General features: G+C 61.8%; 54 protein-coding genes, 3 pseudogenes and 1 riboswitch (1 of these 58 cut by a window edge). Of the genes and pseudogenes, 25 read left to right on the plus strand and 32 right to left on the minus strand.

Annotation, left to right across the window (positions count from 1 at the left end; genetic code table 11):
- Both GNZ12_RS14715 and GNZ12_RS14720 read left to right on the plus strand, forming a co-directional pair.
- Positions 1 to 1299, plus strand: a 1299-nt coding sequence (locus tag GNZ12_RS14715; RefSeq protein WP_407947704.1) for an acyl-CoA dehydrogenase family protein, incomplete at its 5' end; no start/stop codon positions are given.
- Positions 1300 to 1369: 70 nt separating this feature from the next.
- Positions 1370 to 1888 (plus strand): DUF4231 domain-containing protein, encoded by a 519-nt coding sequence (locus GNZ12_RS14720; RefSeq protein WP_172311014.1) that lies wholly within the window; start codon positions 1370 to 1372, stop codon positions 1886 to 1888.
- Positions 1889 to 1985: 97 nt separating this feature from the next.
- On the opposite strand, the pseudogene GNZ12_RS14725 reads toward GNZ12_RS14720, so the two are convergent.
- Positions 1986 to 2114 (minus strand): annotated as a pseudogene (locus tag GNZ12_RS14725) (SAM-dependent methyltransferase); the annotation flags it as partial.
- Positions 2115 to 2508: 394 nt separating this feature from the next.
- On the opposite strand from GNZ12_RS14725, the gene GNZ12_RS14730 reads away from it, so the two are divergent.
- The 3 genes from GNZ12_RS14730 to GNZ12_RS14740 all read left to right on the plus strand — a co-directional run bounded on the left by GNZ12_RS14730 (position 2509) and on the right by GNZ12_RS14740 (position 5081).
- Complete coding sequence (locus tag GNZ12_RS14730) at positions 2509 to 3279, plus strand: DUF4118 domain-containing protein (RefSeq protein WP_172311015.1); 771 nt, start codon at positions 2509 to 2511, stop codon at positions 3277 to 3279.
- 54 nt (positions 3280 to 3333) lie between these two features.
- On the plus strand, positions 3334 to 4170 hold the full coding sequence (locus GNZ12_RS14735) for an alpha/beta hydrolase (protein ID WP_172311058.1): 837 nt from the start codon (positions 3334 to 3336) through the stop codon (positions 4168 to 4170).
- Positions 4171 to 4250: 80 nt separating this feature from the next.
- Positions 4251 to 5081, plus strand: coding sequence for a MipA/OmpV family protein (locus GNZ12_RS14740; RefSeq protein WP_172311059.1), 831 nt, complete (start codon positions 4251 to 4253; stop codon positions 5079 to 5081).
- Between the two features lie 58 nt (positions 5082 to 5139).
- On the opposite strand, the gene GNZ12_RS14745 is transcribed toward GNZ12_RS14740, so the two are convergent.
- A complete protein-coding gene (locus tag GNZ12_RS14745; RefSeq protein WP_172311016.1) occupies positions 5140 to 5844 on the minus strand; it encodes a YceH family protein in 705 nt (234 codons plus the stop codon).
- Positions 5845 to 6069: 225 nt separating this feature from the next.
- Between GNZ12_RS14745 and GNZ12_RS14750 the strand changes: the two genes are divergently transcribed.
- Both GNZ12_RS14750 and GNZ12_RS14755 read left to right on the plus strand, forming a co-directional pair.
- The gene (locus GNZ12_RS14750; RefSeq protein WP_172311017.1) at positions 6070 to 6642 is read left to right on the plus strand and encodes a helix-turn-helix domain-containing protein; all 573 of its coding nucleotides are present in this window, start codon (positions 6070 to 6072) and stop codon (positions 6640 to 6642) included.
- 12 nt (positions 6643 to 6654) lie between these two features.
- Positions 6655 to 7182: a GNAT family N-acetyltransferase gene (locus GNZ12_RS14755; RefSeq protein WP_172311018.1), complete on the plus strand. Its 528-nt coding sequence runs from the start codon at positions 6655 to 6657 to the stop codon at positions 7180 to 7182.
- A gap of 99 nt (positions 7183 to 7281) precedes the next feature.
- Here GNZ12_RS14755 and GNZ12_RS14760 read toward each other — a convergent pair whose 3' ends face one another.
- The 3 genes from GNZ12_RS14760 to GNZ12_RS14770 all read right to left on the minus strand — a co-directional run bounded on the left by GNZ12_RS14760 (position 7282) and on the right by GNZ12_RS14770 (position 10735).
- Complete coding sequence (locus tag GNZ12_RS14760; RefSeq protein WP_172311019.1) at positions 7282 to 7914, minus strand: LysE family translocator; 633 nt, start codon at positions 7912 to 7914, stop codon at positions 7282 to 7284.
- 179 nt (positions 7915 to 8093) lie between these two features.
- Complete coding sequence (locus tag GNZ12_RS14765; protein WP_172311020.1) at positions 8094 to 9299, minus strand: M20 aminoacylase family protein; 1206 nt, start codon at positions 9297 to 9299, stop codon at positions 8094 to 8096.
- A gap of 89 nt (positions 9300 to 9388) precedes the next feature.
- The gene (locus GNZ12_RS14770) at positions 9389 to 10735 is read right to left on the minus strand and encodes an MFS transporter (protein ID WP_172311021.1); all 1347 of its coding nucleotides are present in this window, start codon (positions 10733 to 10735) and stop codon (positions 9389 to 9391) included.
- Between the two features lie 179 nt (positions 10736 to 10914).
- On the opposite strand from GNZ12_RS14770, the gene GNZ12_RS14775 reads away from it, so the two are divergent.
- Both GNZ12_RS14775 and GNZ12_RS14780 read left to right on the plus strand, forming a co-directional pair.
- Positions 10915 to 11874: a LysR family transcriptional regulator gene (locus GNZ12_RS14775; RefSeq protein ID WP_172311022.1), complete on the plus strand. Its 960-nt coding sequence runs from the start codon at positions 10915 to 10917 to the stop codon at positions 11872 to 11874.
- A 223-nt stretch (positions 11875 to 12097) separates the two neighbouring features.
- A riboswitch (glycine riboswitch) is annotated at positions 12098 to 12191 on the plus strand.
- 175 nt (positions 12192 to 12366) lie between these two features.
- A complete protein-coding gene (locus GNZ12_RS14780; RefSeq protein ID WP_172311023.1) occupies positions 12367 to 13578 on the plus strand; it encodes a D-amino acid dehydrogenase in 1212 nt (403 codons plus the stop codon).
- Positions 13579 to 13950: 372 nt separating this feature from the next.
- Here GNZ12_RS14780 and GNZ12_RS14785 read toward each other — a convergent pair whose 3' ends face one another.
- On the minus strand, positions 13951 to 14409 hold the full coding sequence (locus GNZ12_RS14785; protein ID WP_172311024.1) for a hypothetical protein: 459 nt from the start codon (positions 14407 to 14409) through the stop codon (positions 13951 to 13953).
- A 251-nt stretch (positions 14410 to 14660) separates the two neighbouring features.
- Here GNZ12_RS14785 and GNZ12_RS14790 point away from each other — a divergent pair, with 251 nt between their 5' ends.
- Positions 14661 to 14927 (plus strand): BON domain-containing protein, encoded by a 267-nt coding sequence (locus GNZ12_RS14790; protein WP_172311025.1) that lies wholly within the window; start codon positions 14661 to 14663, stop codon positions 14925 to 14927.
- Here the strand turns inward: GNZ12_RS14790 and GNZ12_RS14795 are convergent.
- The 4 genes from GNZ12_RS14795 to GNZ12_RS45035 all read right to left on the minus strand — a co-directional run bounded on the left by GNZ12_RS14795 (position 14924) and on the right by GNZ12_RS45035 (position 19249).
- The gene (locus tag GNZ12_RS14795; protein WP_235993737.1) at positions 14924 to 16111 is read right to left on the minus strand and encodes an acetate/propionate family kinase; all 1188 of its coding nucleotides are present in this window, start codon (positions 16109 to 16111) and stop codon (positions 14924 to 14926) included. The genes GNZ12_RS14790 and GNZ12_RS14795 overlap by 4 nt on opposite strands.
- 7 nt (positions 16112 to 16118) lie before the next feature.
- The gene (locus GNZ12_RS14800) at positions 16119 to 18512 is read right to left on the minus strand and encodes a phosphoketolase family protein (protein ID WP_172311026.1); all 2394 of its coding nucleotides are present in this window, start codon (positions 18510 to 18512) and stop codon (positions 16119 to 16121) included.
- A gap of 376 nt (positions 18513 to 18888) precedes the next feature.
- Positions 18889 to 19095, minus strand: coding sequence for a hypothetical protein (locus tag GNZ12_RS14805; RefSeq protein WP_172311012.1), 207 nt, complete (start codon positions 19093 to 19095; stop codon positions 18889 to 18891).
- 31 nt (positions 19096 to 19126) lie between these two features.
- Entirely contained in the window at positions 19127 to 19249 is a 123-nt protein-coding gene (locus GNZ12_RS45035) for a hypothetical protein (RefSeq protein WP_268959032.1), read from the minus strand.
- A 305-nt stretch (positions 19250 to 19554) separates the two neighbouring features.
- Here GNZ12_RS45035 and GNZ12_RS45040 point away from each other — a divergent pair, with 305 nt between their 5' ends.
- Together GNZ12_RS45040 and GNZ12_RS45770 are read left to right on the plus strand one after the other, a co-directional pair.
- Positions 19555 to 19680, plus strand: a complete 126-nt coding sequence (locus tag GNZ12_RS45040; RefSeq protein ID WP_268959033.1) for a hypothetical protein — start codon at positions 19555 to 19557, stop codon at positions 19678 to 19680.
- A 26-nt stretch (positions 19681 to 19706) separates the two neighbouring features.
- Positions 19707 to 19772, plus strand: a pseudogene (locus tag GNZ12_RS45770) (ankyrin repeat domain-containing protein); the annotation flags it as partial.
- Positions 19773 to 19837: 65 nt separating this feature from the next.
- Here GNZ12_RS45770 and GNZ12_RS14810 read toward each other — a convergent pair.
- The 4 genes from GNZ12_RS14810 to GNZ12_RS14825 all read right to left on the minus strand — a co-directional run bounded on the left by GNZ12_RS14810 (position 19838) and on the right by GNZ12_RS14825 (position 23813).
- Positions 19838 to 20542: an HAD family hydrolase gene (locus GNZ12_RS14810; RefSeq protein ID WP_172311027.1), complete on the minus strand. Its 705-nt coding sequence runs from the start codon at positions 20540 to 20542 to the stop codon at positions 19838 to 19840.
- A 15-nt stretch (positions 20543 to 20557) separates the two neighbouring features.
- Positions 20558 to 21595: a phosphogluconate dehydrogenase (NAD(+)-dependent, decarboxylating) gene (gene gnd, locus GNZ12_RS14815; protein ID WP_172311028.1), complete on the minus strand. Its 1038-nt coding sequence runs from the start codon at positions 21593 to 21595 to the stop codon at positions 20558 to 20560.
- Between the two features lie 405 nt (positions 21596 to 22000).
- Positions 22001 to 23323, minus strand: a complete 1323-nt coding sequence (locus GNZ12_RS14820; RefSeq protein ID WP_172311029.1) for a sugar efflux transporter — start codon at positions 23321 to 23323, stop codon at positions 22001 to 22003.
- A 172-nt stretch (positions 23324 to 23495) separates the two neighbouring features.
- Positions 23496 to 23813: a DUF2628 domain-containing protein gene (locus GNZ12_RS14825; protein ID WP_172311030.1), complete on the minus strand. Its 318-nt coding sequence runs from the start codon at positions 23811 to 23813 to the stop codon at positions 23496 to 23498.
- Positions 23814 to 23995: 182 nt separating this feature from the next.
- Here GNZ12_RS14825 and GNZ12_RS14830 point away from each other — a divergent pair, with 182 nt between their 5' ends.
- The 3 genes from GNZ12_RS14830 to GNZ12_RS14840 all read left to right on the plus strand — a co-directional run bounded on the left by GNZ12_RS14830 (position 23996) and on the right by GNZ12_RS14840 (position 25268).
- Positions 23996 to 24412 (plus strand): MarR family winged helix-turn-helix transcriptional regulator, encoded by a 417-nt coding sequence (locus GNZ12_RS14830; protein WP_172311031.1) that lies wholly within the window; start codon positions 23996 to 23998, stop codon positions 24410 to 24412.
- Positions 24413 to 24464: 52 nt separating this feature from the next.
- Positions 24465 to 24752, plus strand: a complete 288-nt coding sequence (locus tag GNZ12_RS14835; RefSeq protein WP_172311032.1) for a hypothetical protein — start codon at positions 24465 to 24467, stop codon at positions 24750 to 24752.
- Positions 24753 to 24947: 195 nt separating this feature from the next.
- Complete coding sequence (locus GNZ12_RS14840; RefSeq protein ID WP_172311033.1) at positions 24948 to 25268, plus strand: thioredoxin family protein; 321 nt, start codon at positions 24948 to 24950, stop codon at positions 25266 to 25268.
- A gap of 90 nt (positions 25269 to 25358) precedes the next feature.
- On the opposite strand, the gene GNZ12_RS14845 is transcribed toward GNZ12_RS14840, so the two are convergent.
- On the minus strand, positions 25359 to 27512 hold the full coding sequence (locus GNZ12_RS14845; protein WP_172311061.1) for a hybrid sensor histidine kinase/response regulator: 2154 nt from the start codon (positions 27510 to 27512) through the stop codon (positions 25359 to 25361).
- A gap of 444 nt (positions 27513 to 27956) precedes the next feature.
- The gene (locus GNZ12_RS14850) at positions 27957 to 28415 is read right to left on the minus strand and encodes a response regulator (protein WP_172311034.1); all 459 of its coding nucleotides are present in this window, start codon (positions 28413 to 28415) and stop codon (positions 27957 to 27959) included.
- Between the two features lie 657 nt (positions 28416 to 29072).
- Between GNZ12_RS14850 and GNZ12_RS14855 the strand changes: the two genes are divergently transcribed.
- Entirely contained in the window at positions 29073 to 31403 is a 2331-nt protein-coding gene (locus tag GNZ12_RS14855; protein ID WP_172311035.1) for a hybrid sensor histidine kinase/response regulator, read from the plus strand.
- Between the two features lie 203 nt (positions 31404 to 31606).
- Here GNZ12_RS14855 and tkt read toward each other — a convergent pair whose 3' ends face one another.
- The 5 genes from tkt to GNZ12_RS14880 all read right to left on the minus strand — a co-directional run bounded on the left by tkt (position 31607) and on the right by GNZ12_RS14880 (position 38440).
- Entirely contained in the window at positions 31607 to 33691 is a 2085-nt protein-coding gene (gene tkt, locus GNZ12_RS14860) for a transketolase (RefSeq protein ID WP_172311036.1), read from the minus strand.
- Positions 33692 to 33904: 213 nt separating this feature from the next.
- Positions 33905 to 35200, minus strand: coding sequence for a c-type cytochrome (locus GNZ12_RS14865; protein WP_172311037.1), 1296 nt, complete (start codon positions 35198 to 35200; stop codon positions 33905 to 33907).
- A gap of 2 nt (positions 35201 to 35202) precedes the next feature.
- Entirely contained in the window at positions 35203 to 36813 is a 1611-nt protein-coding gene (locus GNZ12_RS14870) for a GMC family oxidoreductase (protein WP_172311038.1), read from the minus strand.
- Between the two features lie 3 nt (positions 36814 to 36816).
- Positions 36817 to 37266, minus strand: a complete 450-nt coding sequence (locus GNZ12_RS14875; protein WP_172311062.1) for a sugar dehydrogenase complex small subunit — start codon at positions 37264 to 37266, stop codon at positions 36817 to 36819.
- Positions 37267 to 37354: 88 nt separating this feature from the next.
- Positions 37355 to 38440 carry a porin gene (locus GNZ12_RS14880; RefSeq protein WP_172311063.1) on the minus strand — a complete coding sequence of 362 codons (1086 nt, stop codon included), beginning with the start codon at positions 38438 to 38440 and terminating at the stop codon, positions 37355 to 37357.
- Positions 38441 to 38951: 511 nt separating this feature from the next.
- On the opposite strand from GNZ12_RS14880, the gene GNZ12_RS14885 reads away from it, so the two are divergent.
- The gene (locus GNZ12_RS14885; RefSeq protein WP_172311039.1) at positions 38952 to 40178 is read left to right on the plus strand and encodes an AAA family ATPase; all 1227 of its coding nucleotides are present in this window, start codon (positions 38952 to 38954) and stop codon (positions 40176 to 40178) included.
- A gap of 22 nt (positions 40179 to 40200) precedes the next feature.
- Positions 40201 to 41943: a cobaltochelatase CobT-related protein gene (locus GNZ12_RS14890; RefSeq protein WP_172311064.1), complete on the plus strand. Its 1743-nt coding sequence runs from the start codon at positions 40201 to 40203 to the stop codon at positions 41941 to 41943.
- 64 nt (positions 41944 to 42007) lie between these two features.
- Here the strand turns inward: GNZ12_RS14890 and GNZ12_RS14895 are convergent, their stop codons facing one another.
- Positions 42008 to 42856, minus strand: coding sequence for a class II glutamine amidotransferase (locus GNZ12_RS14895; RefSeq protein WP_172311040.1), 849 nt, complete (start codon positions 42854 to 42856; stop codon positions 42008 to 42010).
- 75 nt (positions 42857 to 42931) lie between these two features.
- A complete protein-coding gene (locus GNZ12_RS14900) occupies positions 42932 to 43609 on the minus strand; it encodes a MarC family protein (protein WP_172311041.1) in 678 nt (225 codons plus the stop codon).
- Positions 43610 to 43957: 348 nt separating this feature from the next.
- On the opposite strand from GNZ12_RS14900, the gene GNZ12_RS14905 reads away from it, so the two are divergent.
- The 3 genes from GNZ12_RS14905 (at position 43958) to GNZ12_RS14915 (ending at position 46828) form a co-directional block, all read left to right on the plus strand.
- Positions 43958 to 44173 carry a DUF3311 domain-containing protein gene (locus GNZ12_RS14905; RefSeq protein ID WP_172311042.1) on the plus strand — a complete coding sequence of 72 codons (216 nt, stop codon included), beginning with the start codon at positions 43958 to 43960 and terminating at the stop codon, positions 44171 to 44173.
- A complete protein-coding gene (locus tag GNZ12_RS14910; protein ID WP_172311043.1) occupies positions 44170 to 45642 on the plus strand; it encodes a sodium:solute symporter family protein in 1473 nt (490 codons plus the stop codon). The genes GNZ12_RS14905 and GNZ12_RS14910 overlap by 4 nt, the downstream gene beginning before the upstream one ends.
- A 538-nt stretch (positions 45643 to 46180) precedes the next feature.
- Positions 46181 to 46828 carry a glutathione S-transferase family protein gene (locus GNZ12_RS14915; protein WP_172311044.1) on the plus strand — a complete coding sequence of 216 codons (648 nt, stop codon included), beginning with the start codon at positions 46181 to 46183 and terminating at the stop codon, positions 46826 to 46828.
- Positions 46829 to 46900: 72 nt separating this feature from the next.
- Here the strand turns inward: GNZ12_RS14915 and GNZ12_RS14920 are convergent, their stop codons facing one another.
- Complete coding sequence (locus tag GNZ12_RS14920; RefSeq protein WP_328806008.1) at positions 46901 to 47857, minus strand: phytochelatin synthase family protein; 957 nt, start codon at positions 47855 to 47857, stop codon at positions 46901 to 46903.
- Between the two features lie 40 nt (positions 47858 to 47897).
- On the opposite strand from GNZ12_RS14920, the gene GNZ12_RS45285 reads away from it, so the two are divergent.
- Positions 47898 to 48320 (plus strand): DUF1289 domain-containing protein, encoded by a 423-nt coding sequence (locus tag GNZ12_RS45285; RefSeq protein ID WP_328806009.1) that lies wholly within the window; start codon positions 47898 to 47900, stop codon positions 48318 to 48320.
- Between the two features lie 24 nt (positions 48321 to 48344).
- On the opposite strand, the gene GNZ12_RS14930 is transcribed toward GNZ12_RS45285, so the two are convergent.
- From GNZ12_RS14930 to GNZ12_RS14940, 3 genes are all read right to left on the minus strand, one after another.
- The gene (locus GNZ12_RS14930) at positions 48345 to 49505 is read right to left on the minus strand and encodes a GGDEF domain-containing protein (RefSeq protein ID WP_172311046.1); all 1161 of its coding nucleotides are present in this window, start codon (positions 49503 to 49505) and stop codon (positions 48345 to 48347) included.
- Positions 49506 to 50662: 1157 nt separating this feature from the next.
- Positions 50663 to 51007: a cupredoxin domain-containing protein gene (locus GNZ12_RS14935; RefSeq protein WP_172311047.1), complete on the minus strand. Its 345-nt coding sequence runs from the start codon at positions 51005 to 51007 to the stop codon at positions 50663 to 50665.
- 32 nt (positions 51008 to 51039) lie between these two features.
- The gene (locus tag GNZ12_RS14940) at positions 51040 to 51996 is read right to left on the minus strand and encodes a metallophosphoesterase family protein (protein ID WP_172311048.1); all 957 of its coding nucleotides are present in this window, start codon (positions 51994 to 51996) and stop codon (positions 51040 to 51042) included.
- A gap of 232 nt (positions 51997 to 52228) precedes the next feature.
- On the opposite strand from GNZ12_RS14940, the gene GNZ12_RS14945 reads away from it, so the two are divergent.
- Both GNZ12_RS14945 and GNZ12_RS14950 read left to right on the plus strand, forming a co-directional pair.
- Positions 52229 to 52420: a hypothetical protein gene (locus GNZ12_RS14945; RefSeq protein ID WP_172311049.1), complete on the plus strand. Its 192-nt coding sequence runs from the start codon at positions 52229 to 52231 to the stop codon at positions 52418 to 52420.
- Positions 52421 to 52525: 105 nt separating this feature from the next.
- On the plus strand, positions 52526 to 53290 hold the full coding sequence (locus GNZ12_RS14950) for a hypothetical protein (RefSeq protein WP_328806010.1): 765 nt from the start codon (positions 52526 to 52528) through the stop codon (positions 53288 to 53290).
- A 286-nt stretch (positions 53291 to 53576) separates the two neighbouring features.
- Here the strand turns inward: GNZ12_RS14950 and GNZ12_RS14955 are convergent, their stop codons facing one another.
- From GNZ12_RS14955 to GNZ12_RS14970, 4 genes are read right to left on the minus strand one after another with little or no spacing between them, the layout of a single operon-like run.
- Positions 53577 to 53813: a hypothetical protein gene (locus GNZ12_RS14955; protein ID WP_172311050.1), complete on the minus strand. Its 237-nt coding sequence runs from the start codon at positions 53811 to 53813 to the stop codon at positions 53577 to 53579.
- 10 nt (positions 53814 to 53823) lie between these two features.
- Positions 53824 to 54471, minus strand: coding sequence for a glutathione S-transferase family protein (locus GNZ12_RS14960; protein ID WP_172311051.1), 648 nt, complete (start codon positions 54469 to 54471; stop codon positions 53824 to 53826).
- Positions 54472 to 54511: 40 nt separating this feature from the next.
- The gene (locus GNZ12_RS14965; protein ID WP_172311052.1) at positions 54512 to 54964 is read right to left on the minus strand and encodes an SRPBCC family protein; all 453 of its coding nucleotides are present in this window, start codon (positions 54962 to 54964) and stop codon (positions 54512 to 54514) included.
- Positions 54961 to 55296, minus strand: coding sequence for an ArsR/SmtB family transcription factor (locus GNZ12_RS14970; RefSeq protein WP_172311053.1), 336 nt, complete (start codon positions 55294 to 55296; stop codon positions 54961 to 54963). Before GNZ12_RS14970 ends, GNZ12_RS14965 begins: the two co-directional genes overlap by 4 nt.
- A 136-nt stretch (positions 55297 to 55432) precedes the next feature.
- Between GNZ12_RS14970 and GNZ12_RS14975 the strand changes: the two are divergent.
- Positions 55433 to 55783 (plus strand): annotated as a pseudogene (locus GNZ12_RS14975) (LysR family transcriptional regulator); the annotation flags it as partial.
- A gap of 14 nt (positions 55784 to 55797) precedes the next feature.
- On the opposite strand, the gene GNZ12_RS14980 reads toward GNZ12_RS14975, so the two are convergent.
- Positions 55798 to 55960, minus strand: partial view of an HAD-IA family hydrolase gene (locus tag GNZ12_RS14980; RefSeq protein ID WP_172311054.1) — the final stretch only. Its footprint extends 461 nt past the window's final position; the window shows 163 of its 624 coding nt (coding positions 462-624); its start codon lies beyond the right edge, outside the window — the gene reads right to left on this strand; the stop codon is at positions 55798 to 55800.

Consider the following 55960-nt stretch of genomic DNA (forward strand, 5'->3'; position numbering starts at 1 on the left):
CTCCCGTACCGTTCTCAGATTGCGCCCGGCGCCCCGCCCCGCTTTGGAGAACTCATGCCAGTATCCGAATCGCACCAAAACCCAAATCACCCAACGGCAGACGCCGCTCAGCTCTTCGACGAAGACGAACTAACCAACCGTTTCGCGCCGGTATTCACCCGCATCGCCGAAGGCGCCGTAGACCGCGAACAGAAGCGGGAACTGGCCTACGCTCCGGTGGAATGGCTCCGCGAAGCCGGCTACACCAAACTCCGCGTACCAAAACGCTACGGCGGCGAAGGCATCACGTTCACAGCGTTCCTCGCATTAGTCTCGCGCCTCGGCGAAGCCGACTCAAACCTTCCACAAATCCTCCGCGTACACGGCGGCTTCATCGAATCCCTACTGGAAAGTGACGACGAGCCACTACGTGACCGCTGGCTCACACGTATCGCCCAAGGCCAGATCATCGGCGGCGCCGTATCCGAACGCACCAGCGTCACCAACAACAGCGTGCGCCTCACGCAAACCAACGGCGCATGGCATCTCGACGGCGAGAAGTACTACACCACCGGCACGCTCTACGCGGACTGGGTCGACGTCACCGCCCATGACGGACAAAGCAACGTCCGCGTGCTCGTCAAAAGCGACGCACCCGGTCTCGCCCGGATCGACGATTGGGATGGCTTCGGACAGCGTCTCACCGGCAGCGGGACGGCGCGTTTCGAACGTGTACCGGTCTCGCACGATAACCTGTACCGTCGCTATAACGCCTCCGAACCGCGCCGCAACAGCCTGCTCACCGCCTACTATCAGGCGCTCCATGTCGCCAACCTGGCAGGCATCAGCCGCGCAGCGCTGCGCGACGCCGTGGCCTTCACGCAGGGCAAAACCCGGACCTTCGGCATTCCCGGTGAATCGAGCCCGCGCGACAATCCGCTGGTGCATCGCGTAGTCGGCCGCCTCGCAAGCCTGGCTTATTCGACACAGAGCATCAGCACATCGCTCGCCCGCGCGATCGATGCAGTCTCCGTGGCGCGGCAGGAAGGCCGTACCGATGAGCAAACCTATATCCACCTCGACATCCAGACGTTCCAGGCGCAGCAGATCGTCATCGAGCAGACGCTGCAGGCGGCGACCCTGCTCTTCGAAGTGGGCGGCGCATCGGCAACCAGCGAGACGCGCCGCTTCGATCGCTACTGGCGCAACGCACGCGTGCTGGCGTCGCACAATCCGGCGATCATCCGCGAAGCCGCTATCGGTGACTTCTATCTGAATGGGAAGGCGCATAACGAACGGTTTGGTGTGTCCGGTTCCTAGCGCTCATGTGGCACAGTATCGTCAAGCGCATGCGCCACGCTTGCGATACTGGACAGCCCTGACGAGCGACATGAAGAACCTGACTGCGTACGAGCCCCCGGTCGACGAAAACCAGCTTCTGCTGAAGTGGATCCGGCGCGCGCGTGAATCCCAGATGAGCCACTACGACATGGCCGACCTGCTGGCGGCGCGCGACCGAGGCGTCGGCTGGCTGGTCACCGCATTGACGGCCTTTGTGGGTACGGCCGTGTTCGCGTCGTTGAGTTCGACCGCCGTCTCGCCGGCGCTCAGGATCTTCCTGGGCCTGGTGAGCGTTGCCGCTGCTGTCTCCGCCGCGCTGCAAACGTTCTTCCGATACGCAGAGCGCGCCGAAAAGCATCGCGCGGCGGGTGCGCGCTATGGCGCTGTGCGGCGCAGGCTGGAAGCCATCTTCGCAGGCGACGCCGATGCACGCGACGGCCACTATCTCACCGCGATCCGCGACGAACTCGACCGGCTCGCCGAAGATTCACCGAACGTGCCGCCGCGCGTTTTCTATCGCACCCAGCGAACCCTGGCCGACGACCCGCGACGAAGCCGTGACACCTGATCGGCCACCACGCGGCGGCCACCACGCTCGCCTGAAAACTACCGCGTAGCGGACACCAGCAACATCATCGGCCGCTCGCGTTCTTCTGCCAGTTCAGGCCGCGCATCTCCGGCAGCATGGCGCGCAATGCGGGCCATTCGGCGGCGCCGGCGAGACCCTGTTTCGAACGGCCCAATTGGCTGTAGTTGTCGAAAAATTTGGGGTCGTCGTAAATGTTCTGTGTCATTTGTAAATGGGATTAACTGTAATTGAAGCAACGCAACCGCATGATGTATAAGCGCAGTATCTGGCGGGCGTGTCTTTTATCCATGCAGTTTCGATAGCAGGGCTCGACCACGGGCCATGGCCAGCGGCTTGAAGGGCCGGTACAGGCCACGATTAAAGCCACTTAAGCATCACTTAAGCTCACTGCCTGCACAATGCATGCTGGCGAGAATACCCCTAATCACAGGCATGTTTTTCTCTCAGACATGCGAAACACGTAATTCCCTGTCGGCCTTCCGGTCTTTACGCCTTTCCGGGCCTTTGCTTCTGCTCGATTATGGTATTGTCCGACCTGCGCTTAAAAGCGCATTGCCACACTCAATCGGGAAGCGGAATCGCTCCCTAAAAAAAATATTATGGAAGTCCAAAACGCCCGCCGTTGGGCACCACGGGGAACACGCGTCTGGCTCGGCGCGGCCGCCGCATTGGCGATCGCGAGCGGAGTGCGCATGTTGCTCCATCCGCTTCTCGGACCGATTATGCCGGGCACCGCGTTCTGTATCGCCGCGGCGCTGGTCGAGTATTTCTGCGGGCTGGCCCCGGCGCTCACGGTCATGGTGCTCGGCATGGGTATCGCCGACTACCTGTTCGTCCCCCCCTACGCCACCATCGCCGTATTCGATCGCGGTGACGTCGCGCTGCTGATCTCGTATCCGCTGGTGACGCTGCTCGTCATCATGCTGATCGAACGCCTGCGCCGCGCGCAGTTTCGTGCGGAACTGATCGCATCGGTTGCGCAGTCGCGCTATGAAATGCTGCTGCGTCACGACAACGAACGCATGCTCGCGCGCCGTGCCGTCGACGAAACGCACCGGCTGCTGCGCCATCTGTCGCATCACCACAAGACCTTCATTTTCATCCAGGCGCTCGAGCGCAATGCGCTGCAACAGGCGGACGACGTCAAGCCGCAAGGTGTGCTGCCACGCTTGCCGAACGAGATTGCGCCCGGCCCGCGCTTTGCCGACGTCGATCCCGACGACATCCAGCGGCTTAGCAAGGCACTGTGGCCCGGCAGCCATCGGGTGCGCCTGAGAAGCGGCGATGGTCCGCTGAAGCTGACCGAGTGCGTGTGCGAACGGTTCACCACCCACGCCGGTGAGTTCCTCGTGCTGCGGATTGGAGCCTGATCCGTGAGCGAACCGACAAGTCTTTTCTTACCCGGCGACGACCACGCCGTGCTGATGCTGCACGGCCTGTCGAGCTCGCCGCTCGAATTACGTTTTCTCGCACGCTTTCTCAACGCCGAGGGCTTCACCGCTTGCGCGCCGGTCTTGCCTGGCTACAGCGCGGGCTCCGAAGAAGCTGCAATGGAACGTTGGCTCGAAGCCGCCGTGCGCGAGTACGACGCCCTGGCCGAGCGCTTTGCACGCGTCTCGATCTGCGGGCTATCGATCGGTGCGGCGTTAGCGCTGGCGCTGGCGCATCGCCGTCCCGGGGCGCAGTCGCTCGTGTTGTTGTCGCTCACGCTCTCATACGACGGCTGGGCGATCCCCTGGTATCGTTTCCTGCTCAACTGGGCGTACTTCACACCGCTGCGCAAACGCTGGCGCTACCGCGAGGAAGCACCGTTCGGCCTGCGCAACGAAGCGCTCAGAGCAAAGATCGCCCGCGCCATGCAGCGCAGCGATTTCAGCGAAGTCGGGCCGTCGACGATTTCACTGCCGGCATTGCACCAGGCGAGCCGCCTCGCCGCGAGCCTGCGCACGCAGGTGCGCGACATCAAGACCGATTGCCTGATTGTTCACGCGATCGACGATGAGACGTCGAGCCCTCGCAATGCACGCTTTGTCGCTGCAAATATCGGTGCTGCCTTTTTACGCACAATCTGGCTGGATGATTCGTATCACATGATTACGTCGGACAACGAGCGCGAAATCGTCGCGCGCGAAACCGCGCTGTTTTTGCGCGAGAGCGAAGCTGCCCATAGTGGCGACGACGGCGGCAAGCAACAGGTGGTCTCGAAGGCCCTGGCGCGGCGCCTCAGGCAACTCGCTGCGCTTGGCAAAGAGCGCGCATGACGGCGCATATCACGTCCGGGTCCGGTAAACCGGCAAGCGCGTCGCTGCGTACCCCGTTCAGGGTCGGCAAAGCCACCCATATGTCACTGCTGCTCGCCGCTGCGCTGGGCCTTTGCACAGCGCGTGCTGCGTATGCGGACGATGCAAGTCCGGACGCGACGACTGACGCGAGTACGAGCACAAGCACAAGCAACGCCGACACGAGCACGGGCGCGGCCACCGACAGCAAATGGAAAATCGGCGTGGGCCCTGGCGTGGTGATCACGCCCAAGTACCCGGGATCGCGGCAGTTGACCGTCTTCCCGTTCCCTGCGCTGGACATCTCTTACGACGACCGGATTTTCTCGCAGGGCCCTGACGTGCTTGGCGTCAACGTGCTGCGCGGTCCCGCCTATCACGTGGGCGTTGCTGTCACTTTCGATTTCCAGACTCGCAAGGAGTCCGACGACCCGCGGCTGCATGGACTTGGCAATGTGGATGGCGGACCGAAACTGAAGCTCTTCGCCGACTACACGTGGTGGGCGTTTACTGGGTCAGTGGCGTTGTACCAGGATATCGACGGGAATCACCAGGGGACGACGGTCATGACGGATTTCGTGGCTTCCGCGCCGGTTGGCGGCTGGTTGTTCTCGGTCGGACCTGGGTTCACCTGGGCGAATGCGACCTATACGCGGACGTTTTTCGGCGTGTCCGGGCAGCAGAGCGCCGCGTCAGGGTTGCCCACGTATAACACCAGTGCCGGCATACGGGACATCCATATGAACGCCATTGTGACTTACGATTTTTCAAAGCACTGGAATGGGTCGGTTTCCGCTACGTTCGGGCGACTGGAGCACGACGCGGCGAATAGCCCGATTACCGAAAAGAGATTCGAGCTCAATACGCTCGCTTCGGTGAACTACAAGTTTTAGTTTTTGGCTTTTGGCTTTTGGCTTTTCGCGCGCTCCAGCGCGAAAAGCCAGGATCGCTTCAATCCCCCGTGCCAAGCTCTTCAACTTCAATTCCCAACTCGGCGGCCATGCGCCGCACCACCACCTGAAGCCGGCTCACCTCATCGGCAAGCCGCTTTTGTTCAGCCTTTACCGCCTCGAACGCCGACAGCGGCACAACCTCATCATCCCCACCCGATTGTGCAAACTCACTCGCGCTGACTTCGCCGCATAGCAGATGCATCCAGCGACTTTCGCGTTCGCCCGGCGTGCGGCCCAGCTTCACCACCCGCGGTGGATCATTGGCAGCCAACTCATCGAGAAACGCCTCGACCGACGAGATGTCGGCAAACCCATGAAACCGCGCGCTGTTCAAGCGCAACTCAGCGGCAGTCTGCGGGCCGCGCAGCAACAACGTAGTCAGTAACGCAGCCGACTGACTCGGCAACCCCAACACCCGATTCATGTTGTGCTCGAAGCGCGGCACGCGGCTGCTGCTGCCCTCCATCACCAGGCTCAGGCGCTTCAACCCGTCGATGGCAGTCAGCACCTCTGCCTCGGTTGCATTCATCACCGGCGCACGGCCAGTCTTCTGATTGCAGCCCAGGGTCAGCGCGTTCAGCGAAAGCGGATAACTGTCCGGCACGGTGTGCTGCTTTTCGACGAGCACGCCGAGTACGCGCCCTTCAAGCAAGGTCAAAGCGCGGATGAAGGGACGGGAAACAGCGTCGGGAGTGGAGTTCATAGAAAGGATGTCGCGGCATGCGCCGCCGGGTCTCGTGGATGGTGTGCCTTACCGTTGCACAGCCGGGCGGCGGGTTTTAGTTTGTGGGCACTATGATAAACGCCCCGGCCGCTCGCGGTGTACGAATCTCCGCAATGACCCGGCTCGCCCCGAACGCGTCCGCATCCGTCTGTGCGCATTTTTGTTCCGTTGACGTCGTTCCATATTCGAGATAGTTTCCCGAATATGGAAAACGCACACTCTGACGACAACGCCATCGACCGCCGCATCGCCCAGCGTCTGCGAGGCTTGCGCGCCGAGCGAAACTGGTCGCTCGACGATCTGACGAAGCTCAGCAACGTTAGCCGCGCCACCCTGTCGCGCCTCGAAAACGCCGCCGTGAGCCCGACGGCGAGCGTGCTGGGTAAGCTCTGCGTCGCCTACGGCTTGCCGATGTCGCGCCTCATGCACATGGTCGAAGAAGACTTCGCGCCGCTGGTGCCGCGCGAGGCGCAGGCGGTCTGGACCGACGCGAGCGTCGGCTTCCGGCGCCGCTCCGTGTCGCCACCGGCCCAGGCGCTGAGCGGCGAGGCGCTGGAGTGCGAACTCGATGCCGGCGTGCGCATTACTTACGACGCGTCGCCGAGAGCCGGCCTCGAACATCATCTGATCTTGCTCGAAGGGCAACTGCAGATCACCGTCGACGGCCGAAGCCACGATCTGCACCCCGGCGACTGTCTGCGCTATCAGTTGTTCGGCCCCAGCGCTTTCGTCACACCCGCGCACAGCGCAGCCCGCTACATCCTCTTCATCGTCTGAGTTCGAGGCAACATGAGCGCGACCACCATCACGATCTTTTCCGCCGACGACCTCGTTCACCACCTACCCAAACTTGGCGCGCTGCTGCATGCCTGCGTCCATGACGGTGCGAGCGTCGGCTTTGTCCTGCCGTACAGCGTCGAGGAGAGTGAGGCGTTCTGGCGCGGCAAGGTGCTGCCGTCGCTGCGCGCGGGGGCGCTTGTGCTGTTCGTCGCACGCCATGGCGAGTCGATCGCCGGCACCGTGCAACTCGATTACGACACGATGCCGAACCAGCGTCATCGCGCCGAGGTGCGCAAGCTGCTGGTCCACCCTGCGTTCCGCCGCCAAGGTATCGCCAAAGCGCTGATGGCGGAACTGGAAAGCCGGGCGCACCAGTTGCAGCGCAGCTTGCTGACGCTCGATACGCGCACCGGCGACAAGGCCGGGCCGCTCTATGCCGCATTGGGTTATCAGACGGCCGGCGTGATCCCGCAGTTTTGCCGCGATACGCAGACGGAGCGGTTCGACTCGACCACCATCATGTACAAGGCGCTGTGAGCCAGACACGGGCAGGCCGCCTGTGATGGACGCTCAAGGTGAGCGAGACGTAGGCAGGAAGTCGGGGATGCAAACTCAGGCGAGTCTGCATCGTCCGGTTTAACGGCGCGAATCGAACGCGATCCGCACGGCCAGACCGGCGAGCACGGTGCCCATCAGCCAGCGTTGTACCTGCAGCCACACCGGCCGCCCATTGAGAAACCCGGCGATCGAACCAGCCATGCTCGCAATCAACGCATTGATCGTGACGGAGACGACGATTTGCACGCACCCCAGCGCGATCGACTGCGTGAGCACGCTGCCGTGCTCCGGTGAAATGAATTGCGGCAGCAGCGACAGATACATCACCGCGATCTTCGGATTCGCGAGATTCGTGACGAGCCCCATGGTGAACAGTTTGCGGCGGCTGTCGTGCGGCAGGTCGCGCACCTGGAACGGCGAGCGGCCGCCCGGTTTAACCGCTTGCCACGCAAGATACAGGAGATACAGCGCGCCGCCGAAACGCAACGCGTCGTACGCGTAGGGCACCGTCAACAGCAGTGCGGTGATACCGAACGCCGCGCAAAACATGTAGAACACAAAGCCGACCGCGACGCCGCCGAGCGACACGAGCCCCGCGCGCCGCCCCTGGCAGAGCGATCGCGAGATCAGGTAAATCATGTTCGGGCCGGGTGTGAGCACCATGCCGAGCGAAACCAGGGCGAAGGCGAGCAGCGTTGTGACAGCGGGCACGGAGGTCTCCTTTGTGAATTGAAGTTGGGCAGTGCCGCTCAATATAGCCGATGCCGCCGGTTCGGGCCTTGAATCCGGGCTTGAAAAGTTTGCATCGCCAGTTGAATGGCGCTCATATCTTCGACGCCTTCGTGCTCGCTTCGCTCGCTTCATCACAATGTAATGCGGGCAACGGCGGATCAGTTCAGGTACGTTTCCACGAGCTTGACCCAGTAGCTTGCGCCCAGGCTGATGATGCGGTCGTTGAAGTCGTACTTGGGGTTATGCACCATGCAACCGCCCCACTCGCCTACGCCGTTGCCGATTATCACGTAGCAGCCCGGCACCTTGTCGGACATCCATGCGAAGTCTTCGCTGCCCATCATGCCTTTGGTGTCGGTCAGCACGTTCGCGGCGCCGACCAGATCAGTGATCACATCACGCGCCAGCGCGGTCGGCGCCTCGGCATTGACGACCACCGGCACGAGCCGTTTGTAGTCGATCGAGGCTTCGACGCCGAAGCATTGCGCCTGCAGCGTGACGATTTCGTGCACGCGCTTTTCGATCCGCTCGCGCATCTCCGGGTTGGTCGAACGCATGTTCAGCAGGAGCTTCACCGTGTCGGGGATCACATTGTGGGTCGCGCCCGCATGAATTCCACCGATGCTCACCACGCCAACTTCAGACGCCGGCAGATTGCGCGAGACGATAGTCTGCAACGCCATGATCAGCGAGCCGGCCGCGACGATCGGATCGCGTGCCTTGTCCGGCATCGCGCCGTGACCGCCCACGCCCGTCAGCGTGACCGTGGCAACGTCCGAGGCTGCCGTCACGCCGCCCGTCTTCACGACGAACTGGCCAACCGGAATGCCCGGGCCGTTGTGCAGCGCGTAGACCGCATCGCAAGGAAAGCGCTCGAACAAGCCCTCTTCGATCATATGGCGCGCGCCGCACAGGTTTTCTTCGTCAGGCTGGAAAATCAGGTTGAGCGTGCCGTCGAAGCCGCGGCTCGTCGCCAGATGCCTCGCGGCGGCGAGCAGGATCGCGGTGTGGCCGTCGTGGCCGCAGGCGTGCATCTTGCCCGGAATCCGGCTTGCATACGGCAGATGCGTTTGCTCGTGAATCGGCAAGGCATCCATGTCCGCGCGAATGCCGATCTTGCGTGTACCGTTGCCCAGTTTCAGTTGCCCGACCACGCCCGTGCCGCCGATGCCGGTATGCACGTCGTAACCCCACTCTTTCAGCAAACCGGCCACCAGTGCCGCGGTATTGACGACGTCGAAGCCCGTTTCCGGATGCGCGTGGATCTGGCGGCGCAGATCGACAAAGGTCTGTTCGTCGGCAACCACGTCCGCAATCAGTCCGGCCGATTGCAGTTCCGCTTCAACGATTTGTGCTTCAAACATGCGATGTTCTCCTGTTGGTTCTGTTAGTCCTGCCAGCCGTCTCTGGTGATGGGCTGCCCTGCATTAACTGAAATCTCTGGCCGATGCGCTCAGTCGGCGCGGTGCTCTTTCAACGCCGCCAATGCGACGAGCGACACCGCGCTGCACGTGACCATGTACCAGGCAGGTGACATGGGATTGCCGGTCGTGCTGATGAGCCACGTCACGATGAATTGCGCGAAGCCGCCGAACACCGCCACACCGATGCTGTACACCACCGAGAAGCCCGTGGCCCGCACATGCTTCGGAAAACCTTCCATGAGAATGAGAAAAACCGAGCTGGAACCGGCTGCGAGACAGCCGACCAGCGCGGCGATCACCGTCAGCGCGACGCCGAGTTGCGCCGTGTGGTTGAGCAGCCAGAACGCCGGATAGATCAATACGGCGCCGAGCAGCGTGGCGCCGACGACCAGCGGCTTGCGACGCGGCAGGCGATCCGACAGCAGCCCTGCGAGCGGCGAGCCGATCAGCAAGACCGCGCCGGCCACGCAACCCGACAGAAACGCGGTGGCCGGCGGCATATGCAGCACGCGGATCAGATAGGTCGGCATATAGAACACGACGATGTACATCGACGCCGTGCCCCCGACCATCATCAGAATGCCGACGCACACTTGCCGCAGATGACCCGCCATCAGTTCACGAAACGCGCTGCTTTCACGCGCCGTGGCGTGATGCGTTTCATCCAGCGCGCGGCGGATATAAAGCCCGACCGGTCCGATCAGCAGACCGCAAAGGAACGGGATGCGCCAACCCCAGCTTTCCAGATCGGCAGGCGCGAGAAAATGCGACAGCAGAAAGCCGCTCAGCGCGCCGACCAGCGCCGCCGCACCCTGGCTCGCCAGTTGCCACCCAACCAGAAAGCCGCGTGTGGACTGCACACCCGACTCCATTAGCAGCGTGGTCGACGCGCCGATCTCGCCGCCGGCTGAGAAGCCTTGCAGCAATCGGCCGAGCACGATCAGCAGCGGCGCGAACAGGCCGATCTGCGCATAGGTGGGCGCAAGGCCGATTGTTGCCGTGCCGAGCGCCATCAGCGCGATGGTCAGCGTCATCGCAGCCTTACGGCCGGCCCGATCCGCGTAGTTGCCGATCAGGATGCCGCCCAGCGGCCGCATCACGAAACCGATGCCGAAGGTCGCGACCGCCATCAGCAGCGAGCCAAAAGCCGTATGCGACGGAAAAAACAGCTTGCCGATCAGGACCGCGAAGAAGCTGTAGATCGTGAAGTCAAACATCTCCAGGCCGTTGCCCAGCGTGGTCGCGGCGATCAGCGCGAACTTCGAGGCGCGCGGCTGAGCCGACGTCTGCGCTGACAACTGCGGGAGCCCCTGAACCGGCCCCTGGGACACCGCGTCGGCTGACGCGGGTTGCAGCGATGTGTGCAGATTTGCCATGAGAATTCCGATGATTCCGGTGGAAAGGGCTGCGTCGCTTTGCGGCCGACGTCAACCGAACAGTGCGGTCGTCAATTTCCAAGCGCAAATCGTTTGTTTTTATAGCCATCACTTTTATTTATCCCCACACTGGAGGCTGCGGCGCACACAGCCGAGGCACCCTTCGAGTGGATTCGACGATGAAACTTCACCAATTGCGCTCATTGATCGCCGTCGCGGAGAACGGCAGCATCCACGAGGCGTCGCGTGCGCTGCATGTCACGCAGCCGGCCGTGAGCAAGGCGCTGTCCGATCTGGAGGCGGAACTCGGCGCGCCGATGTTCGTGCGCTCAGCCAAGGGCACGCAGCTCACGCCGTACGGGCAAAGCCTGATTCGCCACGCGCGCGCGATCGAACAGGAACTGCGCCACGCCCACGAGGACATCTCCACGCTGCTCGGCATCGCGCGCGGCACCGTAACGGTGGGCGTTACGCCGGTGACGTCTGCCGGACCGTTTGCTGAGGCGTTGCGGGAGTTTTCACGGGTTTATCCGCAGGTCACCCTCAACGTGTTCGAATTGCGTCCGCCACAGATCCAGGAAGGCCTCGCGGACGGTTCGATCGATTTCGGCCTTGTCTCGCGCATCGGTCAGCCGAGCGACACGCGTTTCTACTGGGAGACGCTCTACACCATCGCCACGACGCTGGGCGTGCGCACCGGCCATCCGCTGCGTGGCACGCATTCCCTGCAGGGGCTCGCCCAGGCGGCGTGGCTTAGCTGGGATGCGCTCGACGATTCGACGAGCCTGATCGGCACGCTGTTCGGCAGCCAGGATATAGCGCCGCCGAAAAACGTGCTGCGTTGCACGTCGACGTCGCTCTACCTGGAGATGGCCAGCACCACCGACCGCATCAGCCTGTGGTCGGAACTGCCGTTCCATACGGCGCCGTACAAGGGACTGCTGCGCAAGATCGGTTTGACCGAGCCGCTGCCGGACATGACGATCGGGTTGATCTGCCGGGATATCGATCTGACCACCACCGTTGCTGCGACGCTAATCGAGATGATCCGCACCGCCTCTACTGAGTTCTCCGGGGTGTACCTGCGCGCCGGGGCGACGCCGGGGCAGCGGGCACGCGAGCCGAAAGAGCGGCCGTGAGCACGGTCCGGTGACGGCTGAAGGAATTGAAAGCCGCGCGGTGAATATGCTGGCGCCTCGAACCCAGGCGCCGCAAGCGCGACCGTGAGCCTGGGTTGGGCGCGCTCACGTGGATGGGCCTTTTCGGCGCGCCGTGCGCGGCTCCCGGTAGGGCCGATCGGGCGTTGCACTGCAGGAAACACTTGCGGTGAAGATTTTTGCCCGGTATTGTCGAGCCGTTCTGCAATGCAGCGCGGGAGAGATCGTCAGAAGGTTGTGACGACGCCGACGGAGCAACCGCCCCGGAAACTCTCAGGCAAAAGGACCGCGCAGCTGGAACATCTGGAGAGCGGCGCCATGCGCGCCCACCGAAGGGGATTCCCTGCATACGGCTGGCATCAATGCTCGTCGGCTCACGGGAAGAAACTCTCAGGTACATGGACAGATGGGGCATCGACGCCGGTTTCGACACGAAATCGACACCGGTGATGCTCAACTACTCTGGACCATGTCATGTCACGAATCGCCATTATCGGCGCCGGTATTACCGGCGTCACGACTGCTCACGCCCTGGCTCAGCGCGGCCACCACGTTACCGTGTTCGAACGTCATCGCTATGCGGCGATGGAGACCTCGTTCGCTAACGGCGGCCAGTTGTCGGCCAGCAATGCTGAAGTGTGGAACAGCGCGGCCACTGTGATGAAGGGTTTGCGGTGGATGCTTACGCGCGACGCGCCGTTGCTGCTTAATCCGATGCCCACGTGGCATAAGTATTCGTGGATGGGTGAGTTTTTGCGGCAGATTCCGAACTATCGGGCCAATACCGTCGAGACGGTGCGGCTTGCGATTGCGGCGCGTGAGCATTTGTTTTCGATTGCTGAGCGTGAAGGGATCGATTTCGATCTGGAGCGGCGCGGCATTCTGCACATCTACAAGACCCGGAAGGAATTCGACGCGGCGAGTAAGGTGAATGCGTTGCTGCGCGAAGGCGGGCTGGATCGGAATCCGGTGACGGCGAACGAGTTGCACGCGATCGAGCCTACGCTGCAGGGTGATTTTTTCGGTGGTTTTTTTACGCCTTCAGATTCGACTGGCGATATTCACAAGTTCACGCGTGGGTTGGCGCAGGCTTGCGTGCGGCATGGCGTCGAGTTTCATTACGATGCCGAGATTACAGGCATCGAGCAGCCGGCTGAGGGGCGGTTCTCGCTAAGCGTGAAACTGGAAGGTGAGTCGCAGCAGTTTGCCTTTGAGCGGATCGTGGTGTGCGCCGGCGTGAAGAGTCGCGACTTCGCGGCCATGCTTGGCGATCATGTGAACGTGTACCCGGTTAAGGGGTATTCGATTACCGTTTGTCTTGATGATGAAGTGAGCCAGCAGCGCGCGCCGTGGGTGAGTCTGCTCGACGATAGCGCGAAAATTGTCACCAGCCGGCTTGGAGTGGATCGGTTTCGGGTTGCCGGTACGGCGGAGATCAATGGGTTCAATCGGGATATTCGGTCGGATCGGATTGCGCCTTTGGTTGATTGGACTCGGCGGTATTTTCCGGAGGTGTCGACTTCGAAGATCATCCCGTGGGCTGGTTTAAGGCCGATGCTGCCGAGCATGTTGCCGAAGGTCGGGCGCGGGAAACGGCGCGGCGTTTTTTATAACACCGGACATGGGCATTTGGGCTGGACGTTGTCGGCGGCTACAGCGCAGGCTTTGGCGGGGGCTATTCAATAGGGCTTGGTTTGCCTGCGCGGCGCTTTGTTTGTCTGTTTGCGTGCGGCGTTGGCCTTTCCTTGATTTCTTAGTGGTCTATTAGCGTCGCCCCTGTGCGGGGCGGCACTTGCTTTCTTTGCCGCCGCAAAGAAAGATAAGCAAAGAAAGCGGCTCACACCGCCAGCTCATAAGCGGGTTCCCCCGCGCAGTCGCGGCAGTGGTGCATCTGGAATCTGTGTTCTCGCTCATTCGGCGTCAGTGACAAAGCAGTCATTCTTCCGGCGGCGCTGCGCGCGCCGTCGCGGTTGTTCACTAAAACCTGTCGCGGTGTACGCTTGCAGGTTACGGGTTCGCAGCCTTTATGATTTTATGGACTATATGCGGCCACTCATTTTAGGGTTTCAGCAACCTGTAGACCTTGGCCGACCTCCGCCAGGAGAATAGCGTCCAGGCGTTCATCGGTACGACCGCGATAATCCAAACTACGACGCGCGTACTGGCGTCGCCGCTGTGAGCTTCGTTTATCCATTTAAGGTAAAGCAGGGCTGACATCAGGATACCGGCCACAAACCACCAGAAGGAAGTCTCAGGCGAACCGACGCCGCAAACCTCGCCGGTGGCGTGGTTTAGCCATCCCACGAGTGTCTGCCAGTTATCCGTATCGCGCAGTACCGCCGTCACGACCATGCCGTTTTCAAGTCGAGGCGCGCCGCGCATTTGTACAGCGTACTGACGTTTGCCTGCAACCGTGACGTTAAAGGCTGTACTGATTGTTCTCCTGCCATATTTGTCTTTCTCGGCGACTATCCCGCCGATGTTTTCAAGCGTGACGGTAGTGGCATGGTAGGTCATGGGCAGATCGTGCGGTAACTGCGTTGGCAACGCATAGCTGTGTCCGAGAGCGTGAATATACCCCGTGCAGCATCTTGTATTAGTTTGTGATTGTTCTATGCACTACGCCGCCACGTCGTGCTCGATTCTACCGTTCCCTTAGGTATTAGCCTGGACTTGATTTGACAGTTACCGGCGAAGCGTCCCCAAAGGCAAAACCCGCTACGTCTGCTAGTGTTGTCCAATTGTGGTCCACTTTCCAGGGTATCGCCATGACCAGATCCCGCTCCGCCACGCGCAACGACCCAAGCACGCGCCTCACTGACGAACAGATCGCCGCAGAAGCGACAAGGCGCCTCGCCTGGGATGCCGCCGTGCCCCCAAACGCCCTGCACGTCAAGGTCTCACACGGACGCATCACCCTGCTCGGCGTACTTCAACTCGACCAGCAACGAGCCGCCGCGCTCGAAGACGTCTCCCGCCTGTTCGGTGTTACCGGCGTTTCCGATCTCGCCATCATCAAAGCGAAATTGTCCTAGCCCGCCTCCGCGCGCAACAGCGCCCGGCAATGCCTCGCAATCTGCTTTTCCTCCTCGGTATGAATCACCCTCACCTTCCCGGCTGGATCTCCTTCGGATAGCCCCAAAAACGCAAGCCCCTCGCACACGCGCTTGCGAATCTCTTCACTGTGTTCGCCGATCCCACCCGTGAACACCAGCAAATCGATCCCGCCCAGCAAAGCCGCGTAGCCGCCTATCGTTTTCTTCACCGCCGTAGCAAACGCATCCAGCGCCAGCAACGCATTCGCATCCCCCGCCGCCGCGCGTTTTTCCAGTGCCTGCATGTCGCTCTCGCCATCGGCGAAACCAGCCAGGCCGCTCTGGCGATTCAACAGCGTCTCAAGCGCGTCGGCATCAAGCTTCTCCACGCGCATCAGATACAGCAGCACGCCCGGGTCGAGATCGCCGCTGCGCGTGCCCATCGGCACGCCACCAGTCGGCGTCAACTCCATCGATGTATCGACGGATTTGCCGTCCTGCAAGGCACATAGACTCGCGCCGTTGCCCAGATGCGCGAACACCGCTCGCGGCGGCAAATCGGCGCCAAGTCGCGTTACCAGCGATTCATACGACAGCCCATGAAAGCCGTAACGAATCACGCCAGCCTCCATGTAACGACGCGGCAACGCAAGCTGCGCCGCGCGCGGCGGCAGCGTCGCATGAAACGCGGTGTCGAAGCAGGCAAAATGCTGCGCGTCGCCAAAGATCTTTGACGCCTCGTCAATCAATGCCAGCGCCGGTGGGATATGCAACGGCGCGAAGTGCACGGCGTCCTGCAAGCGCTGCCGGACTTCAGGCGTCAAGCGCTGATGTGTTCGCAGATACGGGCCGCCGTGCACCACCCGATGCCCAACCGCCGCAGGCCGCTCGTGCTTCTGCTCCGCAAGGACCCGTGAGAGCATCTGCAACGCGTCGGTCTGCGACTCCAGTACATGTTCCTGCTGCATCAGCACGCGGCCGTCAGGCGACTTGATGCGCAAGCTGCCGTCGCCGCGCCCAATACCTTCAGCGCTGCCTTCCAGTAACAATGCTTCGTCTCCGCCGGCATGCGCGGCGTGCGCGGAACGCGTAAAGAGCCCGAATTTCAGCGACGACGAACCACTATTCAGCACCAGAATCGTCGGTGCTTGCATCGGCTCGCCGGCCTTCTCATGAGTCTCCATGGCACGCTCAACCTTTCCACGTCCAGTTGCGGATATCTTCCTTATCGATGCCTTCGGCATGCGCATAAGCCAGATGCTCGATGATCTGCCCACGCAGCCACTCTTTCGCGTGATCGCCGACGCCGCGCAGCACCGGCACACGATCGATCACGTCGATCGCCAGCGAGAAACGGTCAACCTCGTTGATGATCGCCAGTTCAAGCGGCGTGTTGATGTTGCCTTTCTCGTGGTAGCCGTGCACATGCAGATTGTCGTGATTGGTGCGGTTGTAGGTCAGCTTATGCACCAGCGACGCGTACGAATGGAAGTTGAAAATCACCGGCTTCCTGGCGGTGAACAGCGAATCGAAATCGCGGTCGGACAGGCCGTGCGGATGCGCATGCTCAGGCATCAGGCGGAACAGATCGACCACGTTGACGAAGCGGATCTTCAACTCGGGAAAGCGCTCCTTCAGAATCTCGACCGCGGCGAGCGCTTCCATCGTCGCGATGTCACCGGCGCAAGCCATCACCACGTCCGGTTCGACACCCTGATCGGTCGACGCCCAATCCCAGATACCGATGCCCTTGGTGCAATGCGTAATGGCCGATTCCATGTCGAGGTACTGCAGATGCGGCTGCTTGTCGGCGACGATCACATTCACGTAATCGCGCGAACGCAAGCAATGATCGGCGACGCTCAGCAGGCAGTTGGCGTCCGGCGGCAGGTAAATGCGCACCACGTTCGGGCTTTTATTGGTGACGACATCGAGAAAACCCGGGTCCTGGTGCGTGAAACCGTTGTGATCCTGGCGCCACACCAGCGACGTGATCAGCAGGTTGATCGACGGCACCGGTTGCCGCCAGCCAAGATCGCATTTCGCTTTTTCCAGCCACTTGGCGTGCTGGTTGAACATCGAATCAATCACGTGGACGAACGCTTCATAGGTGGCGAAAAGCCCATGGCGTCCGGTCAGCACGTAACCTTCGAACCAGCCTTCAAGCGTGTGCTCGCTCAGCATCTCCATCACGCGGCCATCCACCGAGAGTTCGCCGCCGTCGGCGTCGCTTGCCATCGTTTCGGCCAGCCAGGTTTTCTCCGAGGCCTCGTAGATGGCCGTCAGCTTGTTGCTGGCGGTTTCGTCGGGGCCGAATACGCGGAAGCTCGTCATGTTGTTGCGCATCACGTCGCGCAGAAACGTGCCGAGCACCTCAGTGGGTGACGTGTACGAGCCGCCGGGGTTCTTCACCGCCACCGCGTAGTCGCGAAACGCCGGCAGGTCGAGCGTTTTGCACAGCAGACCGCCATTCGCATGCGGATTGGCGCTGATGCGGCGCGTGCCAACGGGCGACAGTTCACGCAGTTCTTCGACCAGACGTCCTGCTTCGTCGAATAGTGACTCCGGCTCATAACTGCGCAGCCAGTTCTCTACGAGCTTCAGGCTTTCGCTATTGGTGACCGGATCGAGCACCGGCACCTGGTGCGCGCGCCACGAGCCTTCCACTTGATGACCGTCGACTTCTTTCGGCCCGGTCCAGCCCTTCGGCGAGCGCAGCACAATCATCGGCCAGCGCGGCCGCGTTGCATCATTGGCCTCGCGCGCATGCTGCTGGATCGCGCGGATTTCGCCGATGCATTGTTCGAGCGTCGCAGCCATCTGTTGATGCATGGTGTCCGGATCGTCGCCTTCGACGAAATACGGTTTGTGGCCGTAGCCGGTCAGCAAAGCTTCGAGTTCCTCCCGGGGAATCCGCGCGAGGATCGTCGGATTGGCGATCTTGTAGCCGTTCAGATGCAGAACCGGCAGCACCGCGCCATCGCGAATCGGGTTGAGGAATTTGTTCGAGTGCCATGAGGTGGCCAGCGGTCCGGTTTCCGCCTCGCCGTCGCCGATCATCACCGCGACGATCAGATCGGGGTTGTCGAACGCGGCGCCATAGCCGTGCGACAGGCTATAGCCGAGTTCGCCGCCTTCGTGAATCGAGCCCGGCGTTTCGGGCGTGCAATGCGAGCCGATACCGCCGGGAAACGAGAATTGCCGGAAGAAGCGGCGCATGCCGGCTTCGTCTTCGCTGCGGTCGGGATAAATTTCCGAGTAATGGCCCTCGAGGTAGCAGTGGGCCAGCGTGGCGGGCGCGCCATGGCCTGGGCCTGCGATATAGATCACGTTCAGATCGAGCTTCCTGATGAGCCGGTTCAGATGCACCAGCAGGAAGCTCTGCCCTGGGTCCGAGCCCCAATGGCCCAGCAGGCGGTTCTTGATGTGTTCGGGTTTGAGGGGTTCACGCAACAGCGGGTTGTCGCGCAAGTAGATCATGCCGGCCGAGAGGTAGTTGCAGGCGCGCCAGTAGCGGTCCATCTTGCGCAACGTGTCGGGTTCTAGTGTTTTCGGCGGGGTCAGACGGGAGGTTGCTTCGGCCATGGCGTCACTCCTTGAAAAGGACTGTCAGGCAGGTTAGCGGGTGCTGCAGCGGTTGTTCGTGACGCGGCCCGTGGAGAAAAACCAGCAACGCCGGCCTTTCTGTCATGCGCATGACATAACACAGGCGTAGCGGCGAAGGTCCGTTGCTCAAGGCTTTCGGGGATTGGACCAGGGAATCGTCACGGGTGTGACCGTGAAGCGCGCGTCATGGTTCGACGCGATCGTTCAAAGCTTGATCTTGCGACGTGCATGCGTCGCTTTTGTGTAGGCGCGGGAAGCGTGGAGTGTGGCGTGGCCGATGCGATTGCCGGCCCGAACGTTGGCTAGCGCCCGTTCGACTGTTCGACGTTTGTTCGTTGGTCTTCAGTTGAAGGCCTTACGCGGGCTCTTTCTCGTTCCGTTGTGGTGGCTGGTAGCGCCATTTGCTGGCATTGGGGTCGTTGCGCGCGTCGTCGCGTTCGCGTTGTTCGGCTCGCGCTTCATCGGCGCGGCCGAGTTCGGTGCGCCGGTCGCGCACGGCGGCTGGCGAATCGGCTTGACGCAACGGCGACGGCGAACGTCGCTGAGTAGGTAGTACTGACATGAAGCCTCCCTTTTCGAGGATGTGGGGCGAATCAACGTTTCTTGCCTGTCCAGCGGCGGTCCGGGCGGTGTAGGAGACGAAGCTGACGCAGGTACATCGAAGCGCCAAACATCAGCGCCATGCCGGCCACGATGCCCCAGATTGCGGATGTCATGATTTTCCTTTGGCCCGCCGGCCGCACAGCGTTTGATCGCCTGCGGCGTGAAGGTGGGCATCCGATTGCGCGTGCGCTGGCTTTGAATAGGCCTGATCGCGCCACACGCTAAGCAAGGATCATGCGCTCAATTGGGAGGAATGTCTGTACGTTGTTGGACAGTCGGCACGGCAGAGGCTGCCAGTCTTGCGCTAAACTTTAAGCGAGCATTAAGCGAATGCGATTAAGCTCTTCGCGCTGAATGCGCTACGGCGAACCGCATCTGGCGCGTCCTGCCCTGCTCGCCCATCATCCAAACGGTCACCATGTCGACACCCAGCCGCCTCAAGACGCCCCTGATTCTTGTTCTCTCGCTCGTGCTGTTGTGCGCCGGTGTTGCCGTTCTGGTCGGCGTGTTCGGGTTGCTGGTCAAACTGGCGGGCCTTGCCTAGCATGCCGTTGGGCAGGCGTCGGCGGCAAAAAAGGCGTGCCGCCGAATCTGCGCAATGACAAGGGCGACAGTCTCGTGATGCTGGCGAGCTATCGCATCGCCGTGGAGGCGTGACTGCAATGGACGCGGCTGGAACAGCGCTGCGAAAGGCAGAAAACCTAAGCGCCCCCTACCGTCCCACCGCTCAGAAGCATATTGACGTCGAGATCGGCCAGTTCCCCAATCCGCTCAATCGTCACGTCCGCGGGCGGATTGCTGGAGATCTCCTTGGGATCGAAAGCGTAATGCCCCTGGCGAGGAAAAACCGTCGTCAGCCTCTCCCCCCAGGCCTTCTTCATGGCCGTCAAGATCCGTAACTTGTCATCGACCATCACGTACTGCCGGGCCGGATAACACTCCATCACCTGATCGAGCATCTGCTCCTTATGGATGTAGATCAAAACCCGTCCCTCGACCTCATCCCATAAGCCCGAGCGGGCGATCTTGCGCGGTTGGAACACCACATCGCCATCGGACAAAATCACCGCCGGCCCGTACTGGGACACATGTTTGATCGCATCCAATGCCCCCGGATACAGCCGGTTCGCAAACGGATAGTCGATCAGAAACGACGACATCAACAACAGGCGCGTGTCCCGAGGCTGCTCCAGCCGATAGCGCTGCAACGCCCCAAGGTAATCGGCATAGCCAAGCTCCGCGCGCAAGTCTTCAAAAATTTCCCAGTACCGCGCGCTGTTCTGCTCGCCGAACTCGCGGATCATGTGCGCACGTAAATCCGCCAGCACATGATCGTTGTCCAGTAACGTGTTATCGCAATCGAACAGAAACACGACGTCGTGAGGCGTGGCGTTAGCGGCTTGCATCGCGGCTCCCATGAATTAGCCCTTGTGTCCATCGGCCGGCGTGGCCGCTTTCTCGACGTGACCGCCAAAGTCGTGCCGCATGGCCGACAACACCCGGTTCGCAAAATCCGCGTCGCCCCGTGAGCTGAAACGCGCGAATAGCGCCGCGCTCAGCACCGGCGTCGGCACGCCTTCGTCGATCGCGGCCGCCACCGTCCAGCGCCCTTCGCCCGAATCCGATACGCGCCCTGCATAGCTTTGCAGATCGGCGTCGCTGACGAGCGATCCTGCGATCAGGTCCAGCAGCCACGAACCGATCACGCTGCCGCGCCGCCAGACCTCAGTGACCTCGGCGAGATTCAATTCGTATTGGTAAAGCTCGGGACGGCGCAGCGGCGACGTTTCGGCATCGGCTTCGCGCGCGTGTTTGCCGGCGTCGGCGTGGTGCAGAATGTTCAGGCCTTCGGCATACGCGGCCATCATTCCGTATTCGATGCCGTTGTGGACCATCTTCACAAAGTGCCCCGCCCCCTGCGGGCCGCAATGCAGGAAGCCCTGATCGGCCGTGCTGGCGCTGGCGGTGCGGCCCGGTGTGGCGGGCGCGGAGCCCGCGCCCGGCGCAAGCGTCGAGAAAATCGGTTCGAGCCGCTTCACGACCTCTGCCTCGCCGCCGATCATCAGGCAGTAGCCGCGCTCGCGGCCCGCGACGCCGCCGCTCGTACCGACATCCACGTAGTGCAGCTGATGTTTGGCCAGATCGGCGCCGCGGCGAATGTCGTCGTGGTAGTAGGAGTTGCCGCCGTCGATCACTATGTCGCCGGGTTCCAGCAGGGGCACGAGGCTGTCGAGCGTCTTGTCGACCACCGCCGCGGGCACCATCAGCCACACCGCGCGCGGCTTCTCCAGTTTCGCGACCAGGTCGTCGAGCGATGCCGCCCCCGCAATGCCTTCCTGTTTCAGCTTGTCCACCGCTGCCGGTTGCACGTCGTAAGCGATACATTGCTGACCGCCCTTCGTCAGGCGTCGCACCATGTCCGCGCCCATGCGTCCCAATCCAATCATGCCTAGCTGCATATCTCGCTCCGGAAAGTGTCTCGTTGCGCTGCTCGAAAGGGTTCGGTGTACGACAGCCGTGCCGCGCGCTTCACTTGCGGCAAGTGGCGCTTCTAACTGTAGGTGCGTTTTACGTGATCCGACAGACACACGGTAGCAGTCTTGGATCGTCTGTGCGTTGAATCGGGCATCTCCGCCGACGACAAATGACGATACGCTTCTTTGCAGAGTTTTTGCGCAGCAGGAAGTTCCGGTCGTGCGCCGGTGCGAGCTTTAGCGCATACGCAAGCTTCGATTCAGCTAACTGCCGTCTTACACTTCTCGTTGCTCAGGCTCAGGCTCAGGCTGACGTTTCCAATGCCGCTTTCAAATGGCATGGGGATCGGTTCGCGCGGCCAATGGGCGTGCCGCGTGTAAACCGTGCGCCTATCGCCGCCGTGCCTGAACCTTCCCGTATTGCGTGCGCGCGAAACGCCGCACCGCGCGCCACATCTGCGGATAGCGGTAACCCGGCACGGCAAATAGCGCCAGCGCGCAAAGCGCCAGCAAACTGCAGAACAGGAACGTGCCGCGATAGCTGAACGCCTGCACCAGCAAACCCGACAACACGCCGGAGAGAATCGAGCCGACCCGCGCGGCATTGAAGAACAGCGCGGTTGCGCGGCCCGGCGACTGCGGCATCAGGTCCTGCACGTAGGTCATGCCGAGGCACGAAGTCACCGCGACCACGAATGCATTGAGCATCTGCATCGGGATCAGCACGTGGACGCTCCCCGCCAGCGACATCGCGATGAAATACACGGCGTGAACCGCCGCGCAGGCGGCCAGCCAGTTAGGCTTGTGCAGCGTCGACGACTTCGCGCCGAGCGCGAGCATCATCGGAATCTCCACCAGGGCGCCGAAGCCGAGCATGATCGACACATCCAGATGCGTGCCGTTCAGGCCGTGCACGATGTAAAGCGGCAGCACGATCATGGTGGCGTTCGCAGCAAGACCGAGCAAGGTGAGCGCGGCCACGGCGCGGCGGATGTCGTTTTGCGAGGCGACGCCCGGCAGGTCTTCGTGCGCCTCTTCGCCGGGTGCGGTGAGCGGCGGCACGGTGATCGAGGCTGAAGGCTCCGAGGCTGTGTCTTCCACGGTGTGATCGCCCAGATGGCCTTGCGGCTCCCGCATGCGCCAGACAATGGTCGCGCAGGCCGCGAAACTCGCCGCCGCGAACAGGAAGAGCCCATAGAAGCCGGTGCCGGCGAGCACCAGCGCGCCCACCGATGGCCCGAACACCCACGCCGCCGACAGGATGGTCCGCAAGGTGGCGCTGGCGAACGCGCGCTCCGCGGGGTCCGGCACCGGCAGCGTCGCGCGGCTGAACGAGAACACCATCGAGATGGCCGAGCCCCCCGCGCCGATAAAGACAATGCCAACCGCCAGCAACAGCCGGTAGTCACGCACCACGCATAGACAGAGGTAGCCGAGTGCGGCGGCCACCAGCGCCGCCAGCAACAACGGCCGGTGCCTTCCGCTCGCATCGCTCCAACGGCCGGCGAAGGTGCTGGCGAGCACCCCGCTGGCGGCGATCAGCGTCATGAAGATGCCGAGCTTGAGCGGTGTCATGCCGGCGCGTTCAACGCCGAATAGCGACAGATAGGGAGCGGTGAACGACATCGCCACACCGAGCATGAGGGTGGCGGCGGCCAGCGGCTTGAAGCCAGGGATGCGCAGCAGGTCGAAAAAACGGGCGGTTTTCAACACGGGGGCGGTGGGTCAGGGAAAGCGAGCCTGCGACGCACGATGCGCACCGCAGACTTCGTGGCCGGAACAACTGGGGCATTATCGGCCTACCTTGCGGGTCCGTAAACCTGCGTCCCTGCATCCCACATTTATATTGCGCGCCGTTGCGGACGAACTGGCGGCATAGACGACGCTACTTGCCCTCACCCGCCGGGTGCACGACAACGTATCCGCGCTTTTCGAGCGTCCAGCGGTGCCACTGATTGCCATAGACACCACAACCGATGCCGAACAGCACGGACAATATCAGTCCGATCGTGCCGATCGTTTCACCCCACAAACCCGAGAAAAACAGCAGCGTATTGACTGCCAGCATGACGAAAGTGGCAAACCACATTCTCTTCGACATTGCCCAGATGAAGCCCAACAGCAATGCACCCCAACTGAAACCCGTGGCGACCGCGACGGTTTCGTCCTTGCCGGGCCGCTGAAGGTAGATCCTTTCCGCCATTTCCTTTCCTGATCCTGAACGCGATGATGCATCGAGATGCGAATCATGACGTTTAACATGTCACGCTGGCAAGAACATGCGTTTGCGTGAAATTTGTGCGACGACGCACCCGCCGGCATCTCCTGGCGCGGCGCACTAAATTTTAGTTGCCTTGCTAACCATATTGCGTTTCAATGGAGGCCATGTTCGATCATTGCCTTTACTTCAATTCTTCCGCATTGGCGCGGCTTGCCGAGCGCGAATGGGGTGCCGTGTACGCCGAATTCGGGCTGACGCCACCCCAGGGTTTCGTGCTGCGCGTCGTGTTGGCCACGCCCGGTTGCCTGAGTAGCCAGGTGGCGGATCTGCTGGGCATTGCCCGCCCTACTGCGACGCGGCTGATCGATAACCTGAGCGACAAGGGACTGGTGGAGCGCCGCCAGGGCGAAACCGACGGCCGCGAATGGCGTGTGCATGCCACACGGGCGGGCAAAGCGCTCGAGCGGCCGATTAACGAAGCCAGCGCGCAAATTGCGAAGAATCTACGCGCCAGGATCGGGCCGGAGTTGTTTGAGGCGGCCGTTACGTCAATGCACGGCGTGCGAAAAGCGCTTGGATAAGGTGTTTTTTTAATCCGATAGTTGTCTTGCTAATCATATAAGGGAGAATCGGATGGACCATCTGGTGAGTCAGCGCAATGCGACAACCCGCAAGGCCACGGGAAGATTTTCAGGCGGTACGCGGGGTTCGGCGAACTGGATTTTCGGTGCCGCCATCGGGATGTCGCTTTGTATCCTGCTGGGCATCGCGATTGCTTGCGCACCCGCTGCCGTGCGCAGTAATAACGAGCACTGCTTGCAAGCGCTGGCGGATGAGCAGCACGTCAGTGTCGAGGATTTTTTCCAGAACTCCGCTGGGCAGGATGCGCTGGCGTTGGCGGCTGAGCAATGCGCGAGATGACTGGCTTGCCTTGCGCTTCGGGCTGAGCCGCTGCGGGTCAGATATCGATGAAAGCCCATCCTGCATGGGAAAACACCCCTGCCTCCTCGCTGACGATCTCGGCCATAGCTGCTACTCTTTACCCAATCCACGCGCAGCGAGGCCCCGCGCAAGCGGAAACCCTGTCTGCGACGGTAAAAAGGCACCGGAGCACCCATGGCAACCCAAACACCCTATTCCCCTCAAGCGCCGTCGCGGGCCGAAGTCGACGTCCTGCCGGGCACCACGGTCATAGAATTCGGCACGAACTGGTGCGGCTACTGCCAAGGCGCGCAAGCGGTGATTGCCAAAGCCTTCGAACCCCATACCGGCATCCGGCATCTCAAAGTCGAAGACGGCCCTGGCCGCCCGCTCGGCCGCTCCTTCAAGGTCAAACTCTGGCCCACGCTGATCTTTATGCGCGATGGCGCCGAAGTCACACGCATCGTGCGCCCGGCTAACGCCACGGAGATCACCGAGGCTTTCGCTTCGCTCTGACCTGGGCGTCACGCACATATTGAACAGCGCGGCGGCGCTCGGCAAGTACGACGCAGCGCAGGAAAAGAACTAGCCACTACGGCGAGCGCTTCAGGGTTCGCAAACCACCAGGGCGTGAAGCTCGTCGATGTTGAAGGGTTTGGCGAGTATCGCTACGCCGAGCCGGCGCGCCCGTTCGAGTTCGTCGGCGTAGCCGGTCATCAGCGCGATTTTCTGCGCGGGCCACGCGCTGCGTACCTTTTCCGCGAGGTCGATGCCGTTGAGTTTGCCCGGCATCTGGATGTCGGACAGCACCAGTTCAAACTTCGCGCCGCCGGTCAGCACGTCGAGCGCCTGGTCGGCGTTCGGCTCGTGGCGCACTTCGCAGCCGAAGGTTTCCAGCACGGCGGCTACGCCCGCCGCCACGTCTTCGTTGTCTTCCACCAGCAGCACGATGCCCTTTGAAGCCGGCGCCGGCTGGTGCGCCGCTTCTACGTCGGGCACCAATGCTTTCCGCCGCTCACGATAGCGCGGTAAATAAAGTCTGACCGTCGTGCCACTTCCCGGCACGCTGTCGATTTTGGCCGTGCCGCCCGCCTGTTCGCACATGGCGAGAACCTGGGCGAGGCCGAGGCCGGTACCCGAGCCGCGCAGCTTGGTGGTGAACAGCGGCTCGAACGCGCGACGAACGACGGCTTCAGGCATGCCCGCGCCGTCGTCGGAGCAGGTGATCAGCACGTATTCACCGTCGGGCAGTAAAGTGTCGCTGCCCACCAGACGGTTGTTCTGACAACGGATCACGAAGCGGCCGCCGCGCGGCATCGCATCGCGCGCGTTGACCGCCAGATTCATGATCGCGAATTCGAGGTCGGTCGAATCGGCCAGCACCTGCCAGACGTTATCGACCATGTTCAAGGCCATTTCAATGTTGTCGCCAAGCGCTGCGTCGATCAGCGGCGCGGCGCTTGGCAGCCATGTAGCGAGGTTGACCGGCTCCTGCTTGAGCGGCTGCTTCTTCGCCACGCTCAGGAGCTGCCGCGTGAGCGATTCCGCCGTGGCGGTAGCGCGTTCAACGGCTTGCACTTCTTTTTCCAGGTTGTTATAGCGCTTCAAACGCGCCAGTTCAGTGTTGGCTGACACCACCATCAGCAGGTTGTTGAAGTCGTGCGCGACGTTGGCGACGAGATTGCCGAGCGCGCCCATGCGCTGTAATTGCCGGCTCGACGCCTCCGCGGAAAGACGCATGGCCACTTCGCCTTGCCAGCGTTCCCACGCGCGGCGCTCGCCGGCGAGCTGGCGCAACGAGAAAAACACCAGCAGCCAGATCGCGACGCAAGGCACGGCCGTGATCGCCGCGATTGCCATGAAGTGCTCGCGCCACGCGTCGCCGATCGATGCCGTCGCATACGCGCTCATGACATAGAGCGGATAGTCGCCGACCCGGCGAAACGCCAGCAACCGTTCGACACCGTCAACTGTGGAAGTCAGACGGATGTGACCGAATACCTGTTTGTCGCGCAATGCCGCGGTGAATGCGCTCTGCTGGGTGGGTTTGGCGCCCGCGGGCCACACCGGATAACGCACCAGCAGACTGCCGTCCTGGCGGTACAGCCCCAACGAGAGCGATGTATCGCCATTCGTCAGCTCACGGTAGAAGCGCGAAAAGTACTCGGTGCGCAGCGCGACGGACACCACACCGAGAAATTGCCCATTCTCGCCCGAGCGGCCAATCGCCGTGTTGAACACATTGGTTTGCGACAGCGGCCCGAACATGGACTGTGAGAAAAATGGCTGCGGCCGCATCGCCTTGGCGGCATCGAAGTCGTCGCGCCGACGCGTCGACATGACCGGCGCCGGATACGTGCGGCTCGACACCAGCAAATCGCCATTCGCGCCAAGCAGGTATATCGACGCGACCTGCGGGAAATCGCCACCGATTTGCCGCAGACGGTCGTGCAACCCGGCTTGCTGCGCGCGAATCTGTGCGTCGTCGTCGTTGCCGAGCAGGTCGACAATGCGCGAGGCCATCTGCTGATTGAGGTCCAGCACCTTGACGGCCTGTTCCTCGGTCACGCGCGCGAGCCGGTCGATCATGTCGTTCGAATCGGCAATGCGGCGCTGGTAATCGAAATACCCATAACCCGCGAGGCAGGCCAAAGGAAAAACAATCGAAACGGCAAGCACGATCAGAAGCACGCGCCGCGTCGCCGCGAAATTACGCGACGGCATGGGGAAATCGACTGCGACACGCTCCGCACGTTGCACGGTCACGATCTCCATGAAAGAGGGGTATAGGTCGGGGTGGCAGGTCACAACGGGCCCCGCGTTGTTCGTGCGCTATTTCCCTCCCCGGAATTTACCGCACTTCCGCTGTTCTCCATAGGGAGAAACACCCGGACGTCGCGTGCAGGCACTGCACGCGATACGTTCGCCGTGAACATGAGTGGGAACACGAATGACGCGGGCCAAGTGTACGTCTGCTGGACCGGTTAAGCGGAGAGGATATCGCAGCCGATTGACGCACCGGGTATGCCGCGTGTTGTGGCCATACGACGCGGATAATGCGCTTTGTGCCAGGGGTTTTTGCTTAAGAGTGCGCCGTAGCGAATTGTGTGCATCCGATCGCTTGCCGCGATTGACTGCAACTACGGGAAAGCGTCATTAAACATTTTTTAAACGGTTCAAGCTTTTTCAACCACGACGCCAAGTTTACGGCGGCCCGACGGCATGCATCGCGGCAGCCGACTCGAGCAAGCGTAAGAGGCGCTCCGGCGTCAGGGGTTTGGCACAATGCGCGTCGAAACCCGCTGCCCTGGCACGGGCCCGGTCTTCGCGCGATGCAAAAGCCGTACAGGCCACGAGCAGCATGTCCGACGTCGACGCGTTGGCCCGCAGGCGGCGAGCCAGCTCAAGCCCGTCGAGGCCGGGCATCTTGATGTCGAGCACAATGGCGAACGGCTGCCACTCACAGGCCATGCCGCACACGGCGAATGGATCTTCCAGCGCGCGGCACTCGAAGCCATCTGCATTCAGGAGCATCTGTAGCGCTTCGGCCGCTTCAAGGTAATCGTCGACCACGAGCACGCGACGGTTGGATGCCATCGCATACTGAATAGGACGCCAGACCACGACGTCATCGTTCTCGTCCATTCTGTCGTCGAACGTCACCGTATTCTCCCTGGTTTCTTCTTAGTGCCGTCTTTGGGCACTGAGTAATATGCTCGCAAGATTCGCTCCCGCCGCGCCGCGAACGCTTATCGCTCGCGAGGCATTCGCATCGGTTTTCGCCACGCTACGCCCGACGCACCGCCGCACACGCTTTACCTCACCACCATAGCTCACTGGGCGAACTGCCGCTTCCTGATTTATGCTCTCTTGACTCATCCCCATACACCGTGCGCAAACACGGGATGTTGCGTTGAAATATGGATGAAACGCACTTCCGTCGTGCATGCCGCCCTTGCTGCGTGCATTGCGCATAACTTCGTGTTCACCTCGACATCATCAGCCCGCTATATACGGGCGAATATAGTCACTTCAAGTTGGGGAAAACACGCCAACTTCGGTTTAAAGCACACACGGAATTAGTCGGAAAGCGGTATCGTGTTAAGGAATCCTGCTTACGGGTTATCCCGCACGGCTTTCGATAAAAACCTTCATACTGCGGTAACATTCCCATAGATACCGGGCCTGGCGTATTCGTCGCATAGCCCGGCAGGCCACAGGACTCGACAATGAGCACCAGCACGCGCAACAACATAAAAAATTCGGGCAGCGGGTCCTCGAACCTTGCCGCCTTTCTCGAGCCGATGAGTCTGTAAGACGATGCAAAGCACGCACCGTCCGTTGCCCTCCTCCGATGCCTTGTTCGAGCACGCCGCCTGCGGCCTGCTCGTGACCGCTACCGACGGGCGGATCCTGCGCGTGAACGCAACCTTCTGCGGCTGGCTCGGCTATCAGGCGGCGGAGCTCACCGAGGCGATGCACATTCAGGATCTGCTGACCGCCGGCGGCAAGGTGTTCTATCAGACGCACGGATTGCCACTGCTGGATATGCAGGGTTCGGTGGCCGAGGTCAAACTGAACATGCTGCATCGGGACGGCCACATGGTGCCGATGCTGCTCAACGCGGTGCGTCGCGATAACGGCGAAAGCAGCTACCTCGAAGTGGCGGTGCTGATCGTCGCGGATCGTCACAAGTACGAGCAGGAGCTGCTGCTAGCGCGCCGCAACGCAGAAGCCTCTGTCGCCGCGCATCAACTTGCGCAGAAAGAACTACAGGAAAGCCGTGACGTGCTGAGCCTCGCCATGCGCGGGGCACGCATGGGTGCGTGGTCGCAAGAGCCGAAGTCAGGCGCATTCTGGTGGAGCCGCGAACTGGAAGCGCTCGCGGGCTATGCCGAAGGACGTTTTGCGACAATGCCTGGCGGTTTTTTCGAATTGATTCATCCCGGCGATCTGATTGCGCTCAACGAGGCGGTCGACCATGCCGTGGCAAGCGGCGACGACTACGTCGCCGAATTTCGCTTCCGGCATGCAAGTGGAGACTGGTGCTGGATGGAAGGCCGCGGTCGCGCCACCTACGACCGCCAGGGCGAGCCGCTGACGATCTACGGCCTCGGCATCGACGTCACCGAACGCAAGGACGCGCAAACTGTACTGCTACGCCAGGCAGCGATTTTTGAGCACCTGAGCGACGCGATCGTCATCACCGACCTGAGAGGCAACATCACCGATTTCAACGCCGGTGGCGAGCGCATGCTGGGTTACCGCATGCGCGAAATTCTCGGCAAGCCGATCGCGATGTTCCATCCGCCGGAAGATGCGTTACGCATCCGCCGGGAAGCGCTCGCCGCCCTCGCCGCCGACGGCACGTGGCGCAGCGAATTGACTTTCGTGCGGCGCGACGGCACACGCGGGGTTTGTGAAACGGTGGTCAAGCCGCTCGCGAACGCCCGCGGCGACATCTACGGCGCGGTGAGCGTGAGCCGCGACATCACCCGGCGCAGGCGTGCCGAACAGCAATTGCAGCGTCTGAATCTGGAACTCTCAAAGGCCGATCGCCGCAAGGACGAATTTCTCGCCACGCTCGCGCATGAGTTGCGCAACCCGCTCGCGCCGATGCGCAATGTGCTCGAAATCCTGCGTCTGAAGGAATTCGCCGACCCGCAACTGAGCTGGTCTCGCGACGTGTTCGACCGGCAATTGCAACACATGACGCATCTGGTCGACGACCTGCTGGAAGTGTCGCGCATCACGCAGGGCAAGCTCGAATTGCGCAAGCAGCGGCTCGAACTCGCGCGCGCGATGCAATCCGCCATGGAAGCGGCGCGGCCCACCGTGCAGGCGTCGGCACATCATCTGAGCGTGACGTTGCCGCGCGAGCCGCTCTACCTCGACGCCGATCCCACACGCCTCTCGCAGATGATCCTGAACCTGCTGAACAACGCCGCCAAGTACACGCCGCCTGGCGGCAACATCTCGCTCACCGCGGAGCGCGAAGGCGACGAAGCCGTGATCGTCGTGCGCGATTCCGGCATCGGTATTCCGAGCGAGCATCTGGACAGCGTGTTCGAAATGTTTTCGCAACTCGCCCCGGCGCTGGAGCGCTCGCAAGGCGGGCTCGGCATCGGCCTCGCGTTGGTGCGCGGCCTCGCCGAACTTCACGGCGGTACGGTCGCCGCGTTCAGCAACGGTCCGGGCAGCGGCAGCGAGTTCGTGATCCGTCTGCCGCTATCGAAAGCGACCCCGGAGCCGTCGCATAGTGCGCCGTCCGAGGTGCCGCACACGGCGGGGTTGCGCGTCGTGATCGTCGACGACAATACGGACGCCGCCGATAGCCTCGCCATGGTGCTCGAACTCGAAGGCCACGAGGTACGCACGGCCGGTGACGGCATTGCCGGGCTGCAACTGATCGGCGAATTCGCGCCGCGGGCGGTGATACTCGATATCGGCTTGCCGAGCCTGAACGGCTATGAAGTGGCGCGGCGCATTCGCCAGGATCATCGCGACGCCGGCATGCTGCTGATCGCCGTCACCGGTTGGGGCCAGCAGCAGGACAAGCAGACCGCTGAAGAGGCCGGCTTCGACCATCACTTCACCAAGCCGGTCGATCCGCGAGAATTGCAGCGGGTGTTGAGCCAGCAACAGGATTGAGTGCCCGTGGCTCATCGGGTTTGTGCGGGATAGCTGGCTGTCACTCCTCTGCTACCCCGCGGGTATCTCGCTCGTGCCCCGCTGTTGCAACTCAGCGCGATGCCATCGCAACACGCGCGATGGCACGGCCGGCAAGCCTGGAATTGCAGCGAGGCAGACGTTCGCTCAGCCGTGATACCGGTGCGAACGTCTGCCAACACGGCCTAAGCCTTGCTGCCCTTTTCCTTCACCCGTGCGATCTGCTGCTTCGCCACCTCATACACGTGCTCGGACGTGAAGCCAAACTTCTTCTTCAGGTCGGCGAACGGCGCGGAGGCGCCGAACGAATGCATCACCACCAGCCCGCCGAGCCGCCCGACATAGCGGTCCCAACCCAGCGCCGCCGCCTGTTCGACCGCGACGCGCGCCTCCACATCGGGCAGCAGCACCGAGTCCTGATAGGCCGCATCCTGTTGCTCGAAGATGTCCCACGACGGCATCGACACCACCCGCGCCGCGATCCCTTCGCTCTTGAGCTTCTCGTAGGCGTCGACACACAGCGACAATTCGCTGCCCGTGGCGAGCAACATCACCTCAGGCTTCTGCCCGTCAGGCGCATCGGCGAGCACATACGCGCCCTTCTCCACGCCTTTCGCTGACGCATAGCGGCTGCGGTCCAGGGTCGGTAACGCCTGACGCGACACGACAATGCACGACGGCCGCCGCGGATGCGACATCGCCACGCGCCACGCTTCCGCGACTTCGTTCGCATCGCCCGGACGCAGCACGGTCAATCCCGGCACGCCGCGCAGCGACGCCAGTTGCTCGATCGGCTGATGGGTCGGACCATCTTCGCCGACGCCGATCGAATCGTGCGTGAACACGTAGATGGCCGGCACTTCCATGATCGCGGACAGGCGAATCGGCGGTTTCATGTAGTCGCTGAAAATCAGGAAGGTCGAACCGAACGGCCGCATATTCGACAACGCGAGGCCGTTCACCGCGGCACCCATTCCGTGCTCGCGAATCCCGAAGTGCAGGTTGCGGCCGCCATAGTTGTCGTGTTCGAAGCTGCCGGCGCCTTCGAATTTCAGATTTGTCTTGGTGGACGGCGCGAGATCGGCCGCACCGCCGATCATCCAGGGCACGCGTGCGGCAATCGCGTTCAGCACCTTGCCCGACGAATCGCGCGAGGCGACGCCCTTCGGGTCGGCATCGAACGTGGGGATGTCGCTGTCCCAGCCCGCGGGCAATTCATGCGCTTCCATCTGGGCGAACTCGCGCGCCAGTTCCGGGTACTGCTGGTTGTACGCCTCGTACTTTGCCTGCCACGCCTCTCGCGCCGCCTTGCCGCGCGCGCCGATGCCCTGCGCGAAACGTTCATGCACGCCGGCCGGGACGTAGAAGAATTTGTCCTCGGGCCAGCCATAGGCTTTCTTGGTGAGCGCGACTTCTTCGACACCGAGCGCTTCGCCATGCGCGGCGGAGGTGTCCTGCTTATGCGGCGCGCCCCAAGCGATGATGCTGTGGACCACGATCAGCGTCGGCCTGTCCGTGATGCTTTTCGCTTCCACCAACGCGGCTTCGAGCGCGGCGGTATCGTTCGCGTCGTTCACGTGCAGCGTGTGCCAGTTGTAACCGCGGAAGCGGCTCTCCACGTCGTCGCTATAAGCGAGGTCGGTGTGGCCCTCAATGGTGATGCGGTTGCTGTCGTAGATCCAGATCAGATTAGACAATTGCAGATGGCCGGCTAACGAGGCCGCTTCATGCGAGATGCCTTCCATCATGTCGCCGTCGCCGCATAGCGCGTAGACGCGATAATCGAACAGCGGCGCATCCGGCTTGTTGAAGCGGTTTTCGTACCAGCGCGCCGCCATCGCCATGCCGACGCTATTGCCCAGCCCCTGGCCGAGCGGCCCGGTGGTCGTTTCCACACCGGAGGTCAGGCGGTACTCGGGGTGCCCCGGCGTCTTGCTGCCGAGTTGGCGGAAATGTTCGATATCGTCGAGCGAGACAGCGGGCGAGCCGGTCAGCTTGCCCTCGTCGTCCACGGCCTTCACGTTTGCCAGATGCAGCAGCGAGTACAACAGCATCGACGCATGCCCCACCGAGAGCACGAAACGGTCACGGTTCGGCCACAGCGGCTCGTCCGGATCATAGCGAAGGTGGTTTTGCCACAGATGATAGGCAACCGGCGCCAATGCCATCGGCGTCCCGGGGTGACCGGAATTGGCCTTTTGCACGGCGTCCATCGATAGTGTGCGAATCGTGTTGATGCACAGCTGGTCGAGGGCGGGATCGTTTTGCATGGGACACTCCTTGTTCGGCGGTTGGAACGTCGCCGGGACGCGCTGGTTCGGCGCGGCCGGCGAACCGTGTTCGCGTGGAAGAACGTGGAAAGAACGCATGAGGACCACAAGGCCCATCGATGATGCGCCGATGCGCGCAAAACTGCACGGCGCTTTACATCCAGTGCCCCGTTGTACCAGTACCGACGATCAGAGCGTGTCCTTTCAATCCGCTTAACGCAGTTTCGCGACGTCCTTGTCGCTCACCCGTGTTGCCGCCGGATTACCGAATTGCGTCGTCACGTAGTTCGTCAGTGTGACGACCTGCGCATCGTTCAACTGCGTGGCGAAGGCCGGCATGCCGACATCGTTGCTCGCGGTTTTACGCGCCACGCCGTGCAGGATCACCTGCACGAGGTTGCCCGGATTGGACGCCCCCACCGTCGAGTTGTGCAGCAGCGGCGGATAGTAACCGTCGGGCGTGCCCTTGCCTTGCGCCTGGTGGCAGGTCGCACAGTTGCCGAGGTACAGGCGCGCCGGATCGAGCGTGCCGTCGCTCAGTGCAACGCCGCGCAAACGCGTGACCTCAGTCGACGGCTTGCCCCATGCGCTACGGGGTTGCGAACTGCCGCCGTCCACTGCCGGCACCGTGCGCACGTAATTGGCGATCGCGTCGATATCCGCGTCACTCATCTTTGAGAAGCTGTGCTCGACGGCTTCGCCCATCGGACCGGCCGCTTGCGCGACGCCCGGCACGCTGCCGGTTTGCAGATACTGCACGAGCTGCGCGTGGCTCCACCCGCCAATGCCGCTATTGACCGACGACGTGATGTTGTAGCCATCCCAACCCGCCAGCACCGAGCCACCGAGGAAGCCGCTGCCGGTTTCGTCGAGCGCCTTCTCCTGCATCGCGAAGCCGCGTGGCGTGTGGCAGGTGCTGCAATGCGCGAGGCCTTGCACGAGATACGCGCCGCGATTCCATGCAACGCTCTGGTTCGGCTTGGCTTCGTACGGGCCGTTCTTCAGGAACAGCCAGTTCCATACCGTCAGCGGCCAGCGCATGTTGAGCGGCCATGGAATGTCGCTCTGGCGCGTGACCTCGTTCACCGGCGCGACGCCATAACGGAAGTATGCGTACAACGCCTTCACGTCGTCATTGCTCACCTTCGCGTAGGACACGTACGGCATGGCTGGGTACAGATTGTGGCCGTCCTTCGAGACGCCTTTGCGCACCGCGCGATCGAAGTCCGCGAGCGTCCATGTGCCGGTACCGGTTTGCGGGTCCGGCGTGATGTTGCTCGAATAGATCGTGCCGAGCATCGGCACTTTCAGCGGCAAGCCACCGGCAAACGGCTTGCCCTTGACCGTGCTATGGCAGGCCATGCAATCGCCCGCAGTTGCGAGGTATTCGCCGCGTTTGATCAACGCGGTGTCGTTGCTACTCACCGAACTAACAGAATCGTCGGCCGGCGCCAACACGGGCCAGGTCAACGCACCGGCCAGCAGCCAGAAAAAGGTCTTTTTCAGCACGTTCAAACTTCCTTCTTCAACTGGTCGGCCATGCGGAGCGCCAGTGCGGCAATGGTCAGCGTCACGTTGACGGTGCCGACGGTCGGCATCGTCGCGCTGCTCGAGATGAACAGGTTCGGGTGATCGAAGGTCCGGCAATGCTTGTCGACCACCGAATCGCGCGGGTCGCTGCCCATGATCGTCGCACCCGTGATGTGGTTGTTCGGCGCGAACTCGTCCTGATACTCGATCTCCGTGCCGCCCAGCACCTTCGCCGCGTTCGCGTAGACCTCTTTCGTATGGACTGCGCCGCGCTTCACGTAATCGTCGATCGCATAGGTAATCTCCGGGCGCGGAATGCCGATCGCGTCGACTTCCGTCTTGCTCGGCACGATGCGGTTTTGCGGCTGCGGCAGGATTTCGTGGAAGCAGTCGAATTCGACAAAGCGCGCCGAACGGTCGCGAATCTGCGCGTCCAGTTCGGCCGGCTTGATCAGCTTGCCCTGCTTGAAAATCTTCTGCGTTTCCTGATCGATGCGCGACAGGTTCGACAAGTGGATCTTCTTGGCGGCCTCGTTCGCACGGAACGCGCCGTCGCGAAAGCCGATCAGCGAGGTCATTTCCTGCGGACCGCGGCCGGGCCAGAGTTTCTCGTCCGCGTAGAACGTGACGCCCGTGCCCGGGTGGTCCATCAGGTTGCGGCCCACCATGTCGGAGCTATTGCCCACCCCGTTCGGGAAGTCGTGGCTGGTGGACATCAGCATGATCTTCGGCGTTTCGATACCGTTCGCGGCGAGCACGAAGTACTTGCCTTCCACGCGATGCTCGTTGCCCTGCGGGTCCTTATACAGCGCGGCGGTAATGCGCTTGTCCGTACCCACTTCGAGCTTGTAGACGACCGCGTTGTCGATCAGCTTCGCGCCGGCCTGCTCCGCCTTTTCGACGTGCACGATGCCGTTGTACATCGCGCCGATCGGGCAGATCGGCATGCAATTGTTGTTGCCGCAACAGGTTGGGCGGCCGTCGTACGGACGGCTGTTACGCGCGACCGGTTCAGTCACGACGTGATAACCCGAGTCGAATGCGTTGAGCTTGCTCTTGATGGTCTGCTCGTTATACGACAGCGGCAGTGGCGCCATCGGATACGGCTGGCTGCGTGGCGAACCGAGTTCTTCGTCTGTGGGACCCCACACGCCGAGTTCTTCTTCGGCACGCTGGTAATACGGCTCCAGCTCTTCGTATGCCATCGGCCAGTCACGGCCCACGCCATAGGTGGTCTTCATGCGGAAGTCGTTCGGCATGAAGCGCCAGGCGGACGCGGCCCAGTGCCACGTCGTGCCGCCCACCGCGCGGATGTACTGCGAGTTGAATTTGTGCTCGCCCTTCAGGATCAGATAATTGTTCGGCGGACCGTATTCCGGATGCGGCGCCCATGCGCTCGACGGATACGGCGCCGAGTTATCCGACTTGTCGAGCTGATTGCGAAAGCGCTCGACGATCTCCCAACGCGGCATGCGCGGCCCGGCTTCGAGCAGGATCACGGACTTGCCCGCGAGCGCCATTTGATGCGCGACGATCGCGCCCGCGACGCCCGACCCGACAACGACGATATCGGCTTGTTGTGTGTCAGCCATTGCTTAAGCTTGCCTTTCGATGGGTTTGGCGGCCCAGAAGCCGGGCTTGTTGGGGCAGTACGAACGAATGATCAGCGTGTCGGAGACCACGTCGTACATCAGCGCCTGTTCATACGTGATCACCGCGTTGTCCACCGTGCCGAGATACCAGGCTTCCATGATCTTCAGCGCGAGCGACTGTTGCGCGGCATCGGCGGAACCGGCTGCGAGCGCACCGGCGAGCTTCGGCAACTGCTGCGCGAGATCGGGCGCGGACTTCTGCAACGCGGCTAGCAGACGCATGCCGACATCGCGATCGAGACTGGACCTGGCCGTCAGGGATTGCGACAGCGTCATGAAGGCGTCGATGGGCGCGGCCGCCGAGTCGTCGGCCAGCGCCTTGAGCGTGAGCGAGCCGGTCAGGCCGGCTGCCGTCAACGCGAGCGCGCCTTGCAGCCAGCGGCGGCGCGTCATCGTGGACGGTTCATCGCTCGCGGCGAACTCGCCGTGAGAGTCTTGTGGAGTCAATGGTTGTGTTTCCCTTGTGAGGCGTTCTGGTACGTTAGAACTGATGCAACATCCCGACATACGCGCCGGTTTGCGATTCGCCCGCGAGCGGACTCGTGTTATTCGTGGCGTCGCGCGGCGACGCTTCAAGCGAAAAATTCGAGTTGCTGCCGTTGCGCACATAGCCCACCGTGCCGTACACGAAGGTGCGCTTCGAGAGGTTGTAGGTCGTGCCGAGCACGTACATCATCGCGTGACCGGACGGGTCGTGCGCGGCATCGCCACCGCCGTCGCCGACCTTGATGTAGTAGCCGCCCGCCGTCACCGCCCAACGCGACTGGACGTTGTAGGTGGCGCCGAGCCAGTAGTGATCGGCGCTGTCGGCCACGCCCACCGGCGTGTCCGGCGCCGCGTAATGCGTATAGGCGCCCTGGATCTTCCACGCGTCGAAATGCACATTCGCACCGGCGAAATATTCGCGCGAGGCCTGGAAGATGTTGCTGAAGCGGCCGTTACTGTCACGCAGTTCATCGTAGATACCGCGCACGTCGAAGAGCGGCGAGTGATACGTGAGCATGATGCCGTCGGAGCGGCCAAACTCGCCCGCCGCACCACTGTTGAACGCGCCCGCCTGATTGCCGAGGGCATATTGCGCCTGGACGTCGAAGCCCCATAACACCGGGCTGTGATACTCGACGTTGTTGCTGGTCTGCTGCCAGTTGCGACCACGCACGAGCGACGCCGACGAAAATGCCTGCTGCACGAACGGGTCGAATTCCCACACCCCGTCGCTATCGATGAACAGATTGCGCCCGGCTTGCAGCGTACCCCACTGGTTGTCTTTCAGACCGACGAACGCGCGCCGTGACCACAACCGTCCGCCACTGGTGGTGCCGTTCATGATCTGCAGACCGGTTTCCAGGTTGAATATCGCATTGAGCCCACCGCCCAGATCTTCATTGCCTTTCAGGCCCAACATGCTGGTGCCCCAATCACCGCCTTCAGCACTCCAACGGCTCGAACTGCCGCCCGCGCCATTGTTGATGTGATTCAGATATTCCACGCCGCCGTCGAGACGGCCATATAACGTCACGCTGGTTTGACCGTATGCCAGAGGACTTGCCACCGCGAGAGCAGCCATTAATTTTGTATGTAGTCTCATTGTTTTGCCGTGAGTTTCTTCTGTCGAAATGATGGGCAAAGCCGACTGCCGATGACTCAAAACTACTCACCCGGCCGCACCACTAACACTACGATTCAAATACGCCAAGCCGCAGACCGGCGGTGCAAAGCCCCTCCGCGCGGGCCTCGCATATGCAACAGAACGGCATGGGCAATGACCTGTTGCGCATACCGGGTTATGCCGGCGTGATGCCGAACCGAATTCTTTTGAAAATAGGATGTTGTAAAACTACACGCTTCGCGCACGCACTATAGGTGATCGACGCTTCATAGCCTATCCGTTTCACGCAATAAACTTTTGCCGGCGGCGCGCTCGACATTGAAAATCCGCGGTTGAATCGGCGCGCCCCAAAAGGAAATCACAGTCCGGGAGATCGAAAGGTACTCACGATAAGATAGTCGGTCATTGGGTCTCAGCCAAATGGAAACGCATTACTTGTTTTTTGACCTTTTATCATTTGCCACTTGCCATGAACGCGCCTGAACTGACCGAAGACGAAAACCTGGGCCTTTACCAACGCGCGACCGAAAACGGTGCGGAGTGGTGGCGCGTCAGCGTGGCGGACCGGCCGGAAAACTATCGACTGGAGCATGGGGTCGATGACGGCAACGGCGCCGGATCGGTCGATATCGATCTGGTGGTCGACGCGGAAAACCTGCGCGCGAAGCTGAAGAAGTGGCGCCGCGAGGGCTTTGCGATCGATACGCCCGACGCTTCGGACGACGCGGGCACAGCGGAACGGGTGGCCTTCATGCCGGAGTTGAGGCGCGTTGCGGCGCTGGCCTCGGCGGCGAAGCGCCATCCGCAGGTGGAGGGCACGGGCGAAACCGTGCGCATCGGTCATGTCGACGTGCCTTGCGGCCTGCACAATCCGCTCGTGCCGCGCGTCAATCCGGCCTATCTGTTCTCCGAACGCTTTAACGACATTGTCGAAGATATCGTGGAGAACCGGCGCGTGATGCTGATCGGTCACACCGGCGCTGGCAAGACCAGCCTGATCGAACAGGTCGCCGCGCGCTCGCATCACGGCGTGTTGCGCTCGAACATGAATGGGCAAACCACCGTCGGCGATTTTGTCGGATTCTGGACGGTCAAGGGCGGCGAGACGATCTGGGTAGACGGCGTGCTGCCCACGGCGATGCGCGAAGGCATCTGGCTGATCGTCGACGAAATCGATTTCGCCGAACCGTCCATTCTCGCCGCTCTCACCGCCGTGCTCGAACCGCACGGCCGCCTCGTACTGAAAGAGAAAGGCAACGAGATCGTCGCGCCGCATCCCGCGTTCCGGCTGTTCGCTACCGCAAATGCGGTGGGTGCGATGAGCCAGTTCCGCCACCTGTATCAGGGCGCGAATCTGATGAACGAGGCGTTTCTCGATCGCTGGCGTGTCTACATGCTGGACTATCTGACGCCCGCCGAAGAAGCCGACGTGCTGATGCGCACCCTCGCCCCGCATATGACGCGCGCGCTCGCCACCACCCTCGCCGCGATTGCCGCCGACTGCCGCGCGGCGTTCGCCCGCGAAGACCTGTCGAGCGCGTTCTCCACACGGCGCCTGCTCGACTGGGCCGAGCTGATGCTGCGCACCGGCGACCCCGAACGTGCCGCCGGTCCTGCGATTTACGCGAAGGTCAGTCCCGAAGACGCGGCGCTCATTCGCGGTATCGTTCGCCACCACATCGCGCCAGCCGCCTGAGACGCTAACCACAATGAGTGCAATGCATGCAACGCGCGACACGCAAGGCTTCGCGTTTGAATCGACGCTCAGCAAGGTGGCGCGCGTGCTCACTGGCCAATACGGCGTGACAGTCGCGTTCAGTCCGGATGGTCCGCGTGTCGAACCCGGCCGCATCGTGATTCCCGACTATGAGTTGAGCGGCGACGTCGAGCGCGACGTGGTGATCGGCTATCTGGATCTGTTGGTGGCGCGCGCCAAGCATTCATCGCTCACGCAGATGGACGCGCTGCCTCCCGGCGTTGCAGCGAATCTCGCGCAGGTGATCGAGGATCGCCGCGTCGCTTCGCAACTGCTCGACGCGTATCCGGGCGCGCGCTGGTTCATCGGCAAGCTGCGTGTGCATGCCGCCGAGCAGGCACGGCAGCGCTGGCCGAAACTGCATTGGCGCGACCGGCTGGTCTGGCTGGTGGAGCGCGCGCTGTGGGACGAAAAACCGACCCTGACCGAAGCGAGTCATTCACTGCTGGCCGCGCTACACGCCGCGCAGGATCTGCTGGACGAGTCGCGAAGAAGCGGTTCGACCGCGCATAGCATCGCGGCGGCGCAAGCCCTGGTGGCGCGCGTGCGGGCTTTGTCGGCGGGCGATGTCAACAGCATGGTGTTCACCGCGGACCCGGTTGAAGACATTGACACGGAAACCGCCGCATCGTCGTCCGCGCCGCTTAACGATGACGACACCGCGCTGCCCGACCAGGACAACGCGGCCTCTCCTCCGTCCGATAAAAGCGGTGGCGCGCAAGCGGAGAATGCGGTCGGCATGGGGCAATCGCTGGCCGATGCGCAGCAGCCATCGGCACGTTCCGATGGCGTTGCCGGTGCAGCATCAGGCGCTGCTCGCATGCAGTTGTCGATTCCGCTCGCCACCGAATTCGATGAAATCACCGACCTCACCGGTCAGGGCGACAGCGCAACATGGCGCGAGCTTCGCGCACAGGCCCGTGCGGATACCGCACCGCTCAAGGAGAAACTCGAACGCGCGCTGAGCGCCGACGAACGCACCCGTTGGCGCCGCGAGCAGGAGCGCGGCGAAATCGATCGCACCGCGCTGGCCAGGCTGGCAACCTCACCTGGTTACCGCACGCCGTTTCGCACGCAACGGGTGGCTAAAGGGCGCGACGTCGCCGTGACCTTGCTGATCGATCGTAGCGGTTCGATGGCCGGGCGCAAGATCGAGCTCGCGCGCCTGTGTGCGACCGCGCTGTGCGATGCGCTGACGCAATTGTCGTTCGACTGCGAAGTGCTCGGCTATTGCTCGCTCGAGTCCGCGCCGATGAAGCAACTCTATGAGCGGCAACGGGCGGCCGGCGCGGATTTGCGGGGCTATAACCGCTTTGTCGAGCGGCTCGATCTGAAAGTCTATAAACGCTTTGGCGCGACGGATTTGAGCGGCATCGCCAGGATCGATTGTGGTCACGAAAATCCGGACGGCGAGGCGCTGGCCTGGGCCGCCACGCGGCTGGCCGATCATCAAGCCGAGCGACGCATCCTGATCGTGTTCTCCGACGGCTATCCGTCGACCGGCGACGGCGACCCGCAGGTATTGCGCAGCGATCTGCGCGAACGCGTCGCAGCGATCCAGAAACGCGGCATCGAATTGCTAGGGATCGGTGTGCTAACTGATGCCGTCGAGGATTTCTATCCGCACAACGTGGTGGTGAGCCGGCTGGCCGAATTGCCGTCGACGGTGTTATCGGTGTTGAGTTCGATGCTGCTGACGCGCTAGCGCATCGAAACGCCGCTCGCCTTTCGGAGCGCAAAAAGGCTGCGATCTGAGGCGTCGTTCCGCGCTACGCCATTTTGGGTTCGACCAATTTGGGTTCGAACGAATACTGCTCGATCTCGCCGCCCCGCGCGACCACGGCCGTGCTCTCCGGAATCTCCTCCCACCACCCCGGCAGATCCGCGAGCGGCTCCGACAACACCAGAAAGGCGTCTTCACCCACCACCGCGATGCGCGGGTCGTCCGGATACAGTTCGTGCAGATGCCGGAACGAGGTGCTGTGGAAGAGCGAGCGAGACTGTCTTTCGCTCGAATAGCGAACCGCGACGATCTGCTCGCCGTCGGTTGCGCAAACGGTCATGTTCAGCGGCTCATCGATATCGTGTTTGCGCCCGATGTCCTCGACAAAACCCACCATCCGCTCGAGCGCGGTGACCGGCGCGAGTTCGAGACCGAAAGTCAGCGCCAGAAAAAACAGCACCTCGGAATCCGTCGAACCTTCGACCGACGGAAACAACTCAGGATCGATCGCCAGCATCAGATCGCGGCGTACCACCGGAAAGTTACGCACCAGCCCGTTGTGCATAAAGAGCCAGCGGCCGTAACGGAACGGATGACAGTTGGTTTCCTGCGACGGCGTGCCGGTGGCCGCACGGATGTGCGCGACAAACAGCGGCGCGCGGATCGCCCGCGCGGCCTCGCGCAGATTGCGGTCGCTCCATGCGGGCTGGATGCAGCGGTAGCGAAACGGGATGTCGGTCGGATGACCGTACCAGCCGATGCCGAACCCGTCGCCGTTCGTGGTGGTCTGGCCGAGCCGCGAATGCAGGCTCTGGTCGATCAGGGAGTGCTTGGCGTTGAACAGCACCGTTTCGAGTTGAAGCGGGTTGCCGGTATAAGCGAGCCAACGGCACATGAGATTCCCTCCTGTCACGACGAAATGTCCGACGAACCTCGCACAGCCTCGAATAGGCTCGCGTGCCGCCGTTCGCTATTTGACCACGGGTTGCATCTGGGCGATCGGTATCAGGAACTCCGAAAACCCGGTCAGGATAATCTGCACGCCGATGCACAGCAGCAGAAACGACGAGACGCGCATCGCGACCTTGGTGCCGTCCACGCCGAGATACTTCGCGAAAACCACTGCCCGGCTGTAGATCAGGTAGACGGTGAAGGCCACAAGGATCGAGATTGCCACCGACGCAATGCTCGACAGCACGAACGCCGAGAGCTTATGCGTACGATTTGCGGTCAGCGCAATCGCGGTGGCGATCGAACCCGGCCCTGTGGTGAGTGGCATGGTGAGTGGGAAGAACGCCTTCGACATGGCGTTATCCGAATCCACGCGCTTGACTGCCGGCTGCTCAGCCGGTTGCGTGTCGGGCGCATTGAGCATCTGCCAGCCGCCGACGGCAACCGCGAGGCCCCCGCCGATACGCAATGCCTCCATGGAGATGCCGAAGAAATGGAGAATCGGGGTGCCGACAAAGAACGCGACGAGCATCACGCACATGACATTGAAGGCGATTTTCTTGGCGAGCGCGGTGCGGTCTTCCGTGGTGAGCGATGCAGTCCGGTCGAGAAAGACGAACGCCATGCCGATTGGGTTGATGATGCTAATCAGCCCGGTGAAGCCAAACAGGACATCCGAGATCAGACTTTCGACCATATGCGATCCGTTTCGGGCAGCGGCTCGGGCGGGCTGATTGATCGACTGCCCGCCGATGCGCCGCGCTGAGTTGAAGTACTGGATGCCTCCGGGCTATCCAGATTGATGCTCGCGTTACGTGGGTCAGATGATATCGCGGCGCGGCATGCAATTTGGTAAAAAAGGGGGCGATGCAAGCAGCGCGCCGCGTTGCACCGCAGCAGAGCCGTGCCAAAAGGATGCACGCACAACTTTCGGAAAGCCTACACTTTATTGACTGACTTTACGTACCTGAAGCATCAGGCATACAGTCCTCAGCGAAGCTGCACTTTCAACGAGACGTACTTACCCGTTCGAGGAGTTGTCCCCATGTTGCTTCGTGTACTCGCTGCGCTGCCGTTCGTCGGCATTCTGCTCGGCATCCCGTTTGTGAATCGTGTCGAGCCGCTGGTGCTCGGCATGCCGTTCGTGCTGGCCTGGATCGTCATGTGGGTGGTGCTGAGTGCGATCATCATGGCGATCGTCTACCGCCTGGACCCGAGCAACCGTCAGCTTGCTGTAGAAGGCGAGGAGGCCCGATCATGAGCGCACTCGTCATCATTGCGGCCATTACGCTGTTTGCGCTGTACCTGGGCGTGCGCGCGCGGCGCGGCCACGACATGAGTCTCGAGCAATGGGCCGTGGGCGGGCGCAGTTTCGGTACCGCGTTCGTGTTCCTGCTCATGGCGGGCGAAATCTACACGACCTTCACCTTCCTCGGCGGCAGCGGCTTTGCTTACGGCAAGGGCGCGCCGGTCTACTACATTCTTGCCTACGGCACGCTGGCGTACATCCTCTCGTACTGGATGCTGCCGCCAATCTGGCGTTACGCAAAGGCTCACCACATCGTCTCGCAGCCGCACTTCTTCGCGCGCAAGTACGACAGCCCAGCGCTCGGCACGTTGGTCGCGCTGGTCGGCGTGGCCGCGCTGATTCCGTATCTCGTGCTGCAACTCAAGGGCCTCGGCATCATCGTGGCGACTGCCTCGTATGGTGCGATCTCTTCGACTGCCGCCATCTGGATCGGCGCCGCGGTGGTGACGGCTTACGTGACCGTCTCCGGCGTGCGCGGCTCGGCATGGAATTCGGTGGTGAAGGATACGTTGATTCTGGCGATCGTGCTGTTCCTCGGCATCTACCTGCCGTTGCACTACTACGGCGGCTTCGGCAACATGTTCCGCGCGATCGACGCCGCGCGCCCGGGCTTCCTGAGCTTCCCGGCCAAGGGATCGAGCGTGATCTGGTTCCAGTCGACCGTGCTGCTGACCGCGATGGGCTTCTTCATGTGGCCGCACGCGTTCGGTTCGATTTTCACGGCGAAGGACGAGCGTATTTTCCGGCGTAACGCGATGGTGCTGCCGCTGTACCAGTTGATTCTGCTGTTCGTGTTCTTCGTGGGCTTTGCGGCGACGCTGAAGGTGCCGGGCCTGAAGGGTGGCGATATCGACCTGTCGCTGTTCCGTTTGTCGTTGCAGACTTTCGACCCCTGGTTTGTCGGCGTGATCGGTGCCGCGGGGATTCTGACGGCGCTGGTGCCGGGATCGATGATTCTGACGGCGGCGTCCACGCTGCTCGCCAACGACGTGTATCGCGGTATGGTGAGCCGCAAGGCGTCGGATGCGACGGTGGCGAACCTCGCGCGTTTCCTGGTGCCGGTTGTTGCGCTGGTGGCTATCGGGTTTACGCTGCACGGCGGCGAGACGATCGTGGCTTTGCTGCTGATGGGGTACAGCTTTGTGACTCAGTTGTTTCCTGCAGTGATCTGCAGTTTGCTGCCGCATAATCGGGCGACCAAGTATGGGGCGTTTTGCGGGATTCTGGCGGGTGTTGCGGTGGTGGCGCTGACCACTACCCTGCATTTGAGTGTCGCGCAGTTGATGCCGTTTTTGCCTGACGCGCTGAAGGATATCAATATTGGGTTTCTGGCGTTGGCCGTGAACATTATTGTGTTTGCTGTGGTGAGTGCGGTGACGCAACCTCGGCCGGCTGAGCAGACTCACGCGCCAGTGCATTAAGGCGAGTGCCTGCGGCCGCTTGTTGTTTGGGTGCCTGTGGGCGGTGGGATTTTCTTGAGCTGTTTTGCCTGCGCGGCGCTTTGTGTCTGTTTGCCTCGCGGTGTTGGCCTTTTCTTGATTTCTTATTGGTCTATTAGTGTCGCCCCTGTGCGGGGCGGCACTTACTTTCTTTGCCGCCGCAAAGAAAGATAAGCAAAGAAAGCGGCTCACACCGCCAGCTCATAAGCGGGTCCCCCGAGCAGTTGCGGTAGTGGTGCATCTGGAATCTGTGTTCTCGCACATTCGGCCTCGGTGACAAGGCCGTCATACCTCCGGCGGCGCTGCGCGCGCCGAAGAGCATTTCTTAAACCCACTACGTCTTGGCAGCAGCCTTTTACTCGCGACCGGGCCCGGCGTCGCGTCTCCGCCACCATGGCTGTTGCGGCTGGCTGTAACCTGGTTTCTCATGCAGCCTCTCGAGTTCGAGGTCTTCACGAATCGCGCTAGACTACGCCCGAATTAAAGCCGATCAACTCGAACGAGCATGCGGAGCGGATGAATGGACTACCTTCTTTACTACTCGCCGGGTGCGGCCAGCATGGCAGTTCACTGGATGTTGCTGGAAATGGGCATCCCGTTCGATACCCATCTCGTCGATATCAATGCCGGCAATCAGCGCAACCCGGACTATCTGCGGCTGAATCCCTCAGGCCGCGTTCCCACGCTGGTGGTCGACGGAACGCCACGCCACGAGTCGGCCGCGTTGCTCATGCTGCTGGCCGAGCAGCATCCTGAAGCCGCCCTCGCACCCGAAACAGGCTCCGCTGATCGTGCGGCGTGGCTGGAACTGATGATCTATCTGGCCAACACGCTGCTGCCCGCCATGCGCGACTGGTTTTACGCAGACATCGACGGCGATCCCGCCGGCGCCGAAGCAGTTCAAGCGCTTGCGCGACGCCGTATCGAAGAAGCCTGTGAGCTGCTCAATGCCCATCTCGCCGATGGTCGTGACTATCTGGTCGGCAGCAAGCTCACTACCGCCGATTTCCTCGCGGTCATGCTGATGCGCTGGACACGCAATATGCCGCGCCCCGCACTCGGCTGGCCGCACCTCGCGCGCTATATCCGCAGGCTGCGTGCGCTGCCCTCGTTCGTCGATTTGAATGCGCGAGAGGGGCTCACCGAATGGCGCAATCAGGACGATTGAGGCGCGCGCAACTCATTGGCTGCCGACGGTGGCCGGCGTGACATGGAGGTCGTGAAGCACTCGTGAAGCACGTTAGTTTGCTCGCGTGCCGACGATCACCATGCCGCGTGACAATCCGCTCACGCTGTCGACCGCCTGAGCCCCGGTGTACAGTTGCGTGACCGGCACCCACACCGCCGGATACTTGTAGCGGGCAACATCGAGAAGTAGCGCGCTATCGCTCGCGGCGTCGTAGGCGGCAAGCGGCGACCAGTGGCCGCCGCCTCTTTCGCCTATCTCCACTCGGCTGAAGTTCAATAACGCAAAGCGGTCGCTACGGCCCGTCGTGTCAAGAATCAGATCGCGAAACTGATCGAGCGTCAGATCGCCGGCATGGAATTTCATCACCTCGACAGGAAATGCGCTTAGCGCCGCGCCGAGTTGGTCGAGCGTCATGCCCTCCTTCGATACCCGCGCGGCGTTGGCCACCTGCGGATCGACGTTGCGAAAAAAATCCTCTTGCGAGAAATAGGGAAAGTCCGGGTACTGCGTCGACTCGGGCCGGCGGATGCCCAATGCGTTGAGCGCCATCACCGAGGTCGCGACCGAACAGTAGGCTTCGTTGCGCTGCGTTTCGAAGTACTGCGAGAGCGGCCAGTACGACTGCTTATGGGCAGTCGCCATCAACCGCTTCTGACCTGCAGGTTGCGTCAACGCAACGAGGTTCGGAGGAACCGGCAGCGGCCCGTCGGCTGGGCGTACCGCTGCCGATGCAGGGACTTGAAGCGAAGCTTGATGCGCGGTTTGATCGGCGGCTTGATTTGCCACCGGGGACAGCGGCGCACAGGCCACCAGTGTTGCAACCACACATGCGGCAAGCCACTCAAGCGGCTTCGACCTTCGCACTGCACGAATCAAGGAATATCTGGTCATTGTCCTCATCGCAGAGAATGAATTTCGAACGATTGCCTTCTTGCCGGCCGTCGGAGGGGAGCCCCCTTGAGGGGCGCACCGAAGGAAGTCCCCTTGGAGGACGCGTCTCAGGCGCATCGGTGACGCCTCGAATTTTTAACACGAAACGGATCGACGCGTGAGTTTGCGCCTCGGCCCATGCTTGTTCAACCGCTTGATATACTCCCGCGGCATATTCTGGGCAACGCGATCGAACAGCCTCTCGACGTCGCTCACAGCCAATTCAAGCAGACCGGATTCGAAAATGAGTGACTTAAAAAGCGCGGCGTATGGCGCAGAATGCGCCCCGACCTCGCCGGGCGCATCCGATATAAAACAAACTGAATCCAGCGGAATAGACACGCCGATCGCGGCTGTTTCCTCACCTTGCATTGACATCTGCAAGATCGACGGGAATACGGGCTTGTGCATCGGCTGCCTGCGCACGCGCGACGAAATTCGCGGATGGAAACACATGACCGACGATCTGCGCCTCCATCTGATCGATGAACTGTCGCAGCGCAAGGTGAAACTGGAAGCCGAGAATGCGGAAACGCCGTAAAGCAGGCGTCCTGACGCGCATGGATCAACTCACCTCGTCGACAAACGCGTAACTGTTCTTTCCGCTGCGTTTGACCCGGTACATCGCCTCATCGGCCGCGGCTACGAGGCGACGGTAATCGTCGACGGGATCCGGAAAACTGGCGATGCCAATGCTCGCGCGAACGAGTCCGTTCCCCATTTCCTTGTCGGTTTGAACCACACAGGCGATGAGCCGCCGAGCGATTTCGCCCAGTTCTGCATTCGTCGAAAATTCCCGGACCAGGACGGCGAATTCGTCGCCGCCAATCCGGGCGACAACATCGACTTTACGCACCGACACACGAAAACGTTTCGAAACCGCAATCAGAAATTCGTCACCGACGCGGTGGCCAAGTGAGTCGTTGACCTGCTTGAATCCATCCAGATCGACATACAGCACAGCTATTTTGTGAGGCACCGCGATCGCGGACGACTCGATCGCGGACGATTTCGTCGCCGCCTCCTGGAGCGCGGCAAACAGCTTGCGCCGGTTCGGCAAGCCGGTCATCGCATCGTGCAGCGCCGCATGCTCGAATTCGTGCGACTGGCCCGCCAGTTGGCGATTCCGTTTGGCGTACATCCCTAATGCAGTGATCAGCATGCAGAACAGTAACGCGGCCAACGCGATCAACGTGCGCGCGACGTGGGCAATCCGCACGCGTACGTCGGCGCTGTCGGCGTCGCGCTGCGCGCGCCACCAGGCCGACACGGCGTTGAGCAAGGCATCCGTGTCGCGCAGATCGGCGTCGGGTGTGAGCAAGGATGGCGGCAGATGCGGCGCCGCCGACGGACTCGCCTTCACCAGTGCCGCGAGAGACGTGAGGCGCTGGGCGAGTTCGGTTCGCGCGGTCCGATACCCGGCGGCTCGGGTGGCCGTGGCGTCGGGCAGTTGCTGCCAGACGCCGACCAGACTCCGGGCGCTTTCCGCCCGCCCGACCGCGTCGAGAACGAGCCCGGCATATTCCTGCTTCAACTGATCGGAAAAGATCGTCCTGATCTGCTGCGCAAGATACAGAAGGCCGATCAGCAGGCAAATCAGCGCGGCGGCGGCGATCACAGCCGGGCCCGGCCTGAAGCGGATCGCGAAGGCGCGCCCGCGAGCGGCGCGCTGCCAACGCGTGCGCTCAGGGATGGGAATACGTGTCTTGGTGGCTTCCGGTGCCATGCTGACGGTAGCTTACGCGACGAAAGAACGCGCCCATCCGGGCGAACAGACTGCCCTTGTGCCTGGAATTTGCCGTCGAAGAAGATCGACGATCCTGCTGCGCGAGACGCGTATCTCTGCCTTGCCTGCTGGCCGCTAACTGCTGCCCCGTGGGATTGAATGGTGGCGCCGGGCGGTGAGTGGCAGGGTCAGACGATTCGGCCACGGCGGGTGTCGCGTCGGCCACGCTGATTTGACTGCCCGTAGGCATCGAGAATCGCGTAACCGGGCCGGACCACGAAGCTTGTTGCCCCCCTTCTTCTCCGTCCGCTTCTACTACAGCCTGCGTTCGTACTGTTGCCGGTGCTGTTGCCGGTATCTCCGCCGTTGGTTGCACGCCTGTTGTCACCGCTGTGGCTGCGGTTGACGCTTGCATGTCGACCGCTGTCCCCGCAGTTGCCAATCGCGGCGCAGCCGCGAAAGTTGCCGGCCCAGGCGGGACAATCGAGTGCGCTAACACCGGTCCTACAGGCGCTGACGCAGCCGTCCCGAGCGCTTGCCGCGCGCCCGCCATCGCCTCGGCATACGCTTGCTGATCGTGGTTGAACCAGATGCCGTACGCGACCGTGCCCACCACGCCAAAAGCTAGCGCGCTTGCCGCCGCGACGCACAGTGCAAGACGTCCGAATCGCGCGGGCGGTGCCGCAGCCGAAGGCTCAGCGCCAGCGTCGAAGCCGGCATCCGGATTTTCTACGGCAGATTTTGGCAAGTCGGTATCGTTGAACATCGCAATACTCTCCGGAATTCCTACGTCTGACCTGTCCGCAGACTTTGTTCATACGATTTAGCGGTAGTCGGTCTGGAATCGTTGGAAGAATTTATCCCGCATGCCGGGCACGCGACAATACCGCAATGCTGCGCTTTAAACGCCAACTTTGCGAGTCACTACGCATCGATAAAACAGGTAAAAGATTCAACGCCGCGTGTATCCACGGGCGGTGCCGCGAGCCCTCGCAAGCCGCTTCCCCATTGGGCTCGTGGCAGCGCGATGCGAGCATGCGCCGCGCTCTCCGTCACGCAATAAACACGCCCACCTCGAACGTGGTGACTTGTGACCAGCGCTTAAAACGCTATGCATGCTCAATGGGGCGCATGGCGCCCCACATCGAATCCGGCACTTATTGCACGGTGATCGTTTCTTTCATGTTCGGATGAATGCCGCAAAACACCTTGTACACGCCCGGCTTGTCGAACTTGAACTGGTACGTGTCGTTCTGATCGAGCGCGGCGGAGCGAAACATGCCCGCATCGTTTACGACCGTATGCGGCTCGCCGTCGAGATTCTTCCACGTCACGGTCGAGCCGGCTTTCACCGTGAGCGCCATCGGCGAGAACATGAAGTTCTTGATGACCACGGTGTTCGGCGTCTCTGCTCGCGCAACGGAAAGTCCGGCCAGCGCAGCGATAAGCACCGAACGCCCAAGCAGCGAAAAGAACGTGCGGCAAATATTTTTAGTTTGCATAACTGATCTCCTGAGGTCGAAGAATACTTAAATCAAACAAGTGTCGTGTCGGCAAGCGTCGCCTTGAGCGGATGACGCGCGATCTTGATGCTGGTCACGCCGAGCATTTTGGGGAGTTGATCGCTCGCGACCGTGAGTGGCCCAGGGCCGGGGCCATTGCCGGCGGTCGGCTGCGGATAGGCGGTCGAGCGCGCGGTATGGAAGGTGATATTGCCTTCGACCTTCGTCACGATCTGGTGAATATGGCCGTTTAGCACGGTCACCGAGCCGAAGCGCTTCAGATAGCTCATCGCCTGACCGGCATCGCCCGTGCCCCACCCCCACGGCTCGTAGATCGTCCACATCGGCATGTGCGCAAAGACGACTATCGGCGTGCTGGACGAGCGGCCTTTCAGATCATTTTCGAGCCAGGCGAGTTGATCGTCGCCGAGACCACCCAAGCCGTTCGGCTTGAAATGCATCACGTTGACGAGCGCGACGAAGTGCACGCCGCTGTGGTCGAAGCTGTAATAGCCCTTGTTATCCGAGGCCTTCCCGAAGCGGCTGAAGTATTCGGTTCCGGGGCCGTCCGTCACGTCGTGCTCGCCCGGCACGGTGTGGAGCTCCGTAATATTCAGTCCCGACATCAACTGCGCAGCAAGATCGAACTCCGACGGTTTGGAGAGATGCGTGATATCGCCCGTGTGAATGGTCAGCGCGGGCTTGACCGGCATGGCATTGACGTAGTCGATCGTCTGTTTGAGCGTGCCCGCGACGTCCGGGTTGGCTTCTTTATTGAAGCCGATATGCGAATCGCTGATCTGCAGGAAAAGCGGCACGCCCATGGACGTCGACGATGATTTCGCGTCGGCCGCGAGGGCCAGTTCCACTGGCGTGAGAATGCCGCCGGCAAGAACGAACACCGTGCCGACTCCACCAAAGGCGAGACATTTCAGCGCGCCGCGGCGTGATGGATTGAATGCAGGATCGAATGAACGATGTGACGACATGTTGACCTCACGATAAGGATTCGCAGGCAAACCGCCGGCTCATCCGGCGCGCCTCACGACTCGGTTCATCAGGAAGACTGCCGGGCCATCGGTTTTATTCCAGGAAAAAGAAAATTGGCGTTGGCTGATGAAGCCAGCCGCTCAGGCTTACATGCCGGCGCCAGAACAAACGGGAATAGCCGCGCCGCGGCGGCGGTCATGCAGATGAGAGAACCTGAAAGGAGTAGCCAACATGGACATCATCGATATGGCCCGTGCCTCGGGCATGGCGGTCATCCTCGACGGCAGGATTGGCCGGGAGGAATACCAGAGCGTGTGCGGCTCGCTATCCGCGCTGCAGCGATTTGCCGAAGCGGTGCGCCAGGGTACGGTGCAACCGAGCGGATCTCAGAAGCGCACCGCCACGCCGGCTCGCAGAACGTGAGGAACGCGAGGAGCACGAGGTGGCCGGCGCGGTGGCACGCTCGACGCGGCTTGACGCGGTCCCCCAAGCCGTTTTCCGGCGCATACAAATTGAAAGGAGGGTAATGTGCGACCGGAATTACGGCCCGTTCTGCGCCGCCTGCAACTCGGATCGGGCGTGGTGCTGCTCATCTATCTGTTTTTGCACATGGTCAATCATGCGCTCGGAATCTGGTCGCTCGATCTTGCCGGACGCGGACTCATGCTTGCGCTGTGGATCTGGCATAGCGTGCCCGGCACGATCCTGCTGTACGGTGCGGCCCTTCTCCATTTCGCGCTGGCTGTGCGCACGATTTACGGGCGCCGTCACTGGGCGCTCCCGCCCGCCGAATGGATCCGGTTGTGGGCCGGACTCAGCCTGCCACTGCTGCTCATCCGGCATGCGGTTGCGACGCGCCTCGCGACGTCGTTGTATGGCTTTGAGCCGAACTACGAGCGGATCGTGATATCGCTGATCACGAGCGGCACGCAGGGTCTGCAGCTTGCACTGCTTGCGCCGGGCTGGATCCATGGCTGCCTCGGCGTGTGGTTTAGATTGAGCCACTATCCGGCGGCGCAACGCGCGAGACCCGCACTGCTTGCTCTGCTCGTTGTTTTGCCTTTGTTATCCGCCGCGGGTTTTCTGCGGATGAAGCAAGCCGTCGTAGCAATGCATGCTGTCCTCCCCGCGCCTGATTCGAAACTGCTGACGCACCAGTTTGCGCTCGACACGTGGCGTCACAGTCTCGTCACGCTTTACCTTGCCGTGGTCGTTAGCGCGCTTCTGGCGGGGTTGTTGCGGAATTGGCTTGAGCGCCGATCTACACGGATGCAAATGTCAAAGCCTGATTGAAGCGCTGCGTTCGCGCGATGCTGCAGACGTGCCGTGGCCCGCATCGCTGAGAATGCGGGCCACGGCCCTGCCCTTTACGGCGGCTCGATACGGCTTGAGGCCGTTTATCCAGCTTACTGGGCTTATTGCGCTTGCTGCGCTTGCGGCTTCAGCTTGAACTTGCCTTGATATCGGATCGTCGGACGCAGTGACTGTGTCGTCGGCGCCGAGTGTGATTGGAGACGGGGTGTCAGTCAATGCGTTTCTAAAATGAACTAGCTGTTGAGTTCACGAAAAAAATAAGCCGTTAGCGGATGAATTGACCACAAATCGGCATTGCGCTCAGCCGCGCAAGGAACGACGACTGGCCGCCGCGGACATCGGCGAATTGATCGGCCGCCAACGCGGAGCCGGCAGCGGCGCCGATCGCAATCAATACGATCGCGATCCGGCGTAGCCGCCCCGCCCGGCCGACCAGCGTGCCCGACACGCTGCGCCAACTGGCGAGCAAGGTCATGGCGAGTGCAACGATCGCGCAGCACATGGCCTTGTCTTCAGGCGTTGAGCGCAGCGTTCGCGACGGAAGTGGCCGGGCGCACCGGAAACGGATTGCGCCATGCCTCGATGGCGTTCAGTTGATCGTGCCAGCGCCGCATTTCCGGAAACTCATCGAGCGGCATTGCTGCGTTTTTCGCATAGGGCAGCGCGATGGCAACGGAAAAATCCGCAACTGTCAGACCGTCGCCGAGTAGCCATTTACGGCCTTTGAGGTGCTGGTCGAGCACGCGGGCAGACTTGCGAAACAAGCCCTGCTCTTCAGCGACTTTAGCCGGGTCGGATCCGCCGAGTCCAAACACCGGCTTGATGATCGATTCGAAGTAAAGCGCGCCAGCATGCGGGTAAAAATGGTGATTGTTCCAGCTGAACCAGCGCAGGACATCGATTTGCCGGTCATCAGTCGGCCAGAGGTCGGACTCCGCGCGCCGCGCAAAATGGCTGACGATGGCGTCGGCTTCCCAGATACTTCTCTCGCCGTCGACGAGACACGGCACCTTGCCATTCGGATTGATCGCCAGATAGTCCGGCTTGCCCTGCTCGCCCTTCGTCAGATCGACGAAGGCGTATTCAATTGGTAAACCTAAATATTTTGCTACTGCGCAGGTTTTTCGTGGGGCCAGAGTTTCAGCATAATAGAGCTTCATATTCGACCTCGGTATGAGTTGAATTCGTTTCCGATGTGCGTCAGTGGCCTTCGTCTTCCAGTTGAGTCATGAATGCGCCGAGCTTGTCCAATGCCGTGCTCCAGCCGGCCTGATGAGCATCGCGCGCGGCCTCGTCGAAGAACTGTGCATGGGTGAGAGTGAGTTCGGTTCCGTCTTCGATCGGGCGCAGCCTGATCGCGACCTGCGAGCGGCGCTCGGGCATCGTGACCCACTCCCACGTGAAAACGAGCTTGCGGTCCGCTTCGACTTCCAGGTATTCGCCGCGACAGTCGTGCGTTTCGCCGTCCAGTGTCTGGAATACCACGCGAAAACGGCCACCCACGCGCGGATCGGCTTCGGCGCTTAGCACCGGCCCGGCGTCGGGTCCCCACCAGCGCACCATCAGTTCGGGCTTCGTCCACGCTGCATAAACTCGGGCAGGCGGCGCCTTGATGCGCCGCACGATAGTCAGGCTCGGCTTTTCCTGGATCATTCTTCCTGTCCCTCCACAAAATCGGTAAACCGGTCGAGGCTCGAGGACCAGAAGCGCTCGTAGCGTCTCAACCATGCCATCGCCTCCTCCATCGGCCCCGCGACAAGATCGACCGATACGGTTCGCCCGTTCTTCGTACGCGACACCAGACCCGCGTCGCTCAGCACGTCAAGGTGCTTCATGACTGCGGGAAGCTTAAGCGGCAGCGGTCGCGCGATCTCCGTGACCGACAGGCCGGGTTCTCGCTCGAGGCGAGCGAGAATAGCCCGGCGCGTCGGGTCCACGAGGGCGGTGAACGTGCGATCGAGTTGACTGACTGGAGACTTTGCCATATGGCGAACTATAGGCGGCGCATAAGCGGTGTCAAGATTTTTCGTAGGTAGCTCGCATCGCGCGGACTTCTGTTTGCGGCCGATCTGCAGTCCGTTCTAGACTGCAGATCGGCCACATTCGAGGGGACAACCCGGTATGGACATTCTTCAAGCGATGGCGGTGTTCAAGCGTGTCGTCGACGCGTCGAGCTTCTCGAAGGCGGCCGATTCGCTGGAGATACCGCGTGCGTCGGTGTCGACGCTCGTGCAGAATCTGGAGAGCCATCTGGGGGTACGCCTGTTGAATCGCACGACGCGCAGCGTGCAGGTGACCGACGACGGCGCGCTCTACTACGAATACTGCGCACGCATTCTGGCCGAGGTCTCCGACGCCGAATCCGCGCTATCGAACAAGCGGCAAAACCCGCGCGGCACAATTCGCGTCGACACGTCCGCCACTTTCGCAGCCAACGTGCTGGTCCCCGTCATGCGCGATTTCAATGCGCGCCCATCCCGCACGGCTTACGTCTGCTCAATCAGGCCATAACGCTTCAGTTCCGCCGACAACGCGTCGGCGCTGACAAACCGATATCCCTGCAGACCGGCGTCGAGTGCGCCCGCCACGTTGGCGTCCGTATCGTCGACGAAAAGCGTTTCGGCTGCGGGAACACCCAGTTGCTCCACG

The sequence above is a fragment of the Paraburkholderia solitsugae genome (genome assembly GCF_013177695.1).
Classification (GTDB): domain Bacteria; phylum Pseudomonadota; class Gammaproteobacteria; order Burkholderiales; family Burkholderiaceae; genus Paraburkholderia; species Paraburkholderia solitsugae.

Coding starts and splice junctions, on each gene's coding strand:
- GNZ12_RS14720 (WP_172311014.1), top strand. CDS start 1,370: ATGAAGAACCTGACTGCGTACGAGCCCCCGGTCGACGAAAACCAGCTT.
- GNZ12_RS14730 (WP_172311015.1), top strand. CDS start 2,509: ATGGAAGTCCAAAACGCCCGCCGTTGGGCACCACGGGGAACACGCGTC.
- GNZ12_RS14735 (WP_172311058.1), top strand. CDS start 3,334: ATGCTGCACGGCCTGTCGAGCTCGCCGCTCGAATTACGTTTTCTCGCA.
- GNZ12_RS14740 (WP_172311059.1), top strand. CDS start 4,251: ATGTCACTGCTGCTCGCCGCTGCGCTGGGCCTTTGCACAGCGCGTGCT.
- GNZ12_RS14745 (WP_172311016.1), bottom strand. CDS start 5,844: ATGAACTCCACTCCCGACGCTGTTTCCCGTCCCTTCATCCGCGCTTTG.
- GNZ12_RS14750 (WP_172311017.1), top strand. CDS start 6,070: ATGGAAAACGCACACTCTGACGACAACGCCATCGACCGCCGCATCGCC.
- GNZ12_RS14755 (WP_172311018.1), top strand. CDS start 6,655: ATGAGCGCGACCACCATCACGATCTTTTCCGCCGACGACCTCGTTCAC.
- GNZ12_RS14765 (WP_172311020.1), bottom strand. CDS start 9,299: ATGTTTGAAGCACAAATCGTTGAAGCGGAACTGCAATCGGCCGGACTG.
- GNZ12_RS14770 (WP_172311021.1), bottom strand. CDS start 10,735: ATGGCAAATCTGCACACATCGCTGCAACCCGCGTCAGCCGACGCGGTG.
- GNZ12_RS14775 (WP_172311022.1), top strand. CDS start 10,915: ATGAAACTTCACCAATTGCGCTCATTGATCGCCGTCGCGGAGAACGGC.
- GNZ12_RS14780 (WP_172311023.1), top strand. CDS start 12,367: ATGTCACGAATCGCCATTATCGGCGCCGGTATTACCGGCGTCACGACT.
- GNZ12_RS14785 (WP_172311024.1), bottom strand. CDS start 14,409: ATGACCTACCATGCCACTACCGTCACGCTTGAAAACATCGGCGGGATA.
- GNZ12_RS14790 (WP_172311025.1), top strand. CDS start 14,661: ATGACCAGATCCCGCTCCGCCACGCGCAACGACCCAAGCACGCGCCTC.
- GNZ12_RS14795 (WP_235993737.1), bottom strand. CDS start 16,111: ATGGAGACTCATGAGAAGGCCGGCGAGCCGATGCAAGCACCGACGATT.
- GNZ12_RS14800 (WP_172311026.1), bottom strand. CDS start 18,512: ATGGCCGAAGCAACCTCCCGTCTGACCCCGCCGAAAACACTAGAACCC.
- GNZ12_RS14805 (WP_172311012.1), bottom strand. CDS start 19,095: ATGTCAGTACTACCTACTCAGCGACGTTCGCCGTCGCCGTTGCGTCAA.
- GNZ12_RS45035 (WP_268959032.1), bottom strand. CDS start 19,249: ATGACATCCGCAATCTGGGGCATCGTGGCCGGCATGGCGCTGATGTTT.
- GNZ12_RS45040 (WP_268959033.1), top strand. CDS start 19,555: ATGTCGACACCCAGCCGCCTCAAGACGCCCCTGATTCTTGTTCTCTCG.
- GNZ12_RS14810 (WP_172311027.1), bottom strand. CDS start 20,542: ATGCAAGCCGCTAACGCCACGCCTCACGACGTCGTGTTTCTGTTCGAT.
- gnd (WP_172311028.1), bottom strand. CDS start 21,595: ATGCAGCTAGGCATGATTGGATTGGGACGCATGGGCGCGGACATGGTG.
- GNZ12_RS14825 (WP_172311030.1), bottom strand. CDS start 23,813: ATGGCGGAAAGGATCTACCTTCAGCGGCCCGGCAAGGACGAAACCGTC.
- GNZ12_RS14830 (WP_172311031.1), top strand. CDS start 23,996: ATGTTCGATCATTGCCTTTACTTCAATTCTTCCGCATTGGCGCGGCTT.
- GNZ12_RS14835 (WP_172311032.1), top strand. CDS start 24,465: ATGGACCATCTGGTGAGTCAGCGCAATGCGACAACCCGCAAGGCCACG.
- GNZ12_RS14840 (WP_172311033.1), top strand. CDS start 24,948: ATGGCAACCCAAACACCCTATTCCCCTCAAGCGCCGTCGCGGGCCGAA.
- GNZ12_RS14855 (WP_172311035.1), top strand. CDS start 29,073: ATGCAAAGCACGCACCGTCCGTTGCCCTCCTCCGATGCCTTGTTCGAG.
- tkt (WP_172311036.1), bottom strand. CDS start 33,691: ATGCAAAACGATCCCGCCCTCGACCAGCTGTGCATCAACACGATTCGC.
- GNZ12_RS14870 (WP_172311038.1), bottom strand. CDS start 36,813: ATGGCTGACACACAACAAGCCGATATCGTCGTTGTCGGGTCGGGCGTC.
- GNZ12_RS14875 (WP_172311062.1), bottom strand. CDS start 37,266: ATGACGCGCCGCCGCTGGCTGCAAGGCGCGCTCGCGTTGACGGCAGCC.
- GNZ12_RS14880 (WP_172311063.1), bottom strand. CDS start 38,440: ATGGCTGCTCTCGCGGTGGCAAGTCCTCTGGCATACGGTCAAACCAGC.
- GNZ12_RS14885 (WP_172311039.1), top strand. CDS start 38,952: ATGAACGCGCCTGAACTGACCGAAGACGAAAACCTGGGCCTTTACCAA.
- GNZ12_RS14890 (WP_172311064.1), top strand. CDS start 40,201: ATGCATGCAACGCGCGACACGCAAGGCTTCGCGTTTGAATCGACGCTC.
- GNZ12_RS14895 (WP_172311040.1), bottom strand. CDS start 42,856: ATGTGCCGTTGGCTCGCTTATACCGGCAACCCGCTTCAACTCGAAACG.
- GNZ12_RS14900 (WP_172311041.1), bottom strand. CDS start 43,609: ATGGTCGAAAGTCTGATCTCGGATGTCCTGTTTGGCTTCACCGGGCTG.
- GNZ12_RS14905 (WP_172311042.1), top strand. CDS start 43,958: ATGTTGCTTCGTGTACTCGCTGCGCTGCCGTTCGTCGGCATTCTGCTC.
- GNZ12_RS14910 (WP_172311043.1), top strand. CDS start 44,170: ATGAGCGCACTCGTCATCATTGCGGCCATTACGCTGTTTGCGCTGTAC.
- GNZ12_RS14915 (WP_172311044.1), top strand. CDS start 46,181: ATGGACTACCTTCTTTACTACTCGCCGGGTGCGGCCAGCATGGCAGTT.
- GNZ12_RS14920 (WP_328806008.1), bottom strand. CDS start 47,857: ATGCGCCTGAGACGCGTCCTCCAAGGGGACTTCCTTCGGTGCGCCCCT.
- GNZ12_RS14930 (WP_172311046.1), bottom strand. CDS start 49,505: ATGGCACCGGAAGCCACCAAGACACGTATTCCCATCCCTGAGCGCACG.
- GNZ12_RS14935 (WP_172311047.1), bottom strand. CDS start 51,007: ATGCAAACTAAAAATATTTGCCGCACGTTCTTTTCGCTGCTTGGGCGT.
- GNZ12_RS14940 (WP_172311048.1), bottom strand. CDS start 51,996: ATGTCGTCACATCGTTCATTCGATCCTGCATTCAATCCATCACGCCGC.
- GNZ12_RS14945 (WP_172311049.1), top strand. CDS start 52,229: ATGGACATCATCGATATGGCCCGTGCCTCGGGCATGGCGGTCATCCTC.
- GNZ12_RS14955 (WP_172311050.1), bottom strand. CDS start 53,813: ATGTGCTGCGCGATCGTTGCACTCGCCATGACCTTGCTCGCCAGTTGG.
- GNZ12_RS14960 (WP_172311051.1), bottom strand. CDS start 54,471: ATGAAGCTCTATTATGCTGAAACTCTGGCCCCACGAAAAACCTGCGCA.
- GNZ12_RS14965 (WP_172311052.1), bottom strand. CDS start 54,964: ATGATCCAGGAAAAGCCGAGCCTGACTATCGTGCGGCGCATCAAGGCG.
- GNZ12_RS14970 (WP_172311053.1), bottom strand. CDS start 55,296: ATGGCAAAGTCTCCAGTCAGTCAACTCGATCGCACGTTCACCGCCCTC.